The sequence below is a fragment of the Providencia huaxiensis genome (assembly GCF_002843235.3).
GTDB lineage: Bacteria > Pseudomonadota > Gammaproteobacteria > Enterobacterales > Enterobacteriaceae > Providencia > Providencia huaxiensis.
In genome coordinates, this window is the sequence record NZ_CP031123.2 from 3,747,911 (window position 1) to 3,805,581 (window position 57,671).

The 57,671-nt window shown below is 41.7% G+C and carries 45 protein-coding genes and 1 pseudogene (2 of these 46 running past the window's edge); 17 read left to right on the forward strand and 29 right to left on the reverse strand.

All coding sequences use genetic code 11. The annotated features are described in order from the left end of the window. The 11 genes and pseudogenes from CYG50_RS19170 to CYG50_RS19220 all read right to left on the reverse strand — a co-directional run. A protein-coding gene (locus CYG50_RS19170) for a lipopolysaccharide core heptose(II) kinase RfaY (protein ID WP_102140572.1) crosses the window boundary here: on the reverse strand, positions 1–209 show its 5' portion. 496 nt of this gene lie to the left of the window's left edge; the window shows 209 of its 705 coding nt (coding positions 1–209); its start codon is at positions 207–209; its stop codon lies off the left edge, out of view. A gap of 189 nt (positions 210–398) precedes the next feature. After that, positions 399–1,565 (reverse strand): nucleotide sugar dehydrogenase, encoded by a 1,167-nt coding sequence (locus CYG50_RS19175; protein ID WP_102140573.1) that lies wholly within the window; start codon positions 1,563–1,565, stop codon positions 399–401. 44 nt (positions 1,566–1,609) lie between these two features. After that, on the reverse strand, positions 1,610–2,611 hold the full coding sequence (locus tag CYG50_RS19180; protein ID WP_102140576.1) for an NAD-dependent epimerase: 1,002 nt from the start codon (positions 2,609–2,611) through the stop codon (positions 1,610–1,612). 232 nt (positions 2,612–2,843) lie between these two features. Further along, a pseudogene (locus CYG50_RS19185) lies at positions 2,844–3,113 on the reverse strand (LTA synthase family protein); the annotation flags it as partial. A gap of 33 nt (positions 3,114–3,146) precedes the next feature. Next, positions 3,147–4,678 (reverse strand): IS3 family transposase gene (locus CYG50_RS19190; protein ID WP_374189495.1). Its coding sequence is split into 2 segments (ribosomal slippage): positions 3,147–4,216 and positions 4,216–4,678, totalling 1,533 coding nucleotides; the frame shifts between segments, so codons are not numbered across the junction. Beyond that, on the reverse strand, positions 4,662–6,149 hold the full coding sequence (locus tag CYG50_RS19195) for an LTA synthase family protein (protein WP_238706815.1): 1,488 nt from the start codon (positions 6,147–6,149) through the stop codon (positions 4,662–4,664). The genes CYG50_RS19190 and CYG50_RS19195 overlap by 17 nt, the downstream gene beginning before the upstream one ends. 69 nt (positions 6,150–6,218) lie before the next feature. Further along, positions 6,219–8,087 (reverse strand): selenocysteine-specific translation elongation factor, encoded by a 1,869-nt coding sequence (gene selB, locus CYG50_RS19200; RefSeq protein WP_102140028.1) that lies wholly within the window; start codon positions 8,085–8,087, stop codon positions 6,219–6,221. Beyond that, positions 8,084–9,475, reverse strand: coding sequence for an L-seryl-tRNA(Sec) selenium transferase (gene selA, locus CYG50_RS19205; protein WP_102140029.1), 1,392 nt, complete (start codon positions 9,473–9,475; stop codon positions 8,084–8,086). The genes selB and selA overlap by 4 nt, the downstream gene beginning before the upstream one ends. A 22-nt stretch (positions 9,476–9,497) precedes the next feature. After that, positions 9,498–10,433: a formate dehydrogenase accessory protein FdhE gene (fdhE, locus tag CYG50_RS19210; protein ID WP_102140030.1), complete on the reverse strand. Its 936-nt coding sequence runs from the start codon at positions 10,431–10,433 to the stop codon at positions 9,498–9,500. Positions 10,434–11,037: 604 nt separating this feature from the next. After that, positions 11,038–12,231 (reverse strand): mannonate dehydratase, encoded by a 1,194-nt coding sequence (gene uxuA / locus CYG50_RS19215; protein ID WP_102140031.1) that lies wholly within the window; start codon positions 12,229–12,231, stop codon positions 11,038–11,040. Between the two features lie 17 nt (positions 12,232–12,248). Beyond that, positions 12,249–12,995 (reverse strand): FCD domain-containing protein, encoded by a 747-nt coding sequence (locus CYG50_RS19220; protein WP_004906196.1) that lies wholly within the window; start codon positions 12,993–12,995, stop codon positions 12,249–12,251. A gap of 282 nt (positions 12,996–13,277) precedes the next feature. Here CYG50_RS19220 and manD point away from each other — a divergent pair, with 282 nt between their 5' ends. The 4 genes from manD to CYG50_RS19240 all read left to right on the forward strand — a co-directional run bounded on the left by manD (position 13,278) and on the right by CYG50_RS19240 (position 18,479). Next, positions 13,278–14,492, forward strand: coding sequence for a D-mannonate dehydratase ManD (gene manD / locus CYG50_RS19225; RefSeq protein WP_102140032.1), 1,215 nt, complete (start codon positions 13,278–13,280; stop codon positions 14,490–14,492). A 24-nt stretch (positions 14,493–14,516) separates the two neighbouring features. Continuing rightward, positions 14,517–15,539: a Zn-dependent oxidoreductase gene (locus CYG50_RS19230; RefSeq protein WP_102140033.1), complete on the forward strand. Its 1,023-nt coding sequence runs from the start codon at positions 14,517–14,519 to the stop codon at positions 15,537–15,539. 62 nt (positions 15,540–15,601) lie between these two features. After that, positions 15,602–17,011 carry an MFS transporter gene (locus CYG50_RS19235; RefSeq protein ID WP_102140034.1) on the forward strand — a complete coding sequence of 470 codons (1,410 nt, stop codon included), beginning with the start codon at positions 15,602–15,604 and terminating at the stop codon, positions 17,009–17,011. Next, entirely contained in the window at positions 16,992–18,479 is a 1,488-nt protein-coding gene (locus tag CYG50_RS19240) for a mannitol dehydrogenase family protein (protein WP_102140035.1), read from the forward strand. Before CYG50_RS19235 ends, CYG50_RS19240 begins: the two co-directional genes overlap by 20 nt. A gap of 44 nt (positions 18,480–18,523) precedes the next feature. Here CYG50_RS19240 and CYG50_RS19245 read toward each other — a convergent pair whose 3' ends face one another. The 10 genes from CYG50_RS19245 to fdnG form a co-directional block, all read right to left on the reverse strand. Then, entirely contained in the window at positions 18,524–19,237 is a 714-nt protein-coding gene (locus CYG50_RS19245) for a YoaK family protein (protein WP_102140036.1), read from the reverse strand. Then, a complete protein-coding gene (locus CYG50_RS19250; RefSeq protein WP_102140037.1) occupies positions 19,234–19,947 on the reverse strand; it encodes a potassium channel family protein in 714 nt (237 codons plus the stop codon). The genes CYG50_RS19245 and CYG50_RS19250 overlap by 4 nt, the downstream gene beginning before the upstream one ends. A gap of 94 nt (positions 19,948–20,041) precedes the next feature. Beyond that, the gene (locus tag CYG50_RS19255; RefSeq protein ID WP_102140038.1) at positions 20,042–21,775 is read right to left on the reverse strand and encodes a nitrilase-related carbon-nitrogen hydrolase; all 1,734 of its coding nucleotides are present in this window, start codon (positions 21,773–21,775) and stop codon (positions 20,042–20,044) included. A 225-nt stretch (positions 21,776–22,000) separates the two neighbouring features. After that, entirely contained in the window at positions 22,001–23,257 is a 1,257-nt protein-coding gene (gene frc, locus CYG50_RS19260; protein ID WP_102140039.1) for a formyl-CoA transferase, read from the reverse strand. A gap of 75 nt (positions 23,258–23,332) precedes the next feature. Then, the gene (gene yfdV, locus CYG50_RS19265) at positions 23,333–24,277 is read right to left on the reverse strand and encodes a transporter YfdV (protein WP_004906833.1); all 945 of its coding nucleotides are present in this window, start codon (positions 24,275–24,277) and stop codon (positions 23,333–23,335) included. Positions 24,278–24,382: 105 nt separating this feature from the next. After that, positions 24,383–26,086 (reverse strand): oxalyl-CoA decarboxylase, encoded by a 1,704-nt coding sequence (gene oxc, locus CYG50_RS19270; protein ID WP_102140040.1) that lies wholly within the window; start codon positions 26,084–26,086, stop codon positions 24,383–24,385. A 66-nt stretch (positions 26,087–26,152) separates the two neighbouring features. Then, positions 26,153–27,403 (reverse strand): formyl-CoA transferase, encoded by a 1,251-nt coding sequence (gene frc, locus CYG50_RS19275; RefSeq protein ID WP_102140041.1) that lies wholly within the window; start codon positions 27,401–27,403, stop codon positions 26,153–26,155. Between the two features lie 621 nt (positions 27,404–28,024). Then, on the reverse strand, positions 28,025–28,684 hold the full coding sequence (fdoI, locus tag CYG50_RS19280; protein WP_102140042.1) for a formate dehydrogenase cytochrome b556 subunit: 660 nt from the start codon (positions 28,682–28,684) through the stop codon (positions 28,025–28,027). Beyond that, entirely contained in the window at positions 28,681–29,625 is a 945-nt protein-coding gene (gene fdxH / locus CYG50_RS19285; RefSeq protein WP_102140043.1) for a formate dehydrogenase subunit beta, read from the reverse strand. Before fdxH ends, fdoI begins: the two co-directional genes overlap by 4 nt. Before the next feature lie 11 nt (positions 29,626–29,636). Further along, positions 29,637–32,684 carry a formate dehydrogenase-N subunit alpha gene (gene fdnG, locus CYG50_RS19290; protein ID WP_102140044.1) on the reverse strand — a complete coding sequence of 1,016 codons (3,048 nt, stop codon included), beginning with the start codon at positions 32,682–32,684 and terminating at the stop codon, positions 29,637–29,639. A 174-nt stretch (positions 32,685–32,858) separates the two neighbouring features. On the opposite strand from fdnG, the gene fdhD reads away from it, so the two are divergent. From fdhD to CYG50_RS19305, 3 genes are all read left to right on the forward strand, one after another. Further along, the gene (gene fdhD, locus CYG50_RS19295) at positions 32,859–33,689 is read left to right on the forward strand and encodes a formate dehydrogenase accessory sulfurtransferase FdhD (protein ID WP_102140045.1); all 831 of its coding nucleotides are present in this window, start codon (positions 32,859–32,861) and stop codon (positions 33,687–33,689) included. 161 nt (positions 33,690–33,850) lie between these two features. Then, positions 33,851–34,255, forward strand: a complete 405-nt coding sequence (locus CYG50_RS19300; RefSeq protein WP_102140046.1) for a DUF6088 family protein — start codon at positions 33,851–33,853, stop codon at positions 34,253–34,255. After that, positions 34,242–35,207, forward strand: a complete 966-nt coding sequence (locus CYG50_RS19305; protein ID WP_102140047.1) for a nucleotidyl transferase AbiEii/AbiGii toxin family protein — start codon at positions 34,242–34,244, stop codon at positions 35,205–35,207. Before CYG50_RS19300 ends, CYG50_RS19305 begins: the two co-directional genes overlap by 14 nt. A 71-nt stretch (positions 35,208–35,278) precedes the next feature. Here CYG50_RS19305 and mnmE read toward each other — a convergent pair whose 3' ends face one another. The 5 genes from mnmE to rpmH all read right to left on the reverse strand — a co-directional run bounded on the left by mnmE (position 35,279) and on the right by rpmH (position 39,145). After that, positions 35,279–36,643, reverse strand: coding sequence for a tRNA uridine-5-carboxymethylaminomethyl(34) synthesis GTPase MnmE (mnmE, locus tag CYG50_RS19310; protein WP_102140048.1), 1,365 nt, complete (start codon positions 36,641–36,643; stop codon positions 35,279–35,281). A gap of 101 nt (positions 36,644–36,744) precedes the next feature. Beyond that, positions 36,745–38,394, reverse strand: coding sequence for a membrane protein insertase YidC (yidC, locus tag CYG50_RS19315; RefSeq protein WP_004906225.1), 1,650 nt, complete (start codon positions 38,392–38,394; stop codon positions 36,745–36,747). Between the two features lie 2 nt (positions 38,395–38,396). Beyond that, positions 38,397–38,657 carry a membrane protein insertion efficiency factor YidD gene (gene yidD / locus CYG50_RS19320; RefSeq protein ID WP_102140049.1) on the reverse strand — a complete coding sequence of 87 codons (261 nt, stop codon included), beginning with the start codon at positions 38,655–38,657 and terminating at the stop codon, positions 38,397–38,399. Then, a complete protein-coding gene (rnpA, locus tag CYG50_RS19325) occupies positions 38,621–38,980 on the reverse strand; it encodes a ribonuclease P protein component (RefSeq protein ID WP_102140050.1) in 360 nt (119 codons plus the stop codon). Before rnpA ends, yidD begins: the two co-directional genes overlap by 37 nt. A 21-nt stretch (positions 38,981–39,001) precedes the next feature. Continuing rightward, complete coding sequence (gene rpmH / locus CYG50_RS19330) at positions 39,002–39,145, reverse strand: 50S ribosomal protein L34 (RefSeq protein WP_042846776.1); 144 nt, start codon at positions 39,143–39,145, stop codon at positions 39,002–39,004. A gap of 761 nt (positions 39,146–39,906) precedes the next feature. On the opposite strand from rpmH, the gene dnaA reads away from it, so the two are divergent. The 7 genes from dnaA (at position 39,907) to CYG50_RS19365 (ending at position 51,358) form a co-directional block, all read left to right on the forward strand. Further along, complete coding sequence (dnaA, locus tag CYG50_RS19335) at positions 39,907–41,298, forward strand: chromosomal replication initiator protein DnaA (protein WP_102140051.1); 1,392 nt, start codon at positions 39,907–39,909, stop codon at positions 41,296–41,298. Positions 41,299–41,303: 5 nt separating this feature from the next. Then, positions 41,304–42,404, forward strand: a complete 1,101-nt coding sequence (gene dnaN / locus CYG50_RS19340; protein ID WP_102140052.1) for a DNA polymerase III subunit beta — start codon at positions 41,304–41,306, stop codon at positions 42,402–42,404. A gap of 9 nt (positions 42,405–42,413) precedes the next feature. Next, entirely contained in the window at positions 42,414–43,508 is a 1,095-nt protein-coding gene (recF, locus tag CYG50_RS19345; RefSeq protein ID WP_102140053.1) for a DNA replication/repair protein RecF, read from the forward strand. An 18-nt stretch (positions 43,509–43,526) separates the two neighbouring features. Next, a complete protein-coding gene (gene gyrB / locus CYG50_RS19350; RefSeq protein ID WP_102140054.1) occupies positions 43,527–45,941 on the forward strand; it encodes a DNA topoisomerase (ATP-hydrolyzing) subunit B in 2,415 nt (804 codons plus the stop codon). A gap of 301 nt (positions 45,942–46,242) precedes the next feature. After that, entirely contained in the window at positions 46,243–49,140 is a 2,898-nt protein-coding gene (locus CYG50_RS19355) for an autotransporter domain-containing protein (RefSeq protein WP_102140055.1), read from the forward strand. A 212-nt stretch (positions 49,141–49,352) separates the two neighbouring features. Continuing rightward, positions 49,353–50,936 carry a phosphoethanolamine transferase gene (locus CYG50_RS19360; protein WP_102140056.1) on the forward strand — a complete coding sequence of 528 codons (1,584 nt, stop codon included), beginning with the start codon at positions 49,353–49,355 and terminating at the stop codon, positions 50,934–50,936. Positions 50,937–51,010: 74 nt separating this feature from the next. Further along, the gene (locus tag CYG50_RS19365; RefSeq protein ID WP_102140057.1) at positions 51,011–51,358 is read left to right on the forward strand and encodes a DUF1622 domain-containing protein; all 348 of its coding nucleotides are present in this window, start codon (positions 51,011–51,013) and stop codon (positions 51,356–51,358) included. A gap of 71 nt (positions 51,359–51,429) precedes the next feature. Here CYG50_RS19365 and asd read toward each other — a convergent pair whose 3' ends face one another. From asd to CYG50_RS19380, 3 genes are all read right to left on the reverse strand, one after another. Further along, positions 51,430–52,536, reverse strand: a complete 1,107-nt coding sequence (gene asd, locus CYG50_RS19370) for an aspartate-semialdehyde dehydrogenase (RefSeq protein ID WP_102140058.1) — start codon at positions 52,534–52,536, stop codon at positions 51,430–51,432. 336 nt (positions 52,537–52,872) lie between these two features. Beyond that, complete coding sequence (gene ykgO / locus CYG50_RS19375) at positions 52,873–53,013, reverse strand: type B 50S ribosomal protein L36 (RefSeq protein WP_102140059.1); 141 nt, start codon at positions 53,011–53,013, stop codon at positions 52,873–52,875. A gap of 2 nt (positions 53,014–53,015) precedes the next feature. Continuing rightward, a complete protein-coding gene (locus tag CYG50_RS19380) occupies positions 53,016–53,276 on the reverse strand; it encodes a type B 50S ribosomal protein L31 (RefSeq protein WP_004906261.1) in 261 nt (86 codons plus the stop codon). A 250-nt stretch (positions 53,277–53,526) separates the two neighbouring features. Here CYG50_RS19380 and nagK point away from each other — a divergent pair, with 250 nt between their 5' ends. From nagK to CYG50_RS19395, 3 genes are all read left to right on the forward strand, one after another. After that, complete coding sequence (gene nagK / locus CYG50_RS19385; RefSeq protein ID WP_102140060.1) at positions 53,527–54,438, forward strand: N-acetylglucosamine kinase; 912 nt, start codon at positions 53,527–53,529, stop codon at positions 54,436–54,438. A gap of 389 nt (positions 54,439–54,827) precedes the next feature. Next, complete coding sequence (locus tag CYG50_RS19390; protein ID WP_102140061.1) at positions 54,828–55,466, forward strand: OB-fold-containig protein; 639 nt, start codon at positions 54,828–54,830, stop codon at positions 55,464–55,466. 74 nt (positions 55,467–55,540) lie between these two features. Then, positions 55,541–57,671, forward strand: the 5' portion of a protein-coding gene (locus tag CYG50_RS19395; protein WP_102140062.1) for a flotillin family protein. 71 nt of this gene lie beyond the right edge of the window; 2,131 of the gene's 2,202 nt are visible here — the first part of the coding sequence; its start codon is at positions 55,541–55,543; the stop codon falls past the right edge of the window.

Here is a 57,671-nt window from a genome sequence, read left to right on the forward strand (position 1 = left end):
CGCTTATCACGTTCTTTCTCACATTTAATAATAAAATTTTGCCCATTAACTTGAATGCGAGCAACGCTTCTATCGATATTTCCGCTACTTAAATTCTTACCGGTGATCTTCCCATCAATATAATCATTAACAATTTGCCAAAAATCTATCTCACCTTCTTTTTGAAAGGTGATAAAACCGTCTCTTTGTTTTTTTATGATTTTCTGCATAACAAAATAGCCAATTTTTAATCAATTGACGGATGCTAGCAAATGGCAAACAACATTTCTTAGCGATTGTTGCAGAGTAGCGTTTAAAAATAGGTAACTTGTGCACTATGGCACAAAATAGATAAGGTTATTAGGTCTTAATATACAGAGGTAGGTTAGCACGATGCCAACCTACCCCATAAACGCGTTTTAATCGTTACCAAATAAATCGCGGGTATAGACTTTATCGGCTACATCTTCGATCTCAGGTACCATTCTATTTGCTAAGATGATATCGCATTGAGCTTTAAATTCCGCTAAGTCATTGACTACTTTAGAACGGAAAAATTCGGTTTCTTTCATTACGGGTTCATAAACGACAACTTCAATTCCCTTAGCTTTAATACGTTTCATGATGCCTTGCACTGCTGAAGCGCGGAAGTTGTCTGACCCTGCTTTCATCACTAAGCGATAAACACCGACTTTACGCGGTGCTTTAGCAATAATTGCATCGGAAATAAAGTCTTTGCGGGTACGGTTCGATTCCACAATGGCGTTAATCAAGTTATTCGGCACATCATCGTAGTTTGCCAGCAACTGTTTGGTATCTTTCGGTAAACAATAACCACCGTAACCGAATGAGGGGTTGTTATAATGGCTACCAATACGTGGGTCTAAAGATACCCCTTCAATAATTTGGCGTGCATTTAAACCGCGGCTTTCTGCATAGGTGTCGAGCTCATTAAAGTACGCCACACGCATCGCTAAGTAAGTGTTGGCAAACAGTTTTATCGCTTCGGCTTCGGTGCCATCGGTAAATAACACGGGAACGTCTTTTTTAATCGCACCTTCCAGCAGCAAATCTGCAAAAATTTTCGCGCGCTCTGAACGCTCTCCCACCACAATACGGGAAGGATGTAAGTTATCCCACAAGGCACGGCCTTCACGTAAAAACTCAGGAGAGAAAATTACGTTGGTATAGCCAAATTCTTCACGTAACCGTGCAGTAAAGCCCACAGGGATAGTGGATTTCACGATAATCGTCGCTTCAGGGTTGATTGTATTCACATCATGAATAACAGACTCAACCGATTGAGTATTAAAGTAATTGGTTTTTGGGTCATAGTCGGTTGGTGTCGCCACAATCACATATTGAGCCCCTGTATAGGCCTCAGTTTTATCTTCTGTTGCGCGAAAATTGAGGGTCTTTTCCGTTAAAAACTGCTCAATTTCTGCATCAACAATGGGTGATTGATGGTTATTTAACATCGCCACTTTTTCAGGGATGATGTCCACCGCAACCACTTCGTGGTGTTGTGACAGCAACATGGCGTTAGATAGGCCAACGTAGCCGGTTCCTGCGATTGCTATTTTCAAACTTGCCTCTCAAATCCTGCTAAAGATGTTACAGCTTATTGATATTATTGATGATAATAAGAACGGTACCAATCAACAAATGCCTGAACACCCTGTTCAATAGAAACTTGTGGGCGATAACCTGTCACATTAAACAAGTCTTCCGTATCTGCCCAAGTGGTGTACACATCACCCGCTTGCATCGGTAAAAAGTTTTTAATCGCTTCTTTACCCAGTGCCTTTTCCAATGCAGAAATAAATTCAATCAACTTAACGGGCTGCCCATTACCAATATTATAGATTCGATATGGCGCGCTGCTTTCTGCCGGTGATGCCGAATGATTATTCGGGTTTGCTTGTGGAATTATATCTGAAATACGGATCACACCTTCGACAATATCATCAACAAAAGTGAAATCACGACTGAGATTGCCGTTATTATAGACATCAATAGGCTCGCCCGCCAAAATAGCTTTGGTGAATTTAAATAGAGCCATATCTGGGCGGCCCCAAGGGCCATACACTGTAAAAAAGCGCAGTCCTGTGGTCGGTAGCTGGTATAAATGTGAATAGGAGTGCGCCATTAATTCATTAGCTTTCTTTGTCGCCGCATAGAGGGAAATCGGGTGATCAGTTGCCATGTCAGTGGTAAATGGCGTCTTATCAGTTACGCCGTACACCGAACTTGAAGAGGCGTAGACCAAATGTTTTACTTTTGCTTGGCGACAGCCTTCTAGAATAGCGAGGTGGCCGGTCAAATTACTATCTGCATAAGCAAATGGGTTTTCCAATGAGTAACGGACTCCCGCTTGTGCCGCTAGGTGAATGACTCGGTCAAATTGCTCTTGGGTACATAATACCCGAACAGTTTCACGATCAGTAAGGTCAAGATGAATAAAGCGAAATAAAGGAAACTGTTCCAGTAAATGTAAGCGGGATTGCTTAAGCCCCTGATCATAATACGCATTTAAGTTATCGATTCCGACAACCTCATGCCCATTCTCTAATAAACGTTGGCAAAGCTTAAAACCAATAAAACCTGCACTTCCCGTGACCAAATATTTCATATTCATTGTCTTCTAGCGTTAAACTATTCTAAAGCTCTAAATGAGCACCTAATTTCACAGAAAAATTAACTAAAATTAAGACAAAAAAAACAACGAATGGTTTTATTATTAAAACTAGAAAGCGTAAAAAAATAATAGTTTTTAAGAAAATATTAAGATTTAAGGTAGGGAATAGCAAAAAAGAGGGGATCAGCCGTAAATATCATAAATATCTACGGCTGATAATAACATTTTACTGAATATCACCTTTATTCGCATTGGCTGCGTCTAAAGTTCCATAAACATAGTTGCGGTAGCTATCAAGTAGCTTTTGATCTTCACAATCATTCAACTTGCCGTCACATAAGTGACGCATTTTGATGTTGGCCTCATAAAATGGAGAGATTTTTAGATTTGCCCTTTCTAATAAAATTCCGCCTAAGAAGGAAATATCCGTTAACTGGCCCGTTTTTATCGCAGCCCCTGATTTTAAATTATCTCGCAAAGTAAATTGTGTTAGATACGGCGTTTTTCAAGGTAGTTGTCGCCTGAGCTGTTAAGCAGCTTCTTTTTTGTTCTCTGGGTTTAATTTCACATCACCGATTTCCTCCCAGTTTCTAATACCCTTTGACCAGCGGTTAGGGTTCTTTTTTTGCGCTTTGGTATATAGCTCATGGCGTCTTGCCAATATCGCTTTATCTTCACCATTATGGCGTTGCGCTGGTGTCACGAATTTGATGCGACTATGCCTGTGCTCAGTGTTGTACCATTGAGCGAAGCCTTTCATCCAAGCTCTTGCATCTTCAAGGCTTTTAAAGCCTTCGCTTGGCCAGCGGTGACTGTATTTGACCGTGCGGAACAATGATTCTGAGTACGGATTATCATTGCTGACACCGGGGCGGCTACGAGAGCCAATGACACCCATATCAAGCATTTTGGCTTGCATCGTCAAACATTTCATCGGGCTACCGTTATCTGAATGCAATACCACGTCTTTTTTAACGCATTTCTCAGACCAGAGCGTGCGCTCAAGCAATTGGGCAGCATGTTCACCTGATTCACTGTCATGAACTTCCCACCCGACAACCTTACGGCTGAAGATGTCGATTATCATGTAGAGGTAGAAGAACCGACCAATGACCGTTGACGGGCAGTAACTAATATCCCAAGTCCACACTTGGTTTGGCGCTGTCGCTGTGTACCCCTTAGGTTTAGCTCGGCTACCTTTAGGTTTTGCTTTACCTCGATGGGCTAGCTGGTCATTGGCTTTCAACACACGATAAAAGCTCGATTCAGACGCGAGATATTGCCCGTTATCTGCCAGCATTGGCACTATCTGACTTGGCCCTAAATTGGCGTATTCTTCTTGGTTACAGGTAGCTAATATCGCTTGCTGCTCTTCCTCAGTGAGCTTGTTACTCGGTTCTGGCCTATCAGCTGTAGGTCTTTTGTCACCACTGATTTCACCGCTTTCCTGCCAGCGTTGTAATGTGCGTACAGACATACCAACTTCTTCACAGGCTTTCTCTTTTCTAGCACCTGAGCCGACTGCTTCATCAATCAGAGATGCGTAATGCTGCCTATCTGTGAGTGAGGTTAATTGTCCTCGTCTTCCCCCCAGTAGGCATTTAACTTTTTTCTGAGCACCAACAACGCTGCCGTTTCAGCAAGCGCAGCATCTTTGCGCTTTAACTCTCTTTCTAACTCTTTAATCCGCTTACGATCATCCTTTCGCTCTTGGGTTAATTGCTTACGTTGCTGGGCTTTAGTTTGATTGCCTGCAATGCAGCTTCGCTTCCATTCTTTAACTTGCTCAGGGTAAAGCCCTTTTTCACGGCAATACTCACTTAACTCAATTTCGCTCAATGCTGCTGTTTCTAAAACAATTGAGAACTTTTGCTCTGGTGACCAACCATCTGAACTATTGCTATCAGCCAAACTAGAACCTGCTTTTAAATACTTATCTCGCCATGAATACAAAGTAGATAAGTTGATACTTTCTAGCTTTGCGAATTGGCGTAATGATAAGCCACTTTCAACCAGCTTTCTAATGATGGCTTTCTTATGATCTTCAGGATAATGCTTCACTAATATCTAACTTACCGCTCCCTGTTATATTTTTATGAAAAACTGAGGCGACAACTATCCTGACACAGGGGGGATAAGCAGGTGATGAAAATGAAGAATTATACTGATTTAAACTAATGCCTGGCTGATGGTCACCAAAGTATAAAAACATCAACGGGCGCTCACGTTTTTCAATAAATTCAGCAAAATCACGTATTGATGTATCTGAGGTTACGATTTTGTCCATATAATGGCTAAATTCGCCTGCAGCATCGGGGTTTTTAATTTTGTCTTTTATGCCATAGTCATCACTGTGACTCTCTTTGTAAGGGCCATGCTCATACATTGTAAGAGAGAAAATAAATACGGGTTTATCTGTTTCTTTAGATAAGATTTCTTTCACGTATTTCAGCATGTCATCGGTGCTGATCGTCCATAAGTTATCTTGTAGTTTACCTGGATAGCCGAGTTCTTGTGGTTGAATAATTCGATCAACCCCAAGCGTTTCATAAGCATGGCCTGAGTGGTAAGCACCTTTATTAAAGGGGGTAAGTACCACTGTATAATAGCCATTAGCCTTCATTTCTTTGAATAGGCTATTTTTAAGGTGGTCAACGATAAAATAAAACACACCACTTTTTTGCGCACCGAAATCATCGCTATTTAAGCCAGTTAGCGCTGAGAATTCAGATAACCAAGTCCCACCGCCAAAAGTTTGCACCCGCATCTGACTATGCGCACTCACGCCACTATCTTGCTGGAACATGAATAAATCAGGAAGCTTGGTTCCTTCAGGTAAATCATAAACATGTGGGTCAACGGTAGATTCTTGCAATAATAAAACAATGTCTGGTTTTTCTGATACCGCATTATTTTCTAAGGAAACTGCCGCTGCTTTTTCCACAAAATAATCGGCTGAACCTGCAAACTCAGGGGATTGGTAACTCGCATTCTGTGCCGACATAATAATATTGGTCACTGTCCCACGGCCTTTTGGCAACGTCTGAGACCATCTGTCATAATAATGTGAGCTTGTTAAGTTAATACCGAAGTAACCTGCAACAATAAGAACAACACCAATGACGCGAGTAATTTTTGATTGACTCGGTTTGAGCAACCGCCAGCTAATAACCCCATTAATGACTAATAATATAAGCAACCCAACCAAGGCGACACCCGCTAACCAATAGTGGCCTAAAGTCCCCATATTGGAAGTGTCCGTCATGATGTTGATATCACTAAAGAAGAGTTGTTCTTTGTAATAATGAACTTTTAACTGATTCAGGAATTTTATGGTGATAAATAATGTACTGGTGATCACCGCAGAAAATAACCAGCGAGCTGTTAACACCATTAAAATACCGAATAAAACGGCATATACACTGACCGATATGAGTGCAGGATACATTACGCTGCCTTTTTCAAAAACTAAGAAAAGGGAGCCAATAAAGATCAATGCCAGATAAAAGCCTGCAAATAACGTTTTCTTCATCAGTTTTACCACAAGTTTAATATTGGAGGTTGCTATGAGGCACTACTATAACGGATCCAAACACTCAATTTATTCAACGAAAATACCTTTGTCTCGTAAATGGTGCCCATCGCCTTTACGACGAGTAAAACCGCTTTTATCAAAAAACTCAAGAATTTGAATGGCGAGTTTCCGGCCAATCCCTAGTTCGTTACGAAAATCAGCGGCAAAAATGACCTCATTTTCTAAGCAATAACGATGAATCAGTGAAGCAAAATAGTTAATTTGCTCATGGCTATAATAGCGGTCACGAACTATCGCTGTAATTAATCCCATTTGCGCCGCCTTTTTTAGAACTCGACGTATCGTATCTTCTTCATGGCCACTTTCTAATGCTAAATCACGAACCCACCACGCCTCATTACGTGAAAATAATGGGTGTATTTGCTGCCAAATTAACTGCTGTTGCGCATCAAATACCAGCCCATGTTGAGGCATATGTAACCAACCTCGAGTTTGCTTAATAACGTTTTCATCAATTAGGTCATTAATGAATTTAAATGTTAACGCCTCACTCATTGAAGGCAAAGCCATACGTTTCAAACGTGCTTTGCCCACACCGATTTGGTCACTGTGTATTTCATTAAATTGTTCAAGTGCTTGAACGATACGGTCTTTCGCTATTTGCGCTTTAAATGTGGATAAAACATAGTTGCCCACACGCGCCACATCCATTTGTGCCAATAAATTATCTAATGCATCATGGGTGAGTTGCCGCGCCCAACTGTAATCCCGTAAATTAAGTTCACCTTGGGGAAGCTGTAACTTAAAGTGAGCCAGTTCGTCTTGTTCTCGGCAAAGCCTAGATAACCAATCCAAAAACTCTGGGAGCCTTTTACCTCGGCGTGGGGAAACCAAACGTATCACGCGAGCCCCACCTAACGTTTGCCGAGCACTAATATCACGGATGATTAACCGGTCATTCTCTACTAACCATAATGGGGTATCTAAAATTAACTCAGCAAGCACGGGGGTTTCCCCTTGCTCCACTAATAATGACACTCGCCCAGTGATATGACTTGCACCATGATATAGATGCACAGGCTGCCAGTGCTTAATTAATGTATCGCATTCCAATTCGACAATAACCCGTGTTGCAATAAACGCAGGTTGCTCTGCAAGTAACCAATCACCTCGGGTAATATTTTCTTTATCAATGTCGCCCGCCAAGTTTAAGGCTACGCGATCACCTGCAACAGCGAATTCAGATATTTGGTTTTGCCGATGAATACCTCTGACACGAACTTGCTTATCCGCTCCAGTCACCCAAAGTGACTCGCCAACCTGAATTTTTCCCGCTAACGCGGTGCCAGTCACCACAACCCCTGCGCCTTTTACCAAAAACACGCGGTCAATGGCTAAACGAAAACGACGTTGGATATTGGGATGTGAACCACTTTGCTGATGAAGCTGTTGTAGGTATAACCGCAGCACATCAATACCACGGCCATCTTCGATAGAAGTAATAAATAATTTTGCGTCAGGCCAACCTTGCTGAGACAGCTCTGAGGTGACTTGCTCAGTCACTTGTTCAATTCGCAGATGATCGACTCTGTCCGCCTTCGTCAATATGACACTGACATTTTCACAACCCGCTAGCCTTAAAATAGAAAGGTGTTCAAGGGTTTGCGCCATTACTCCATCATCACAGGCAACAACCAAAAGTGCATGGTTTATGCCACCAATCCCAGCCAACATATTGGCTAAAAACTTTTCGTGTCCTGGAACGTCGATAAAACCAATAGAGCTTCCATCTGGCTGTGGCCAGTAGGCATACCCTAGGTCAATGGTCATACCGCGCTTTTTTTCCTCAGGAAGGTGCGCGGTATTTACGCCAGTAATCGCTTGAATTAAAGAAGTTTTACCATGGTCAACATGGCCAGCTGTCGCAAAAATCATGAAAGTAAGGCCTGTAATAATGCGTGTTCATCATCAAGACAGCGCAGGTCAAGCCACAATTTACCTTCTTTCATACGCCCAATCACAGGTTGAGGTAACTGGCGCCACTGCGTAGCGAGTTGCTCTAATGTGCTACCTTTTCCATTTAGCGGTGTAAATGTTACCGCAAAGCTAGGAAGCCGGTCGATGGGAAGTGAGCCGCTCCCTATTTGTGAGAGGCAAGGCTCCACTTCAACAATAAATTTATCACCGTAAAAGGCTTGTAGAGCAACAACAATGCTTTCTGCACTACCACGGATCGTCTCCGGGTCTCGGGTCAACCAACGCAATGTGGGTAAATCTGTTGTGAGTTTCTCGGGAGTTAGATACAGCTTTAGTGTCGCTTCAAGCGCAGCTAAAACCATTTTATCAACCCGTAAAGCACGTTTTAATGGATGTTTTTGAATTGCATCAATCCATTTTTTCTTCCCTAAAATGATCCCTGCTTGTGGGCCACCAAGAAGTTTATCTCCAGAAATTGAAACTAAATCAATTCCTTGAGAAAGGTAATTTTGTGGCATCGGTTCTGCGGGTAGTCCATAAGCCGTCATATCAATCATCGAGCCACTACCTAAATCAATTGCTGTAGGTAATTGGTACTTTCGACCTAACTCTGCGAGTTCTTCACCTTCAACTTCAGCCGTAAATCCTTCAATGCTGTAATTGCTGGTATGCACTTTCATTAATAGTGCAGTTTGATCATTAATCGCATTCTCATAGTCACGTAAGTGAGTCCGATTCGTTGTCCCCACTTCAACTAATTGGCAGCCAGCCTGCGCCATCACGTCAGGCACACGGAAAGCCCCACCAATCTCAACTAATTCACCACGAGAAACAATAACTTGTCGACCATTTGCAACCGTTGCTAGCAATAATAAAACGGCTGCCGCATTATTATTAACAATACAGGCATCTTCGGCGCCAGTGAGCTCACACAGCAAATCAGCAATCGCACGGTCACGGTGCCCACGCATCGCACCATCTAGAGAATATTCTAATGTGACAGGCGAACTCATCACTTGGCTAACTGCATTTACCGCTGTGGTTGACATTACCGCACGACCTAAATTGGTATGTAGCACCGTACCGGTCAAGTTAAACACGTTTTTTAGCGCGCTTTGCCCTAAAGCTTGATGGCGTTGAGCTAACTCTTTTACCCAATCTTCCTGCCAAGCAGGTAATTTCCCTGCCTGTGCAATACAGGTTCGAGCTTGCTCTTGCATCTCACGTAAACATGCAGTGACCCAATGAGCCCCTGATTGTTCAACCAATATCTGCACTTCATCGAGCTGCAATAATTTATCAATAGCAGGAAGTTGACGATATAAAGCCAAGTCTGATTCAGCCATAGTCACAATTCTCTTTTACCGCTTATTTTTCACCAGGGAACAAGAACGGATTAATACTACTGCGCGCAAAGCCTTCTTCTTCCATGCGAGCATCTAAAATAATTGATGCTAAATCATCAGCAACAGCTTCAACTTTGGCATCTTTTTCTTGATAAAGAATTTTCAGATAGCTACCACAATCACCACAGCTTTCAGCTTTAACTGCTGCATTTTCATCATCTAATGACCAATAATTTAATTTACCTGTTTGCTCACAGTTACTGCATTTTACGCGCACCATATGCCATTCGGTTTCACATAAATTACAGTGTAAATAACGTAAACCTTGTGAGGTGCCAATTTGCACAATACTCGACACTGGCATGCTATTACATACAGGGCAGAAATGACGATGATCGCCATGTTCCGCACGTGCCTTACCAGGGATATTTGCAGCCATTTGCGCCCAATACACCGATAATGCAGCCCAAATAAACATCGATTTATCCGCAGGCACTTTTTCAAACTCTTCATTTAGCAACGCAGTTGCCATGGCTTCAAGTTCGGTTTCAGAGGCTTTATTCAGGTTTTCTAATGCAGGACGTACAGACTCAGGCACAACTGGCATTAATTCGGCAATAATTGCCGTCAATAGTTTGTGCCAATGCGTTGTACGCGGAAATGTTTTTGCATCTAATGGCGAATTATTGGTATTTGTTGAGCGCTCAAGGATAGATGCCATATCCATTTCTAATGGATTATCATGCTGCGCATTATTTTGGGCAGTTGCCACTTCAGCAGCAAAATTCAGATAATCTGCAAAAGGATGTTCTCCCGCACCAAGTTCTTTGAGCCGCTCAGCACGGCGCTGATATAAGCTTTTTAAGTTAGGAAACAGAACTGGTGGAATAAAACCAATTCCCTTTTCTTTCAATCTTTCTTGTCCTAACTCTTCTTTAGGAACGATACGAATACCCATTGCGTTCTCTCTTTTCTATTTTTTTATAACGACAATTCCCGAGAAAAGGCTATTTATTTTCTCGAAAGCGTTTTTGCTCATCATATTTATATCCGCGAAAGCGGTTCTCTAACGTTCAGGATAAAACAAAAGTCACCTTGAGGCTACTCTAGCCCCTGAATTATCCATTCCATTAACCCGTAGTAGATCAAGGTAAATGTAAATCAGGATGATGATTGTTTTATTTGATATAAATAAATTGTTATCACTAGGATAAAAATAGTGAAGTTGACGTTTGAAGTGATTATGACTGCAAGCTTATGATGCAAACAGCCTTTTATTTACAACAGGAATGGGTATTACCCCCTTATCTCAAGGTGTTTTTTATTGTCATTGTTCAATAAGAAAGAAATAAAAACATAAATATATTTAATGCCATATCTACTGTGTCTTTTAGATAAAGATAAATATAAAAAGCATTTATAGTCAATAAAATACGCGACCAAATACTATTTAGTCGCGTAATAATGAAATAACAGTTTTGCTTCTTTAGGGGTATAACAGTCCCTTTGGTACAATCAAAATACCAAATGAAAAGCAGATATCGTTAATAACGAGATAGTCTTTAGACTTTCAGTAATTCAGGGTAATACATACGTTTAATTGCGAGCTCTAAACCTCTAACTTCCGCTAAACCTTTCAAGCGACCTATGGCGGAATAGCCTGGATTGGTCACTTTTTTCAAATCATCTAAAATTTGGTGACCATGGTCTGGTCTCATTGGAATCGGTGCAAGCCCCGCAGCATGGCGTTTTTGTTCAACCGCTAAAATGGCTTTAACCACTTCAAACATATCGACATCACCTGCAATATGATTGCCTTCATGGAAGGTATTTGGGTTGTTTTCTCTCACCGTTGAACGTAAGTGTGTGAAATGAATACGATCACCAAATTCATTAATCATTTTTACTAGGTCGTTATCGGCTCTTACGCCATAAGAACCTGTGCACATAGTAAACCCATTATGAATACTATCGCAGCTTTGCTTAATAAACCGCATATCTTCAATGGTAGAAACAATACGTGGCAGGCCTAAAATTGGTCGTGGAGGGTCATCAGGGTGAATAGCTAAAACCACATTTTCTTCTTCACAGACAGGGACGATTTTCTGCAAGAAATAACCTAAGTTCTCACGTAACTGATTTTCATCAATATCATTATACAGCGCCAAGCGCTCACGGAATTGGTCTAATGTATAACCTTCTTCCGCACCTGGTAACCCTGCAATGATGGTTTTAATCAGGTTTTCGATATCATCAGATGACATATTGGCATAATACTCTGCCGCTTCTTTAACTTCTTGTTCTGAATAACTCGCCGTCGCATTTTCACGTTTTAAAATATGAATTTCAAACGCAGCAAAAGCAATATTATCAAACCGTAACGCTTTGGAGCCATCCGGTAGGGTATAAGCAAGGTCAGTACGCGTCCAATCTAGAATTGGCATAAAATTATAGCAAATAGTTTTAATACCACAGGATGCTAAATTACGAATACTTTGTTGGTAATTTTGAATATAGAGATCAAAATTACCTTGTTGAGTTTTAATATCTTCATGAACAGGAATACTTTCCACGACAGACCAAACTAACCCAGCATCTTCAATGATAGCCTTACGCTTTAAAATCTCCTCGACACTCCAAACTTCACCATTAGGAATATGGTGGAGCGCAGAGACGATCCCCGTCGCCTCTGCTTGCCTAGCATCACTTAAAGAAACAGGGTCATTAGGGCCGTACCAACGCCACGTATGCTCCATGAGTACTTCTCCTTCGATTATTCAAAAATAGTCTGATAAGGAATTGTTTCAAATAGGTAACCATCAAAATTGGGGTCATCAAAATCAGAAAGCTGCATTAGCGTATTTTTGACATTCTCTAAATGCTGCCACATCTCTTTTTTAGCCAATTCAGGATCACGTTTTTGTAGTGCATTTAAAATATTTTCATGATCAATCAACCACTTCTTCCGGTAAGTCGTATTGTCGATATGCTCATGTAGTTTATCCCACATAGGGCTTTGTAACCGCACAGCCCAGATATCATCAATAATCTTCGCCATCATGTCGTTCTTGCTTGCGCGAGCAATCAACACATGAAACTTATGATCATTAGCATCGTCACTTTCATTATTCGCGACTTTGATTCGCTCATCTTCTAATAATGCGCGGATCTCTTGGATATCGGCTTTTGTTGCTGACAAAGCAGCACATGCAGCTATCGCACTTTCAATCACTTGGCGAGCTTGCAGTATTTCAAAAGGGCCATGGTCTAAACTTTTAACTTCATCAATTAACAGATCTGGGTGGTTGATGACATAAACACCAGAACCTTTCTTGATAGAAACCAATTTTTCAATTTCCAACATGATGAGTGCTTCACGTACCAATGAGCGACTAACATCATATTTTTTAGCGATCTCACGCTCCGGCATTAAACGACTTCCTATCGGATATTCACCAGATGCAATGAGCTCTTTTAACTGCTGACCTAGGTATTGGTACGAGCGGTATTGAGTTTTCATATATATGTACAACGCGTTGTCGAATTAAATTTAGTTCTTCCATTGTAGATTATCGTCCCTCACCTCAATGGTCAACCAATTTATCCACTATTTCCGCAAAATTAGTTAACCAATTTGTGATCAGATTCACTTATTGTCGTCTTTTTAGCCATTGTTTTTTAATTTATCGATTGATAGAGTGAAAAAAAGAAAATTTGGTTAACCAATGGATAAACCAGTTTGCGTAATTATGGGTAATTTGGTTGATCAGTTGGTTAACAAGTAATAGGGATTTAGGCCAAAATGAAAATCATAAAAGCAGAAGTCTTTGTATGTAGCCCCGGTCGTAATTTTGTCACATTAAAAATTACCACCGATGAAGGCGTATATGGGCTAGGTGATGCCACCCTTAACGGGAGAGAGCTCTCAGTGGCATCCTATCTTCAAGATCACCTCTGTCCTCAGTTGATAGGCCGTGATCCACATAAAATCGAAGATATTTATCAGTTCTTCTATAAGGGAGCCTATTGGCGCAGAGGCCCAGTTACGATGTCCGCTATTTCTGCGATTGATATGGCACTTTGGGATATTAAAGGCAAAGTTGCCAACCTTCCGGTTTATCAATTACTCGGTGGCGCTTCTCGTGAAGGCGTGATGGTTTATTGCCACACCACGGGTACCGATATTGCCGAAACACTAGATAACTACGCAAAATATAAAGAAAAAGGTTTTAAAGCGATCCGTGTGCAGTGCGGCATCCCAGGAATGGCAACCACATATGGGCAAAGCAAAGGGAAAAATCTTGCTTACGAACCAGCGACAAAAGGCCATCACCCTGAAGAGCAATTTTGGTCAACCGAAAAATATCTCGACTTTATGCCAAAACTGTTTGAAGCCGTACGGGACAAATATGGCTTCAATGAGCACCTTTTACATGATATGCACCATCGCTTGACCCCTATTGAAGCGGCTCGCTTCGGTAAAAGTATTGAAGATTATCGATTATTTTGGATGGAAGACCCAACACCAGCGGAAAACCAAGCTTGTTTTAGATTAATTCGTCAACATACCGTCACCCCAATCGCTGTAGGTGAAGTTTTTAATAGCATTTGGGATTGTAAACAATTGATTGAAGAGCAACTCATCGATTATATCCGCACCACAATCACGCATGCTGGCGGGATCACAGGTATGCGCCGGATTGCTGATTTCGCTTCACTTTACCAAGTCAGAACCGGTTCTCATGGTCCATCTGACCTATCCCCAATTTGCCATGCTGCCGCCTTACACTTTGATCTATGGGTACCCAATTTCGGTGTTCAAGAGTTTATGGGCTACTCCGAAGAAATGTTGTCCGTATTTACGACTAACTGGACGTTCAACGATGGTTATATGCACCCAAGTGATAAGCCCGGTTTAGGTATCGATTTTGATGAAAAACTGGCAGCGAAATACCCATACAACCCAGCTTATCTTCCAGTCGCTCGTCTCGAAGACGGCACGTTGTGGAACTGGTAATTTTTATTTTATTCGGAGTCAAATATGAAAGCTGTAAAATCGGTAGTAATTAAAGAACCCAATACGTTATTGATTGAAGAACGTTCAGTTCCTGAACCGGCTGAAAACCAAGTACGAGTAAAAGTTCGCTTAGCCGGTATTTGTGGTTCTGACAGCCATATCTACCGTGGCCATAACCCATTTGCAAAGTATCCACGTGTGATTGGCCATGAATTTTTTGGTGTCATTGAAAAAGTGGGTTCAGACGTAGATAGCAAACGCGTTGGTGAACGTGTCTCTATCGACCCGGTCCTTAGCTGTGGTCATTGTTACCCATGCTCAATTGGTAAACCAAATGTGTGTGAAACACTAGAAGTATTAGGTGTTCATACTGATGGTGGGTTCACTGAATATGTCAATGTCCCTGCAGCCAATGCTTATACCATTCCTGATTCAATCAGCGATGAATGTGCTGTTACCGTTGAGCCATACTCTATTGCCGCCAACGTGACTTCCCATGTTCATCCAACTCAAGATGATGTCGCATTAGTCTATGGTGCAGGTACAATTGGCTTAACCTGTGCGCAGGTTCTCAAAGGGGTTTACCAAGTCAAAACCTTAATTATGGTTGACCGCGTGGCTGAGCGATTAGCAAGAGCAAAAGATTGTGGTGCTGATATTGTCATTGATAACTCACAAACCCCATTACCAGAGCAACTCAAAGCACTGGGGCTTCGCCCAACGTTAGTACTTGATGCAGCTTGCCACCCCGCTATCTTACAAGAAGCCATCTTGATTGCGTCCCCCGCAGCAAGAGTTTCGATTATGGGCTTTTCAAGTGAAGCAAGTGCCGTTACACAGCAAAGTATCACCAGCAAAGAGATTTCATTGTTTTCTTCACGCTTGAATGCCAAAAAATTCCCAGAGGTGATTAGCTGGATAGAATCTAAAAAAATTGACCCAACGAAAATCTTGACACATCAGTTCCCATTCACTGAAGCGCAAGAGGCAATCTTAACCTTTGAAAAAGACCAGAAGACCTGCTGTAAAATTCTTTTAACCTTTTAATTTAATTAAAAAAACTAAATCCGATTTTGGATACTACCCTACGTGATTAATAGGATAATAATATGAATACTCAGTCAATTGACCCATCAGGGAAAGTGGAACGCAACTCTGGCGATCTGACCAAAGCTGCCGTTTCAGGCTGGCTAGGAACCGCTCTAGAGTTTATGGATTTCCAGCTTTACTCGTTAGGCGCAGCACTTGTTTTCCATGAAATATTTTTCCCTGAACAATCCGCTTCAATGGCATTAATTCTTGCGATGGGAACTTACGGTGCCGGATATGTCGCACGTATTGTTGGTGCGGTTTTCTTTGGTCAAATGGGCGACCGGATTGGTCGTAAAAAAGTACTCTTTATCACCATCACCATGATGGGGGTGTGTACTACACTAATCGGGGTATTACCGACCTACGCACAGGTAGGTATCCTCGCCCCGCTATTATTAGTTCTTTTGCGAATAATTCAAGGCTTAGGAGCAGGCGCTGAAATTTCAGGTGCAGGAACCATGCTGGCAGAATATGCGCCAAAAGGCCGTCGTGGTATTGTGGCTTCATTAGTAGGTCTGGGAACAAACTGCGGCACATTAAGCGCCACTGCGATTTGGGCGGTTATGTTCTTCTGGTTAGACAAATCAGACTTACTGGCGTGGGGCTGGCGTGTACCATTCTTGGCAAGCTTCGTGGTAATGCTGTTTGCAGTATGGTTACGACTGAACCTGAAAGAAAGCCCTGTATTTGAGAAAGTGCAAAATACGGAAGAACAAGAAGCCAAAACTGCAGTACAAGCACCACCGAAAGAAAGTTTCTTTGCCATGTTCAAGTCTAAAGCATTTTGGTTAGCGACTGGTATTCGTTTCGGTCAAGCAGGTAACTCTGGGTTAATTCAAACTTTCTTAGCGGGGTATTTAGTTCAAAGCCTATTGTTTGATAAAAGCATTCCAACTGATGCAATCATGATCAGCTCGGTTGTCGGTTTCCTGACTATTCCTGTTATTGGTCTGATATCCGATAAATTTGGTCGTCGTATTCCTTATATTATTCTTAGCTTATCTGCCATGTTGCTCGCCTATCCGATGTTATCTGTCATTGTGGACGGCGCAAACAGCGTTAGCTTGATTACCATCTGTATTATTATCGTTCATAACTGTTCAGTACTCGGATTATTTGCCTTAGAAAATATTACGATGGCTGAAATGTTCAACTCACGTAACCGCTTCACCGGTATGGCTGTGGCCAAAGAAATTGGCGGCTTAATTGCCTCTGGTTTAGGCCCAGTTCTCGCAGGTATTTTCTGTAGCATCACCGGAAGCTGGTGGCCGATTGCTATCATGATCATCATTTACTCCGCCATTTCATTAATCAGTGCCATCATCATGCCTGAAGTGAAAGATCGTGATTTAACCAGCACGTTGGATGCAGTTGAAGAGGCTGAACAACAAAAAGGTAAAGTGAAATATGCAACTGTCAACCAATAACCTAAACCAATTACCCGCCACTATCAAAGTACCAAGCTATGATAGGGAACAGGTAAAGGTAAAAATGCTTCACTTAGGTTTCGGCGCGTTCCATCGCGCCCACCAAGCCATCTTTGCAGATATCTTAGCCACAGAACAACAGAGTGACTGGGGTTTTTGTGAGGTCAATTTAGTCGGTGGTGAGCAACAAATTGAGGATTTACTCGCTCAAGATTGCCTTTATAACGTAGTTGAAATGCAAGGTGATAACTGGCAAACCCGTACGGTGGGGGTGGTAAAAGAAGCATTACACCCGACTATTCATGGAATTGATGCCGTTATCAATCGTATGTTAGACCCTAACATTGCCATCGTTTCCATGACGGTTACTGAAAAAGGCTATTGCTATGTACCTGCGACAGGCTCGATTGATTTTGCTAACCCCGCAATCGCACATGATTTAGCCTCACCAAATGCCCCGAAATCATTGCCGGGCCTGATTGTTGAAGCCTTAAAACGCCGTAAAGCACTGAGTATTGCACCATTTACAGTCATGTCCTGTGATAATATGCCTGAAAATGGCCATATCACGAAAAATGTCATTTTAGCGATGGCTGCAAAACAGGATATCGCACTGGCAAATTGGATTGAAACCAATGTCACTTTTCCCTCTACCATGGTGGATAGAATTGTGCCTGCCATGACACCAGACACTGCAGAGAAAATTCAATCTCAACTGGGCCCTATCGTCGACAAAGTCGCCATTGCCTGTGAACCATTTCGCCAATGGGTGATTGAAGACAATTTTGTCGCGGGTCGTCCTGAGTGGGAGAAAGCAGGCGCTCAGTTAGTTACAGATGTCATTCCATTTGAAGAAATGAAGCTGCGCATGTTAAATGGTAGCCACTCTTTCCTTGCTTATTTAGGTTATTTAGCTGGTTACCAATACATAAATGAATGCATGCAGGATAGCGCGTATGAAAAAGCCGCTTATCACCTGATGGTCAATGAGCAGGCACCAACGTTATCCATCAAAAATGTGGATTTACCTGCCTATGCCAATGCCCTGATTGAGCGTTTTAAAAATACGGGGTTGAAACATCGTACTTGGCAAATCGCGATGGATGGAACGTTGAAATTATCCCAACGTTTACTCGATTCTATCCAAATACATCTGAAAAAAGGCCAATCATTTGATTATTTAGCCTTGGCTGTTGCAGGATGGATGCGTTATGTCAGCGGAAAAGATGATCTCGGTGCAGAAATTCAAATCAGCGACCCACAGGCAGTAAAATTAGCTGAGCTCGTTGCAAATAGCACTGATGATGAAAGCCGTGTTCGCGCACTGCTTTCTCTCAACAGTTTGTTCACCGAAGAACTGGTTAATAATTCGTTGTTTACTGAAAAGGTGACAGCATTCTACCTTTCACTACGTGATAACGGTGCCAAGAAAACGGTTGAAGCACTCAACCACCAACACGCCTTGTAACAACATCTTAGCAGGCGGGGCTCTCCCCGCCTCTTTCACCCAAACTAGTTAGAATCTATTGGCATTCCTTTATTTTCTTTCGAAAACTGGTGGCCAAAGAAAAATATCAAACATAGTGGGATTAATGTGGCAAATAAAGCATATTCCTTTACATAATCAGCCAATAACACCATCATGAAAGCCCCGCCAGCAAAACCCAATAGCGTCAGAAAGTAACAATAACTTTTATATAACGCACTTTTTCTTTCTTGGCCTTTAAATGCGATGGACTCTGCCAATGAACTAAAGCCTAGTTGTACATTCAAAGTAACCGCAATATTGCCATATAGCATGCCACTAATCTTATGAAACGCATTACCTTGCATTCCGGCAATAAAAGAAAGAGCCCAAACAGCATGAAACCCATTAGAGTGAACATTAAAGAAAAAAATATAAACAATGAGTAATAATAAAAGGACAATTTCCAGTGATAATAATGTAAATGTCCATGTTTTTTCATCGGTATTATAGCGGTAGCGGATCCATGCCAACAGCATTGCTCCCGCACCAAAGGAAATAATGGAAACAATATAAGGCATCACTGCGGTTAGGCCATGCTTAGCAAACTCATAACCTAACATAATAATATTGCCTGACTGAAAAGTAGCGAATGATTTAGTCGTAAAGAAGGCATATCCATCGAGCATTCCTGACGCAATAGCTAATAAAAATGCGATCGTAGGTAACTGCATAAAAGGAACTTTTGGAGAGGAAATCATAGTTTACTTACCTGTCTTGATGATTCTTTTTCTGACTGACTTAGTCGACTAATAATCGAAGTGATATATACCGTAAAAATAGGAAAAACGGTCATACCCGTGGCTGCCAAAATAGTTGTAATCACTTTCCCTGCACTCGTCACTGGAATAATATTTGAACCCAGCGTGGTAACCGTCATTGCGGCCCACCAAATGGCGTCCCCATACGTCTTAACATCAACATTAAGACCCCGTTCGAAAATATAAAAAATTAAGCTAATAAAATAAACCGTTGAAAAGAGTAAAATCATATAAGATAAAAATAGTGCTGTCGTATTTCGCTTAACAACCATCATCATAAGCATGACAAACGCTGCACCACCACGAAATAAAGGAATAAACCGAATAAGATAAATTTGCTCCTCAGTAAATTTTATCGCGGTGTTATCCAATATAGTCAAATATGGAATAGATAACAGAACAATAATCGCGTATTTTTTAACAAACTTTTTTTTATTTTTTGAAATAAATAAAAAGATAAAAAAATCACAGGTAAAATAGATGCAGATCCAAAATTGAATATCAAAATAGATTGATCGCTTGAGAAAGGGGTCATGATTAAAGGTTTCAATAGAAATACTCGCAATTAAAATCAACGAGGCAACAACCCCTAAAAAGTGGAGTGTTTTAATCCATGTTTCTTGACTACCAAACTGTCGAAAAGTCAGCATATTAATAATCTAAATATTGAAGCCATTAATAGGGCTCTTATTCGTGATAAGATCCCGTTGCTATCTTTTTAATAACAACGGGATGATATAAACATTACTGCGTTAGTGGAGGAAACCAAATAGCTTGCTGACCACTCACCAACCGTTCTTGGTTAATCCAAGTAAAAGGAGCGGGTACCTGAGCTTGCAAACGTACATCTTCAGCCCCTCGTTGTGCTATCAATGTTGGAGTAAGCACGACAGGCTCTGGCCCATAAATCGCGGCTGACGTAGAATCACGTTCGTTTCGCCCGCCACAAACCACCCATAACTGGTTTAATGTAGCGATAGCATAAGGAATAAAATCGGCACGCCCTGTCGGTGGCTCTTCAACCGAAAAAAGATGGCTATCAATCTCCACTTTTAAATCACTCGGCATACCCGCTGGCGCAGCAAGAATATCGGCGCGTAACGTACTATATAACCCCCCTAACTCAGGTACGTCTAATTCATGTGCGGCTGCCAGCGCAATACGGCCAATTGGCGTTGCTGTCACACTCACAGAACTACCCGCTGTTGCCCAGCCACTATCCCGCTCATTAAGATGTGTCACACGATAGCGCGCTAATATATCTCCTAACGGCCCTGCAAGTACTACCGTATGGAACAATCTATCCGTTTCAATTTCAGGGTAGCTTCCAACAATATACCCTTTCCCTTTTTGAGCGGCTTTACACAATGTTTGCTCGAAAATGCCACCTTGTTTTTCAGCATAAGACAAAACAATGTTGGGATCGTTGGTATAAGGTAGTGCGGAAAGCTCAGGAAGCACCAGAAGCTCGTTTTCCCCCACTTGAATTGAGTCTAGTTTAGAAACCGATTTTTCCCACTGCGCTGCAATAAGCGTCGTTTGTGTTATTGTTGACGTGGCATTGATATCTGTTGGGCTGCGATGAAAAGCGAGTGTTGGGAAATATAATTCAGGGCGACGCTTCGCCAGTAATGCATCGCGTTGTGTATCTGCTTCATCTAAATCAATTGTCGCACTGTATATACCATTTAGCCCGGGTTCTAGCTCTAGCGGGCTAAGCACTGGAGATTGGGCCACTTTATGTCCTGATGGCGCCCATATGCTCGAACCACCATTATAATAAAGCTGCCCTTTAGTAATTGGATTGGTTTCAATTCCACTGCGTGTTGCACAAATTACCCAGACACCGTTAAAAGCACTCATATGCTGCACATGTGCAACGGTTGAATGATCGCCAAGCATTTCGGCAGGAGTCGCATTCGGCATCATACGGTCGGATACGGAATGCCAACCAATGATTTGCGCCCCTTCTAATGCAGCTAACCGAACATATTGCCAGTAAGTATCATCATAACAAATCAATAATGCGATACGGCCAATCGGTGTTTCAAAGGTTTTAACACCGGTATTACCCGGAGCAAACACTTTTTGATCTTGAGAATTCAGGCCTATTTTACGATATTTACCAATAATGCCTTCTGGCCCCATCAAAACAGCGGAATTATAGGCTAGCCCGGTTTCGCTATCCCGCTCCGCGATACCGACACTCATATACATCCCTGTACGAGCCAATATAGGCAGTATTGCCGCTGTCGTTTTGCCAGGGATGGTATCTAAATAAGGCGCTAATTCCGTAGAGTCAGAAAATAAATAACCACTCACCGCCGTTTCTGGAAATACAGCGTAATTAACCCCTTGAGCGGCCACTTTTTCTGTCGCTTCGACTAAACGTTGAATATTTCCATTTAAATCTCCCCATGCAGGAATAAAATCAACGGCTGCTACTTTACTGCTTTTTTTTATTTCAGCAATACTCATACAATAATCCTTATTCAAAGAATTTATTAGTAAATAAATAATTTTTTGCTATTGATAAAAATAAATATTAAATAGGAAATATATATCTATAATTCCAAGTCATTTAGGTCATAATAGCCTGAGTGTAGCGGCTATATTTGAATGTATCGAACATCTAAATATAGCCGCCAATATTTATTTTCTTTTTTTAGAAAATCATATTAAGAGCGGATTTAATGTTATTAATTAAATAACATTACTTTTTGTCATTTCCATAATTTGTTCATCGCTATAACCAAGCTCTTTTAATACTTCGTTATTATGTTCCCCTAGCAATGGAGCACTTTTAATTTCAGGAATAAAGGCTGAAAACTTCATTGGGCAACCCACCGTTAAATATGAGCCTCGTTTTGGTTGTTGAACCTCAACAATCGAGCCACTACGACGCAAAGAAGGGTCATCCATAATTTCTTTCATACTTAATACGGCAGAACATGGCACATCAAACTGATCAAAATAATCGGTTAGCGCATGTTTATCTTTGTCTTTGGCGATCTCTTCGATTGCATCCCATACATCTTGGATATGGCTTGCGCGTGCCTGTGTAGTGGCAAAAGCAGGGTCAGTTTTCCACTCGGGACGCCCAATGGCATCACAGGTATTTTCCCAATTATGGTCTTGATTAATAAAATAAATATAAGCATTTGGGTCGGTATCACTGCCTTTACACTTAAGCATCGTTCCTGGTTGTCCTCCCCCACTCGCATTACCGCCGCGGGGAACCGCATCACCAAATGTACCATTCGGATACTGTGGATACTCTTCAAGAAAACCCAGCTTTTCTAGCCGTTGTTGGTCACGCAGTTTCACACGGCATAGGTTAAGTACCGCATCTTGCATCGACATCGTCACACGTTGGCCTTTACCTGTTTTTTCTCGGTGCAACAGTGCCGTCAGTATGCCAATCAATAAATGCATGCCCGTATTACTATCGCCCAATGCTGCAGCACTTACCGTTGGAGGGCCATCAGGAAAACCCGTTGTCGATGCTGAACCACCAGCAGATTGAGCAACATTTTCATAGGCTTTCACATTCGCATACGGCGAGTTCTCATTAAACCCTTTAATCGAACCAAAAATTAACCGTGGGTTGAGCTCTTGGATGTGCTCCCACGTAAACCCCATATGGTCGATAGCCCCCGGATGAAAATTTTCAACTAATACATCAGATTGACGTATTAGCTTCTCCATTACGGCTTTTCCCTCTGGCGTTTTGGTATTGAGCTCTAAAGAGCGTTTGTTACTATTTAACATCGTAAAATACAGTGCATCCACATCAGGAATATCTCGCAATTGATTACGCGTCACATCCCCAACCCCTGGCCGTTCAATTTTGATCACATCGGCACCGAACCAAGCAAGCATTTGTGTACAAGATGGGCCTGACTGAACCCCTGTAAAATCAAGAACGCGTATCCCATCAAGCGGTTTTGAAGAAGTCATAATTCACCTTTTTACAAAACTGCCATGACGTAATCTCTCACGCCATGGCAACTCATTTTGCCCCATTGACTCTTTCTATGAAACGAGTCGAGAGATATAGATCCACGCTGGAGCAGCAATGATAAAACCAAGTACACTCACCGCCAGCGACGCTGTTCCTGTGCGGGTATACAGATTAAAACGACTTGCAATAATGATCCCAGAGAAAGCAGGTGGTAACGCTCCGGCTAATACCATCATTTGCAGTTGCTCTGTTCCCATATTAAACATCATACCCGCCAGCAACATTAATCCTGGCATTAACACTAGCTTTAATAACGTGTTATAGACAATCTCACCATCGAATTCGAACTTATTCGCGGCTAATGTCAGACCGGCAGCAAATACCGCAACACCTGAGTTTGCTTTCGCGATTAAATCAAATGTCGGGTCCCAAACCGTTGGGATTTTCACACCAACCAGTACCAGTGCAGTCGCAAGTACTGGGGCCCATACGACAGGTTCTTTAAAGGCTGATATTAATGCATCCATACCGCCACCGCCCTTTTTACCTTCCGCATCAGACGGGTTCAGTAAGAATAAGCCAATCGGAATTGTAATGGCATTAACGATGATGGATATAATGGCAACAACTAACCCCGTTGAAACGGTTTCACCATAAATAGGGTCTAAAACCGCGAACCCTAAGAAACCAATTGTCGGAGAACCTGCAATTAATGCACATACTGCGGCTTCGCCACGACTATGTTTAAAAATATATTTACAGCTAAAAAATGAGAAAAAGAAACAAACAAGTAAGACTACAAATGAAATAATAGTCAATTTAGCGTCTGCAAATATCATTTCTCGATTTGCGCGAGCGATAGAAACAAATAATGCAGCAGGTAATGCGTAATTTAATACCAACTTATTAAATGCTTTTGCTTGGTCACTGGTAAACACATTTCGTTTACCACTCACATAACCTAATACCATAATAATAATGATAGGTAATAGGTCGCTCATAAAAATCTTATACATAAAATCAGCCATAAGACCCACCTATTTTTGGCAATAAGACCCCGTACGCCACTCATTAAAAATGAGCCGCGTAGGGTTATCTTTGTTAGTTAACGTTATACTGCGTTAATTTTTTACGACAGACTTCGGATTTAAATTACCAATATGGCCACTTTCCGTTCCAACTGCAGGGTCAATAACAACATTTATCAAGGTTGGATGACCCGATGTTAAACCGGCCTTCAAAGCCTCCTGTACTTCTGCAGGCGTTGTTGCTTGATAGCCAATGCCACCAAAAGCCTCAATCATTTTGTCATAACGAGCGCCGCCCATTAAAACGGTAGGAGAAGGGTCTTGGTCACCATGGAGATTTACGCCATCACCACGGTAAATTCCGCCATTATTGAAAATCAAAATAGTGACAGGCAATTTGTAGCGACAAATCGTTTCAATTTCCATACCACTAAAACCGAATGCGCTATCGCCTTCAATCGCCACAACCGGCTTACCACTGGTTACAGCGGCACCGACTGCATAACCCATTCCAACGCCCATCACGCCCCATGTTCCACAATCTAAGCGTTTGCGCGGTTGGTACATATCAATAATATTTCGTCCATTATCAAGCGTGTTAGCGCCTTCATTGACGACATAAACGTCTTGGTGATCGACCAGCACATCTCGGATTGCACGTAACGCATTGAAGTAATTCATCGGAGAAGTGTCAGTGTTTAACTTAACTGCCATTTTCTCGACATTAATTTTCTTGTGCTCATCAATACTAGCGAGCCATTCCGTTGGGGATTTAACAGGGGTTGATTTAAGCCCTGCCAATAAAGACTCAATACTTGAATAAATATCACCAACAACGGGGGCGGTTATTGGCCGGTTACTATCAATTTCGGAAGGTTCAATATCTAACTGAATGAATTGCGTTTCTGGCGACCAGTGCTTGCCTTTACCATGGTCAAGCAACCAATTAAGGCGTGCGCCCATTAACACCACAACATCCGCACTGGATAAGGCATATGAGCGAGCAGATGCCGCTGACTGTGGGTGTGTATCTGGTAACAGCCCTTTTGCCATTGACATCGGTAAATAAGGGATACCGGTTGTTTCAATAAATTGGCGAATATTGTCATCCGCTTGGGCATAAGCTGCGCCTTTACCCAAAATAATTAATGGCCGCTTAGCCGATGCCAGCAACTTAAGGGCTTTATTTACTGAATCAGGTGATGGAATTTGTCTTGGTGCAGGGTCTTCAACGGTAAAAATGGTTTTATCCGCAGCGTCCTTATCCATCACGGCAGATAAAACTTCCGTTGTTAAGTCCAAATAAACCCCACCCGGGCGGCCTGATACCGAAGCGCGAATAGCTCGAGCGAGTGCGATACCAAGATCTTCAGGTTTATTCACACGGTAAGACGCCTTTACAAAAGGTTTTGCCGTGTTCATTTGGTCTAATTCTTCGTAATCACCCTGCTGCAAATCAATTATCGCTCTGTCGCTCGAACCACTGATTTGGATCATTGGAAAACCGTTGGTGGTTGCATTCGCGAGTGCCACCATGCCATTTAAAAAACCCGGCGCTGAAACTGTTAAACAGATACCCGGTTTCTGGGTAATAAAACCACTAATTGCAGCTGCATTACCTGCGGATTGTTCATGGCGAAATCCAATATAGCGAATGCCTTCAGCTTGCGCATGCCTTGCCATGTCCGTTACTGGAATTCCAACAACACCGTAGATTGTATCAATGCCATTTTTTTTAAGTGCATCGACAATGATATGCATACCATCAGTCAGGTTTTGGGTTTGATCAGCAGACATGTCTACCTCATAATTAACTGATTGAAAGATTAAAGGGAGCGATTTATCACTCCCAAATTTTTAAAGTTAGATCGCTTTGTTTGTACGCATAGCTGCAATTTCATCTGCGCTATAACCTAGTTCAGTTAGAACTTGCTCGGTGTGCTCACCCAGTAATGGCGCACTTTTGATATCCGGTGTAAAGGAAGAGAATTTCATCGGGCAACCCACCGTCAAGTAAGTTCCGCGTTTTGGCTGCTCAACTTCAACAATACTTCCACTCTTACGCAGAGATTGGTCTCGTGCAATTTCACGCATACTGAGTACAGGGGCGCAAGGTACACCGTATTTACTCAAATATTCGACCGCTTCATGTTTATCTTTATCCGCTAAGAATTTTTCAATTTCAGCAAAAATATCAAAGATATGAGGCTGACGAGCCTTTGGTGTATTGTAAGCAGGATCAGTTGCCCATTCAGGCTTACCAATAGCGACACAGGTTTGCTCCCAGTCCTGTTCTTGGATAGTAAAATAAATATAAGCATTTGGGTCAGTTTCCCAGCCTTTACATTTTAAGATCCAACCTGGCTGCCCACCACCGCCTGCATTACCACCACGAGGAACAGCATCACCAAACGTACCATTTGGATATTGCGGGTATTCTTCAAGGTAACCAATTTTCTCTAAACGTTGCTGGTCGCGAAGTTTGACACGGCACAAGTTAAGAACAGCATCTTGCATCGACATAGTCACTCGCTGGCCTTTTCCTGTTTTCTCGCGATGTAATAGCGCGGCAAGTAAGCCAATCAACAAATGCATACCCGTATTACTATCACCTAACGCAGCGGCACTCACTAATGGAGGGCCATCCCAAAAACCTGTAGTAGAGGCGGCGCCACCTGCTGCCTGAGCAACGTTTTCATAAGCTTTAACATCTGCGTAAGGCGAGTCTTCATCAAAGCCTTTGATAGAGCCAAAAATCAGGCGAGGGTTTAGTTCTTGAATGTGCTCCCAAGTAAAACCCATATGGTCAATCGCACCTGGGTGGAAGTTCTCAACGAGGACGTCGGCCTGCTTAATCAGCCGCTCCATAACCTCTTTGCCTTCAGGTGTCTTTGTATTTAATTCCACTGAACGCTTATTACTATTAAGCATCGTGAAATACAGCGCATCCACATCAGGGATATCCCTTAATTGATTACGCGTGACATCTCCAACTCCCGGACGCTCAATCTTAATAACATCCGCACCGAACCATGCTAACATTTGAGTACAAGATGGTCCTGATTGTACTCCAGTAAAATCGAGCACTTTTATACCTTGTAAAGGAAGATCCATGTATTACCTCTTTATTTAGCCATCGTATATGGAATGGAATGAATTATATTTAATAGAAAATTTGAATTATTTTAAATACAATAACAATTCACTCCATTAAATTATATTCAATAATTATCAACTATTTGTATTAAATATCACTATCGATGTCCAGTAATTAACTAATTAAATTTACTTTTAACTCAATAGCCCTAAAATAAAATAAAATACAGCAATTAATTTTATTACTGTTCAATAAATGAATAATGATAAAACCAAATAATCTATGTATTATTTAGATGCTCTTAATTAGACTTTATTTAACCCATCGAATAAAGACAAACAATAAAACCAAAAAAACAAATAAATAACAAATAGATAGAAAAATAAAATGTAAAAAAAAACATTATTAGAAATAATTCAATAATAACCGCGATTTTATTGAGTTATTTCTAATAATTAAAATGCAAAAATCAGTTCAATGTTGAAAACGATTAGTTCTAAAAAATGTTTTTTATATTGAAATTAAATATAAAAATAGTAGCAGCTTAAAATAAGCACTATTATAGTAAAAAAAAACCCACAAAGTCGACTTTGTGGGTTTTAGATTTTTAACAAACATATACCGTTTGCTAAATACCTTTATGTATTCTTTTCTTGCTCTTGCTTTTGTTGCTTTTCTTTTTCAAGAAGTTGGCGGTACCACAGCGGGTGGTGCTTTCTTGCCCAGCCACGGGTAACCCAACCTTCAACCATCGCACGAACTGAGCCTTTTACCCAGATTGCTGCGTAAGCGTGAACCACAATCATGATAATCAGCGCAATTGCAGAGAGCGAGTGAATAAGGATCGCCGCACGATAAACAGGGATTGGGAAGTAATCGGCGAAATAAGGACGCCACATGATCACTCCTGTGACCACCAGCGCCAATAAGCAGATAGTCACCACCCAATACACCCCTTTTTGACCGAGGTTATATTGGCCAACATCGCCCGCTTCTTCGTTTTTCAGTACTTTACCGATATTTTTTGCCCACTTGATATCTTCTTTATTAATGAAGTTATGGTGGAAATAACGGAAAAACATAAATACGAACAGCAAGAACATCGCCGTCCCCACGAATGGATGCAAAATTCGCGACAGCTGTGGCGTGCCTAAAATGTTCATAAACCAGTTTAGTGAAGGGAAAAAGAACCCTAGCCCACTGATTGCGGTGAACAAAAAGCAAATCACAACCGCCCAGTGATTGATCCTTTCAATCGGTTTATGGCGGATAATTTTGTCGTTATCATCTGGCATCATTTCTGATCCTCCCCTTCTTTTGATTTCGAAGTGTCAGATGACATTGCATTATGCAAATCTTCTAAAGCCTCTTCTTCATCTTTTTTGGAGACGCGGTTCGGACCAATACCCACATAGTGGAAGATGGCCGCCGCAAATGTTGCAGCAAAACCAACCGCTGCTAACGGCTTCCAGATACCTTTCCAGAAAGTCACTGTTGGGCTGATTGTCGGGTTCTCCGGCAATCCGTGATACAGCTGAGGTTTATCTGCATGGTGCAGAACATACATCACGTGCGTACCACCAACACCTTCTGGGTCATATAAACCTGCGTTTGCATAACCACGTGTTTTCAGCTCATCAACACGCTCGCCAGCCATGTTAATCATGTCCTCTTTGCTACCAAAATGGATAGCGCCTGTTGGACAGGTTTTCACACATGCAGGTTCTTGACCAACTTCAACGCGGTCAACACACAGCGTACATTTGTATGCGCGGTTATCTTCTGGGTTGATACGCGGTACATCAAACGGGCAACCCGCGATACAATAACCACAACCAATACAGTGCTCTGATTGGAAATCAACGATACCGTTTTTGTACTGAACTATTGCACCTTCTGAAGGACACGCCTTCAGACAGCCCGGGTCAGCACAGTGCATACAGCCATCTTTACGGATCAGCCATTCAAATTTATCGTTCTCTTCCACTTCAGAGAAGCGCATTACCGTCCATGACTTAGCGGTTAAATCTGTTGGGTTATCATATACCCCAACGTTAGTACCGATTTTGTCACGGATGTCGTTCCATTCGGAACACGCGACCTGACAAGCTTTACAGCCGATACAGGTCGTCACATCGATAAGCTTTGCAACTTCTTCCTTATAGTCCCGCACCTGAGGCGCGGGAGTCAGGGAATTGGTGGCAGAGCGACGAATAATGTCCTGAGATTGCATTGACATAATTTATCTCCTTACACCTTTTCCACATTGACAAGGAATGATTTAAATTCCGGTGTCTGAGTATTCGCATCACCCACATACGGGGTTAATGTGTTGGCAATAAAGCCTTTCACAGCCAAGCCTTCAAAGCCCCAGTGAATTGGAATACCGATAGTATCGATATCTTTTCCAGCCACTTTCAGCGTATGAATACGTTTGGTCACCACCGCTTTCGCTTTGATGTAACCACGTTTGGAGCTAACTTTCACCGTATCGCCTTGCTTGATACCTTTCTCATTCGCTAAACGTTCACCAATTTCAATGAACTGCTGTGGCTGAATGATGGCATTTAATAAGGCGTGTTTTGTCCAATAGTGGAAATGCTCGGTTAAGCGATAAGTCGTTCCCACGTAAGGGAATTCTGTCGCTTTACCCATTTGCGCCCAGTCGTCTTTAAATACGCGTGCAGCAGGGTTTGAGACCACATTTGGATGCAATGGATTCGTATCCAGTGGCGTTTCAATCGGCTCGTAGTGCTCTGGGAATGGGCCTTCGGCCATTTTATCCAATGCAAATAGACGCCCCATCCCTTCTGGCTGCATGATAAACGGACCAACACCACTACCCGGTGCAGCATTGCTATAGTCAGGAATATCCATGCCTATCCATTTGCTGCCATTCCACTCGAGGATTTGGCGTTTTGGATCCCACGGTTTACCCATTGGGTCTGCCGATGCGCGGTTATAAATAACACGACGGTTCAGAGGCCATGCCCATGCCCAACCTAATGTGTTACCCAGACCCGTTGGGTCAGAGTTATCACGGTTGGCCATTTGGTTACCTTTTGGTGTCCAGCTACCTGCGAAAATCCAGCAACCACTTGCGGTCGTACCATCATCACGCAATTGAGCAAACGAGCTCAGCAGTTCGCCTTTTTTCGCAATAACGTTGCCATCAGCATCTTTCAAGTCAACTAAGGCATAGCCATTGTTTTCTTGGGCAACTTCTTCTGGCGTTGGGTTATCACGGTCGAAGTAATTCCAAGTCATACTCAGAACTTGTTCAGGCACCGCACCACCTTCAGAGGCATACAGTTGGCGTAAACGGTGGAAAATACCGGACAGGATTTCACCATCACTAATCGCTTCACCAGGGGCATCTGCGCCTTTCCAGTGCCACTGTAGCCAACGCGCTGAGTTAACAATCGAACCATTTTCTTCAGCAAAACAGCAAGATGGCAGACGGAATACAGTAGTTTGGATTTCTGCCGGGTTCACATCATTCATTTCACCGTGGTTTTGCCAGAAATTCGACGTTTCCGTATTCAATGGGTCAACGGTAATCAAGAATTTCAGTTTTGACAGCGACTTAACAACTTTATTTTTATTCGGGAATGAGGCTAATGGGTTAAAGCCTTGGCAAATATAGCCATTCACTTCCCCCTTATCCATCATCTCGAAATAACGCAGCACATCGTAGCCTTGATCCCATTTCGGTAATAAATCAAAGCCCCAATTATTTTCTTTCTGCGCTTTATCGCCATAGAACGTCTTCATCAAACTAACAAAGAATTTCGGGTAGTTACCCCAATAGTTTACCTGGCCTTCAACCGTCGCTTTTGGCGTGTTTGCAGCTAAGTAACTTTCTAATGTGGTTTGTTTGTCTGATGGTAAGGTTAAATAACCCGGCAAGCTTTGAGATAACAATCCTAAGTCAGTTAAACCTTGGATATTGGAGTGTCCACGCAGGGCATTTACACCACCACCTAACATCCCCATATTACCCAGCAGTAATTGGATCATCGCCATGGTACGGATATTTTGCGCACCCACGGTATGTTGAGTCCAACCTAATGCGTATAAGAACGAGGCGGTTTTATCTTTAGCGCTGGTTTCTGCAAGGTACTCACAGACTTGCAAGAAGTCTTTGATTGGCGTACCACAGATGTTATTCACCACTTCAGGTGTATAACGGCTGACGTGCTCTTTTAATAGGTTTAACACACAGCGTGGGTGTTTCAGAGTTGGATCACGCAGCGCAAGGCCGTTTTCATCCATCTCATAGTTCCACGTGGTTTTATCGTATTGACGTTTTTCTTCGTCATAACCTGTAAACAGGCCATCATCAAACCCATAATCTTCACGAATAACTAAACTGGCGTTGGTATACGCTTCCACGTATTCACGCTGAATTTTTTCATTATCCAGTAAATATTTGATAACACCTGATAAAAACGCGATATCAGTCCCTGAACGGATAGGCGTGTAAAAATCCGCCACAGCCGCTGTACGGGTAAAGCGTGGGTCAATAACAATTAATTTGGCTTTATTATGGATTTTAGCTTCCATCGCCCAGCGGAAACCGACTGGATGCGCTTCTGCCGCATTACCACCCATAACGACAACTAGGTTTGCATTTTTAATGTCAACCCAGTGGTTGGTCATCGCACCGCGACCAAATGTTGGAGCAAGACTTGCTACCGTTGGTCCGTGTCAGACACGCGCTTGGTTATCAACGGCAAGCATGCCGAGAGCGCGGGTGAATTTTTGCGTTACAAATCCGCTTTCGTTACTACCAGCCGATGCGCACAGCATACCGGTGGTTAGCCAACGGTTAACCGTCACACCATCTTTATTTTTCTCAATAAAGTTCGCATCGCGGTCTTCTTTCATTAGCTTAGCGATACGATCAAATGCGTCGTTCCAAGTGATACGTTTCCACTCATTCGTACCCGGCTCACGCACTTCAGGGTATTTCAAGCGGCTTTCACTGTGGATAAAATCGATAAGTCCAGCACCTTTCGGACAAAGTGCACCACGGTTTACCGGATGATCCGGGTCCCCTTCAATATGGAAAATGCTCTCTTTAGCATTTTTCGCGCCATCACCGAGGCTGTACATCAACAGCCCACAGCCGACAGAACAGTAGGTACAGGTATTTCTGGTTTCCTTCGCACGCAGTAATTTATACTGGCGCGTTGACGCTAACGCGGTGGCGGGTGCAAAACCCAAGGCCGCTGCCGTCGTACCTGCCATACCGCCAGCGCAGATCTTAAAGAACTGCCTTCTGCTGACTTGCATGGGGATCTCCTCATTTACATTGCTCATGTTTACCTAACGTCAATCGCGATAATCAGGTAAACTCTTCTTATTCAACGTTATCCTTACGTATCCAGGTTCATTGCCTGGCAAATGGTGTAAATTCTTTTTACCCATAATTAATATTATGTATCATTAATGCTAGGAATTCATCTAATGTATGAAACAAATACTACAAATGACTCCAAATTAACCAAAATGATTGGCTTAAACCACACAACTGTGCAACAAAAAGGCAACCTTGATTTGCCCGTTAATGATTACGTTGCGGAAGAATATCCTGTCGCTTTAGTCTTTAATGGCATATCTCACGTGGTGATGATGGCAACGCCAAAAGATTTGGCGGATTTTGCTGTCGGGTTTGCCCTTTCGGAAGGAATAATACAGTCAGGTGATGAAATTCGTGGAATTGATATCGTTGAAGGCTGCAACCGCGGAATTGAAGTACAGGTTGAATTATCTAGCCGCCGATTTATGGAACTCAAAGAACGTCGCCGTAATCTAGCTGGGCGTACGGGCTGTGGCATTTGTGGTACAGAGCAACTTGACGAAATTTTCAAACCGATCGCCCCTCTGCCTTTTACTCAAACTTTTTCTTTATCGCACCTCGATAATGCATTACATGAATTGAAAAAAGTGCAAGAAATTGGCGCACTGACGGGTTGTACCCACGCTGCCGCATGGATCTCTCCAGAAGGGCAATTAGTCGGTGGATGTGAAGATGTCGGCCGTCATGTAGCACTTGATAAACTTTTAGGCATGAAACATCGCAACCAATGGCAACAAGGCGCAGTACTGGTTTCCAGCCGCGCGAGTTATGAGATGGTGCAAAAAGCCGCCAGTTGCGGTGCTGAAATCCTATTTGCCGTCTCTGCGGCTACCGCCCTCGCTATCGAGGTCGCAGAGAAAGCCAATTTGACGTTAGTTGGATTCTGTCGTCAGGGGAAAGCGACAGTGTTTACGCATAGCTTTCGTATCAGGAACTAATTTTTAAAAATTAAATCTAATAATTGCAATATCATATAAATTATATCAAATTGAAAAATAATAAATATTTGTCATTTTAACTTATTATTTTTGTCGTATTTTCTCCATTGAGAAATGTCGTATTTTTGATTATAATATAATCAAAGCGCATAGGAGGTATAATGACAATACAAGACAGAATACAAAAAAAAGTAAAGCGTTCTAAACGTTCTGTTTTCCTACGCTCTGACTTTTCAAAAATAGCTGATTATGATCAAGTAGGCCGTATACTCAAAAAACTTACAGACAATGGTTTATTAATGAGAATTGGTTATGGTGTCTATGTAAGAGCCAGAGTGAATCGCATCACTGGTAAATTAATGCCAGATAACCCAAGTGGTGCTGATGGCGTTATTATCGAAGTAATGAAAAAACTCAATGTTGATTATACTTTTGATAAGCTATCTCTGATGAATTTGTCTGGTGAGAGTACACAAATTCCTTCTAATATTAAAATCATCCCTAAAAATCCTAAATTTACTCGTAAAATTAAGGTAGGGAAACAAAGTATCAATGAAACTCGATAGCTCTTTATTTATTGATGTTGCCGATGCCATAGGGCTCGGCAACCCAGCGATAGTTGAAAAAGATTATTATGTTGTTCAATTACTTAAACTCCTATCTAACTTTCAGTTTACATATCACCAAGCTATCTTTTCAGGAGGAACAGCTCTCGCCAAATCGGATATCAAAACTTATCGAATGTCTGAAGACATTGATATAAAACTAATTCCAAACCAAAGATATTCTGAATTAGCATCTCGAAATGCAAGAAAAACAGCCCGAAGAGAAATAAAAAACATTATTGAAGAAATAATTAACCAAAATTCTATTTTTTCTTTAGATAATGCGCCTTCTGTTAAAGATGAATACCGCTATTTTTCCTTTGATATCCGTTATCCTCAAGATCACAGGCAAGCACCATGTTTACGTCCTTTTATAAAATTAGAATTTATAGAGACAGACCTTCTTAGTGAACCCATATCTAGGAATATTCAATCTATTTATTCAAATGTTACAGAATCTGATATCGAAATTTATAACATGATTTGCTCGGCAATTATTGACACTCAAGCTGAAAAGTTACTATCGATGCTACGAAGAACAGCGAGTGTCGCAAGAAATGGCCAACGTGAAGATGATGAGACACTTATTCGACATGTTTATGATACTTTTCATATACAGCTATCCCAACCATCTAATATTGAATTCTTAAGTCAATTACTGAAAAAAGCACTTGATGGAGATATTACAAGATATGGAAATCAACATACACAACTGGTTGACTCGCCTATTACAGAACTTCGCTATGGGCTAAAATTATTAGTAGAAACCCCAAAATTCATAGAGCGTTATAATAACTATGTAAGTCCTATGGTTTATGCAGAAGTTCCTACTCAATGGGATGAAGCAATTATTGCTTTTACTAGCTTAGCTCATCAAGTATTGGATTATATAGAACAAGAACTTAATAAATAAACTAAAAGTTAGCCAATTTTTATTACCCATTGGCTAACCACTGTACCTTTTATCTTACTAGCTAATAGTCATCACTTCCCGATACAAAAACTTGAGAAGATACGGCCTAATAAATCATCAGAGGTAAATTCACCGGTAATTTCACTAAGTTCCTGCTGAGCTAAACGCAATTCTTCTGCTAATAACTCACCGGAGCGAGCATTCACTAACTGGTCATAACCCTGTTCTAGGTGAACGGCGGCTGCATTTAGTGCTTGTAAATGGCGGCTACGTGCTAAGAAACCACCTTCTGTATTGCTGTTAAAGCCAATGGCTTCTTTTAGGTGATCGCGCAGCAAATCGATGCCTTTTTCTTCGCGTGCAGACAAACGAATTAACGGATAACGCGTATTATCAATAAACTCAACGGGTTCACCCGTCATATCCGCTTTGTTACGAATTACGGTGACCGGAAGTTCATCGGGTAAACGCGCCATAAATTCAGGCCAAATCTCTTGTGGTTCAGTTGCATCGGTTGTGGTGCTATCTACCATAAACAGCACGTGGTCCGCTTGTTCAATCTCTTTCCACGCACGTTCAATACCAATTCGCTCAACTTCATCACTGGCTTCACGCAGGCCTGCGGTATCAATGATATGCAAAGGCATACCATCAATGTGAATATGTTCACGCAACACATCACGCGTCGTACCCGCAATATCCGTGACAATCGCAGCTTCGCGACCCGCCAATGCATTTAACAAGCTCGATTTACCTGCATTTGGGCGCCCGGCAATCACCACTTTCATTCCTTCACGTAATAAACTGCCTTGGCGAGCTTGGGAACGAACTTGTTCTAAATCTGCCACGACTTCATTGAGTTTTGCTTCAATTTTACCGTCAGACAGGAAGTCAATTTCTTCATCAGGGAAATCAATCGCTGCTTCTACATAGATTCGCAAGTGAGTGAGTGCTTCCACCAATTGGTGAATATGGGAAGAAAATGCGCCCTGTAGGGAGTTCATTGCAGAACGAGCCGCTTGCTCTGAACTTGCATCAATCAAGTCAGCAATCGCCTCTGCTTGGGCTAAATCCAGCTTATCGTTTAAAAACGCACGCTCAGAGAACTCTCCCGGATTCGCAATGCGAATACCAGTAATCGTTAATATTCTTCTTAGCAATAAATCAAGAATAACTGGGCCGCCATGTCCTTGTAATTCAAGCACATCCTCACCCGTAAATGAATTTGGTCCAGGGAAGTAAAGTGCAATACCTTGGTCAAGAACAGCACCGTCCACATCACGAAATGGCAAGTAGTCCGCATAGCGCGGTTTAGGGAGTTTTCCCAGCACGATTTCAGCAACTTGTGCCGCTTTCGGGCCAGATACACGTAAAATACCGACACCACCACGACCGGGAGGTGTTGCCTGTGCGACGATAGTATCGTTGATTTGCATGATGTTTCTCTGTCATTCCTATAAAAAAATTAAGGCGGTCATTAAATGGCCGCCTTAATATTATATCGATAGCTGAGCAGAAGGCTCACCTAAAATTCAATTTATTTCTTTTCTTTCTTATCGCGACTGTGTAGACCACGTTTTTCCAGACCACGGTAAATCACCTGCTGCTGGATAATGGTTACTAAGTTACTCACGATATAATACAGAACCAGACCTGATGGGAACCACAGGAAGAAGATAGTGAACACGACTGGCATGTAAGTCATAATCTTCTGCTGCATTGGGTCAGTGACTGCAGTTGGTGACATTTTCTGAATAACGAACATGGTCACACCCATCAATACCGGTAGGATATAGTACGGGTCTTGTGCAGACAAGTCTTGGATCCAACCGAAGAATGGTGCGTGACGCAGTTCAACAGAACCCATCAACATATAGTAAAGTGCAAGGAAGATAGGCATTTGGATAAGCAGCGGTAAACAACCACCCAGTGGGTTTACTTTCTCTGCTTTATACATCGCCATCATTTCTTGGCTCATGCGTTGTTTGTCATCACCAATACGCTCACGCATTGCAGCCAGTTTAGGTTGCAGTAAACGCATTTTCGCCATCGAGGTGTACTGTGCTTTAGTCAGCGGGTACATAATACCACGAACGATAAAGGTGATAACGATGATGGCAATACCCCAGTTACCCACGAAACCGTGAATGAATTTCAACAGTTTGAACAGTGGCTGAGAGATAAACCATAACCAACCATAATCAACGGTTAAGTCTAAATGTGGTGCAACTGCGGCCATTTCAGACTGAATTTCAGGACCAACCCATAATGTTGATGAATAAGTACCTGCACCGTTAGCTGCGATAGTCATTGGTTCACTCTTATAACCAATGATGGCAGATTTTTTATCAAGGTCGATGGTATAGAAAGTGCTCTTTTCCGCACTTGCCGGGATCCACGCCGTTGCAAAATATTGTTGCAACATTGCCACCCAGCCACCTTTGGTGGTTAAGTCGAGGTTTTTATCTTCGATGTCGCCAAAGCTATATTTTTTATAGTTGTTTTCATCAGAAGAATACGCCGCACCACGGTAGGTATGCAGAGCAAAATTGCTGCTGCCTGTATCACGCTCTTTCGGTAACTCGATAGTTTGTTTTAACTGACCGAAGAAAGCGAGACTCAGTGGTTGAGCGGTTGGGTTTTGAATACTGTATTCAACTTCAACAGTATATTGGCCACGCTTAACAATATACGTTTTCTGATACACAACACCGTTGTTATCAGTAAATGTCATTGGTACGCGCAAGACATCTTGGCCTTTCTCTAATGTGAAAGTTGTAGAATCTGCGCTATACAGCGGACGTTCGCCATTATTATTTGCTGGGTTGTCTGGACCATGAAGACCAATTAAACCACTCTGTGCCTGGTAGACAAAGCCTGGATTAGTTTCCAGTAAACGGAAAGGGCTTTCCGAATGAAGGGTCGCAGGATAGGCTAACAGGTCAGCCTCATCGATATCACCACCACGAGTATTGATGCGTATATCCAGTACATCAGTCTTGACTGTGATGAGCTTACCTTGCCCACTGCCAGTTACGGCTTGAGCATCACTGCTTGGCATATCCGCTTGTTGCGAAGTTTGAACAGTTTTAACGTCCTGAGCAACTTTATCGCTCTCCCAGGCCTGCCAAACTAAGAACGACACGAACAACAAAGCGATGAGTAGAAGATTGCGTTGCGAATCCATCGTTATAATTCTCTATTATCATCAGTTTTTCTAGGTGGGACAGGATCATCTCCACCAGCGTGTAAAGGGTGGCATTTTAATACGCGTTTCGCCGTTAACCAACTCCCTTTTAGCATACCAAACCTGCGCAATGCCTCAATTCCGTAATTTGAACAAGTAGGATTGAAGCGACAACGAGGCCCTAACAACGGGCTAATAGCCAGTTGGTAGCCTCTGATCAGCATGATCAGGATTTTTGAGCCAAGCGACGATGACGACGCCATAACTTATCCAATGCTTCCGTGATCTGTTGATTGTCAAGATTGGCGACCCCTCTCCTTACCAATAACACAAAATCCATTGGAGGCAAGTCGTGTTGATGTAAACGAAAGTATTCACGCGCTAATCGTTTAATACGATTTCGCTCATGAGCTCGTTTAACATTTTTTTTAGCGATGGTAAGACCGATGCGGGGATGCCCCAGCTCGTTTAGGCGACCAAGGATTGTTATCTCTGGGGAACTCGCCCTCTGCGGCTGCTTAAAGACATTATCGAAATGCCTGGGAGTTAACAAACGTAACTCCCGGGTAAAAGCGAGCGTAACCACTTGAATAGAGGGCTAGCTTTATTACTTAGATGAAACGGTCAGACTAGAGCGGCCTTTCGCACGACGGCGAGCCAGAACTTGACGACCATTTTTAGTAGCCATACGAGCGCGGAAACCGTGTGAACGGTTGCGTTTCAGTACGGACGGTTGAAAAGTGCGTTTCATAACGATTTCTACCTAACTTTAAAATTTATTACTGATTCAGTAAACGCGTTGGCAACCAGTGAAAACTGATTTACACCTGTGCCTCTATCGCAACAATATAGAAAGAGGCAGGATTGTAATAAAACATAGGGGGTCACGTCAATGAAATGACGCAATCAAACCACTTTTATTTATAGCCTGGCTGACCGGTTTGCCGACATATGTTGTGACAGCCGACGAATGATTACATTCGTATACTGACTGAAAACCTGCTTTTTGCCCCGCCCCGCCTAACATTAACGTTAAAATAGAGCGATATGACCCAACAAGTTTACCTCAGTTTCGTGTAAAAATCACATCTGTACTGTACACAGGGAGGAAGATTATACGGACTCCGCCCCAAAGCGCAAGGATCTTCAAGAGATCTAAAAATATTTTTTGATCATACAGAATATTTCCAGTAAATCGTCTAAAGTTATCCCCAGCATGTGGAAAAATGGCAGTAAATTAAGGTAGCCCAGTCTATTTCTTCTTTATAAGAGGTTCCTTATCACATTTACCTGTGGATAAAAAGCATAAAAACTGTGTAAAAGAATGGAGATCTCTGACTAATTTTGCGGTATGATCGCAGGTCTATTTCTGATCCATCGATCAGCGATATGCAGTAAGTAAGAGTTAACCTAAAACATTTTTGGGTCATTGCGATTAAACGTAAGCCCGAGAAAATTCTTTGTTTACATCCGTACTTCTTGTTCCATTGACCTTGTTTAGGGGAGTCCAACGTGTCACTTTCGCTTTGGCAGCAATGTCTTGCCCGATTGCAGGATGAACTACCTGCCACAGAATTCAGTATGTGGATACGCCCTCTTCAAGCTGAATTAAACGACAATACACTGGCACTTTATGCCCCAAATCGTTTCGTTCTCGACTGGGTTAGAGACAAGTACATCAATAATATCAATGAATTATTGAATGACTTTTGTGGAACTGACGCGCCTGCACTACACTTTGAGGTAGGCAATAAACCGATTACAGTCGCACCGGCAGCAGCACAAGCACGTACAGCTCAACAAGTACCTGCATTTGCCGTTCCGTCAGCCCCAATGAAACCGAGTTGGGACAATTCAGCCAAAGTACAGCCTGATGTTGCTTATCGTTCTAATGTAAACCCTAAGCACACTTTTGATAACTTTGTTGAAGGTAAATCGAACCAATTGGCTCGCGCTGCAGCGAGGCAGGTGGCAGAAAACCCAGGTGGTGCCTACAACCCATTATTTCTTTATGGTGGGACAGGTTTAGGTAAAACCCACTTATTACATGCTGTCGGCAATAGTATTATGCAGCATAAAGCCAACGCTCGCGTGGTTTATATGCACTCAGAACGTTTTGTTCAAGATATGGTCAAAGCTTTACAGAACAATGCCATTGAAGAATTTAAACGTTATTATCGTTCTGTTGATGCACTGCTTATTGACGATATCCAGTTTTTTGCTAACAAAGAGCGCTCACAAGAAGAGTTTTTCCATACTTTTAATGCGCTACTTGAAGGTAATCAACAAATTATTTTGACCTCCGACCGTTATCCAAAAGAGATTAACGGTGTGGAAGATCGCTTAAAATCGCGTTTTGGCTGGGGCCTAACCGTCGCAATCGAACCACCAGAGCTAGAAACTCGAGTCGCGATTTTAATGAAAAAAGCAGATGAAAATGAGATTCAACTTCCGGGTGAAGTGGCCTTTTTCATCGCCAAACGCCTTCGCTCGAACGTTCGTGAGCTAGAAGGGGCGTTAAACCGCGTGATTGCCAACGCTAACTTTACTGGCCGGGCGATTACTATCGATTTTGTCAGAGAAGCACTGCGTGACTTATTAGCACTACAAGAAAAGCTGGTAACTATTGATAATATTCAAAAAACAGTTGCTGAATATTATAAAATTAAGGTAGCAGATTTACTGTCTAAGCGCCGTTCTCGTTCTGTCGCACGTCCGCGTCAAATGGCAATGGCACTAGCAAAAGAGCTGACTAACCATAGTTTACCTGAAATCGGGGATGCCTTTGGCGGCCGTGACCATACCACGGTGTTACATGCTTGTCGTAAAATTGAACAATTACGGGAAGAAAGCCATGACATCAAAGAAGATTTTTCTAATTTAATCAGAACATTATCATCTTAATTGCTATGAAATTTACAATAGAACGTGAGCAGTTATTAAAACCGTTACAACAGGTTAGTGGTCCTTTAGGTGGGCGTCCAACTCTGCCTATTTTAGGTAACCTTTTATTACAGGTAAAAGAAGGCACCCTCCAACTCACTGGAACCGACCTTGAAATGGAGATGATGGCCAATGTTGCCCTAACAGGGGAGCATGAAATTGGCGCAACCACCGTGCCCGCACGCAAGTTTTTTGATATCTGGCGTGGGTTACCTGAAGGTTCTGAAATTCATGTAGAGCTGAATGATGACAGACTGCTCGTCCGCTCTGGGCGTAGCCGCTTCTCATTATCCACTTTACCCGCTGCTGATTTTCCAAACCTAGATGATTGGCAAAGCGAAGTGGAATTTTCTCTTCCGCAATCAATACTGAAACGTTTAATTGAAGCTACTCAGTTTTCAATGGCGCACCAAGATGTCCGTTATTACCTCAACGGCATGCTATTTGAAACCGAAGACCAAATGCTCAGAACCGTTTCAACCGATGGACACAGGCTAGCAGTCTGTTCGATGGATATTGGTCAATCGCTACCCTCTCACTCAGTGATAGTGCCTCGTAAAGGGGTTATTGAGCTAATGCGTTTGTTAGATGGCGGTGATACCCCTCTACAACTGCAAATTGGTAGTAATAATATTCGCGCTCACGTTGGGGATTTTATCTTTACCTCTAAATTGGTTGATGGCCGTTTCCCTGATTACCGTCGCGTATTACCCAAAAACCCAGACAAAACCTTAGAAGCTCGCTGTGATTTACTCAAACAAGCTTTTTCTCGCGCGGCTATTTTATCGAATGAGAAATTCCGCGGTGTGCGCTTGTATTTCAGTGAAAACCAATTGCGCATTACGGCTAATAACCCAGAACAAGAAGAAGCCGAAGAAATTGTTGATGTAAGCTACCAAGGTACTGAGATGGAAATTGGCTTTAACGTCAGCTACATCTTAGATGTCTTAAATGCGCTAAAAAGTGAAAACGTGCAACTTCTGTTAACCGACGCTGTTTCCAGTGTGCAGATTGAAGACGCTGATAGTAAAGCAGCGGTGTATGTTGTCATGCCAATGCGTTTGTAATCGGTATTTATGATCCTTTCGCGTTTATTGATCCGTGATTTTCGAAATATTGAAAACGCGGATCTCTCCCTTGCTAATGGGTTCAATTTTTTAATTGGCCCCAATGGGAGCGGTAAAACCAGTATACTGGAAGCCATATATACACTCGGTCATGGCCGTGCCTTTCGCAGCATTCAAGCGAACCGAGTTATTCGCCATGAGCAAGAACAATTTATTCTTCATGGTAAACTGAGCCATTTAGATGAACAGCGAAACGACCTTTCATTAGGTTTAAGCAAAAACCGCGATGGTGATAGTAAAGTCCGAATAGACGGCACTGATGGCCATAAAATTGCAGAACTAGCAAAATTATTGCCAATGCAACTGATTACCCCAGAAGGGTTTACCTTGCTAAATGGCGGCCCTAAATATCGACGTGCTTTTATTGATTGGGGTTGTTTTCACAATGACCCGCTGTTTTTTTCAGTGTGGTCAGATTTAAAACGGTTATTAAAGCAACGCAATGCCGCTTTACGGCAAGTCACTCGTTATGAGCAAATTCGTCATTGGGACACACAACTGGCACCGCTTTCCGAGCAAATAAGCCAATGGCGCCATGACTATATTGCAGGTATTGCTGAAAATATTGAGCAAACTTGCCAACAATTTTTACCCGAATTTTCACTCTCGGTATCCTTCCAACGTGGTTGGGATAAAGAAATTGATTATTCAGAACAATTAGAGCGCCAATTTGAGCGTGATAGAGCACTAACCTATACCGCTTCAGGGCCACATAAAGCGGATTTGCGTATTCGAGCAAATGGAACCCCTGTTGAAGATATGCTTTCACGGGGTCAATTGAAGCTGCTTATGTGTGCATTACGGTTAGCGCAGGGTGAGTTTTTCACCCGTCAGAGCGGGCAACAATGCCTGTATCTACTGGATGATTTTGCTTCTGAACTTGATGCCGGCCGTCGCCAATTACTGGCAACCCGTCTCAAAGCTACACAAGCACAAGTGTTTGTCAGTGCCATTACACCTGAGCAAGTTAATGATATGATAGATGCAAATAGCAAGATGTTTAGTGTAGAACATGGCAAAATAGAAGTTCAACCTCAGGAATAGAAAGAGCAGGAAACGTTGATGTCGAATACATATGACTCCTCAAGTATCAAGGTATTAAAAGGACTGGATGCGGTGCGTAAGCGCCCGGGCATGTATATCGGTGATACAGACGATGGAACAGGTCTTCATCACATGGTTTTCGAGGTTGTCGACAACGCTATCGACGAAGCCCTCGCAGGCTTTTGTGATGATATCGTGATCACTATCCATGCCGATAACTCTATCTCCGTACAGGATGATGGACGTGGTATCCCTACTGGTATCCACGAAGAAGAAGGCGTCTCTGCCGCAGAGGTTATCATGACCGTTCTGCACGCAGGGGGTAAATTTGATGACAACTCCTATAAAGTCTCCGGTGGTTTGCACGGTGTTGGGGTTTCCGTTGTTAACGCCTTATCTGAAAAATTAGAATTAGTTATCCGTCGCGATGGCAAAGTTCATGAGCAAATCTACAAACATGGTGAGCCTCAAGGGCCTCTGACTGTTGTCGGCGAAACCGACCAAACAGGAACCCGCGTTCGTTTTTGGCCAAGTATGGACACTTTTAAAGGTGTCACTGAATTTGAATATGACGTCTTAGCAAAACGCTTACGTGAGTTATCATTCTTAAACTCCGGTGTTTCTATCAAGCTCATTGATAAACGTGATGGCAAAGAAGACCATTTCCATTATGAAGGCGGCATTAAAGCCTTTGTTGAGTATTTAAGCCGTAACAAAACCCCTATCCACCCTTCTGTCTTTTATTTTTCAACTGAAAAAGACGGTATTGGCGTTGAAGTTTCAATGCAGTGGAATGATGGTTTCCAAGAAAACGTATACTGCTTCACCAATAACATTCCTCAGCGCGATGGGGGGACTCACCTCGCTGGTTTCCGTGCAGCAATGACGCGTACATTGAATAACTACATGGAAAAAGAAGGCTATCAGAAGAAAAGCAAAGTCAACGCAACCGGTGACGATGCACGTGAAGGCCTGATTGCAGTTATTTCAGTAAAAGTTCCAGATCCTAAATTCTCATCACAAACCAAAGAAAAATTGGTCTCTTCCGAAGTGAAAACAGCGGTTGAAACAATCATGAATGAGAAATTAGTTGAATATTTACTGGAAAACCCGAACGACGCAAAAATCGTTGTCGGTAAAATCATTGATGCTGCACGCGCACGCGAAGCTGCACGTAAAGCCCGTGAAATGACACGTCGTAAAGGCGCGTTAGACTTAGCTGGCTTACCGGGTAAATTGGCTGACTGCCAAGAACGCGACCCTGCGCTATCTGAACTGTACCTTGTGGAAGGGGACTCCGCGGGCGGCTCTGCAAAACAGGGCCGTAACCGTAAGAACCAAGCAATTTTGCCACTGAAAGGTAAAATTCTAAACGTAGAAAAAGCGCGTTTTGATAAAATGCTATCTTCACAAGAAGTGGCAACCCTGATCACCGCATTAGGCTGTGGTATTGGTCGTGATGAATATAACCCAGACAAACTGCGTTATCACAGCATCATTATCATGACGGATGCGGACGTCGATGGTTCGCACATTCGTACACTACTATTGACCTTCTTCTACCGCCAAATGCCTGAAATCGTTGAACGTGGTCATATCTTTATCGCTCAACCACCACTGTATAAAGTGAAACGTGGTAAACAAGAGCAATATATTAAAGATGATGATGCAATGGACGATTACCTGATTTCTATCGCTCTTGATGGCGCGGAACTGCATTTAAGTGCCGAAGCCCCAGCCATGAAAGGCGAAGAACTCGAAAAACTGGTTGTCGAATATAATGCTGCACACCGTATTATTCGTCGCCTCGAGCGCCTTTACCCTCAAGCTCTACTTAACAGCTTGGTTTATCAGTCAACCTTAACTGAAGATGACTTAAAAGCCAGCGAGAAAGTAGAAGAGTGGGCAAAAACACTGGTTAAACGCTTAGAAGATAACGAGCAATTCGGTAGCACTTACAGCTATACCGTTAACGAAAACCGTGAGCGTCAATTATTCGAGCCAACTATCCGTATTCGCACCCATGGTGTTGATACCGACTACAATCTCGATTTTGACTTTGTTCATGGCAGTGAGTACCGTCGCATTACTCATTTAGGTGACTTAATCAGTGGCTTAATTGAAGAAGGTGCTTACATCAAGCGTGGTGAGCGTCGTCAAGATATCGATAACTTTGAAGAAGCTTTGACTTGGTTAACGCGTGAGTCACGTCGCGGCCTATACGTACAGCGTTATAAAGGTCTTGGTGAAATGAACCCAGAACAACTTTGGGAAACCACCATGAACCCTGAGACGCGCCGTATGATGCGTGTAACAGTGAAAGATGCGATCGCAACCGACTTACTATTCACCACATTAATGGGTGATGCTGTTGAGCCACGTCGTGCATTTATCGAAGAAAATGCCCTAAAAGCAGCGAATATTGATATTTAATTATTCAGCTAACTGAATAATATTTAATAACCCCATACGAAAGTTTGGGGTTATTTTTTTATAATTATTTTTTTATAGTTATTATTTTACTTTCACCATTTAATCAAACCAGTAGTAAAAAAATAAAAAAATAAAACCCGTCAATAGAAAACCACATTATAAAAAATAAAACAATTTAAAATAAAGCTTATCACTTTAATTAATAACGATTTTTTATTTTTAAAACTGTCATAAAAAATAAATATATTATAAATAAACTCCGCCAAATGAAATTTTCACCAATAGCATCGGCGGGATTACAATGAGAAAAACCTTTATATCAGTATCAATAACTTTATTACCATTCATATTCACAAATACTCTAATAGCAAAAAATCATATTTTAGAATTAGAGAAAAACATTATCGATACAAGAAATACATGGCTTGAGGATATAAAACACAATGTTATTAATAATACCCCTAAAGAAGGCAGCGAAGTTGCTGAGCAAGATAGGCTTATTAGCAATGAATACATCAATATCACAGGTGAAAGAAAAAATTTAGCACACGCAGATAAATCCCAAAGCTCAGATTATTTATTTAACAGTTATCAAACGATACTGTTTGGCGAACAGGGTATTAATATAAAAGACCATAAACAATATAAAGAAATCCGTTCGTTACATGATACAAGCACTCGTGCTTATGATGAAAAAAAACAACGTACTAGGTCGATTGATTTTATTCTAAAAGACCATTTTAAGCGTGGTCGTCCTTACCAAGTATTGGATGACGAAGGTCATTATATTGCAGGTTATTCACATATACAGGGCTCATCTTACCCTAGCGGCCATACGTGGAATGGTTTTAAGCAAGCAGCAGTATTGGCGATGATTTTCCCCGAAAAAGGCAGTGAAACGTTCAACCGAGCGATTGAATACGGTGAAAGCCGCGTGATTGTTGGCGCACACTTCGCTACCGATACCATCGCTTCTCGTGTAGGTAATTATTATTTATTATCACAGCTGCTATCCGATGAAAAAAACAGCAAATTCATTGTTGAGTCGGCTAAAAATATTCGTACAGATATTTCATCGTCATGTTCAAATAACAGTCAAAATTGTCTAACCGTATCTAACCCTATAACCAATGACCATATTGGTTACTATGGAAAAAAAGAAACGCAAAAGATATCTATGATCGAGCCTAAAAATATACCTAAAACGGCGGGTTATTTACTTCGATTACGCTTCCCATACTTGAATAAAACACAGTGGAACAATATTTTAGCCAGCACTGCGTATCCAAGCCAATCAATTGCGGGTTGGAATATTAAAGAAAATGATCCAAATAGCTATTGGGGGTTAATTAACTTACCTGCGGCTCATCATGGCCCCTCCTATTTATATGAAAACTTTATCGTCAATCAAGACGTTAATGACTTTGATATTGCTAATTTCGGTAAACTAGATGAATGGAAAAATAATATTCAAGGTACGGGAAAGTTAACGAAACAAGGCCAAGGGACATTAGTATTATCTGGCAACAATACCTTCGCAGGCTTTACAGTAAACCAAGGCCATTTAGTCTTAACGGGTGAGAATAAATACTCGCAAAAATCCCATATAAATGGCGGAACGGTTACCCTTAAAAAACACTTAGATTCCGCAGTTGATGTCCAGAAAGGAACGTTAGTCTTAGATGACGGAAAAATCGGTGCTTCGGTGAATATTAACCACCACGGTTTACTGACGGGCAATGGGAGCATTCGACAATTAACCGCTAACCAAGGTGCAGTTGTTGCACCCGGTCACTCAATTGGCACAATTAACATCATTGATTCCGTAACTTTTGCACCCAACAGCCATTATTTGGTTGAAATCAATTCAGCAGGTAAAAACGATAAGGTCATCAGCCAAGGCTCGGCTTTATTAAAAGGTGGTACCGTCAGTGTCACGCTTGAAAATCAAAATAACCCGCTTTCTAAGCAAGATATCCACCAGTTATTTGATACACAATATACGATATTAAGCGCTCAAAAGGGGATTGATGGCCAATTTGATGCTGTTGTGCCTAATTACCAGTTTATTGGAACGACACTAAATTACACCCCCAAAGAGGTTACACTTAAGGTAGGGCGCAATAACACTGCATTTTCCAGTGCGGCTGCAACGCAAAACCAAACCGCTGTGGCTAACGCCATTGAAACGCTTCCTACGCACCATGCTCTCTATAACCAAACGTTAAAAAGCCAAACAAAACAACAAGCTCAAGCGATATTTCACAATGTCACCGGGCAAATATACGCTGACCTATTATCCAATCAAATAAATAATAGCCGTCAGATTAAAGAAACAGTACTTGAACAAGCTCGCTTGTCTGGATCATGGAGTAGCGAAAGCAAAGGCAATGTATGGGTCAAAATGCTCTATGATTGGGATAAAACGACTGGTGATAACAATGCCACTGGGTATAAGTCATCAAATTATGGTCTATTGCTTGGGGCAAATCGACGTTTTATCAATGAAAAAATGACATTGGGTATCGCGGCAGGGTTTAGTCAAAGCACCTTATCTAGCGGCCTAGACCACGGTAACAGTAACAACTACCATGCCGCCATTTATGGTAGCGCTTTATGGCAACCTATCGCGGTTCGTGCTGGGCTCGGTCACACTTCACATCTTATTCATACCGAACGCTCAATTAGTGATGGCACAAGTCACTCTGCGAGCTATTATACCAACACACATCAAGCTTTTATGGAGCTGGCCTATCCAATTAACTCAAATGGGATAAATATTGAGCCATTCACCAATCTCACTTATATCAGCGCAATGAATCATGCTATTAATGAAAACATCAACAACACATCACTACAGGCACGTAAACAGCGCATCAGTACAACGTTATCTACCCTTGGGCTACGCCTTGATAACCAATGGAAATTGAGTAAAACATCAAATATCGGTTTACACGGTGAGCTTAATTATCAATATCAATATGGGAATTTAAATAGAGGGATAAAATTGAATTTTACTGATACCGCAAGCTCATTTACAACACATAGTGTTCCTGCATCACGCCATGGTGTCGCATTAAAAATCGGTACTGATATCAATATAAAAGAAAATACTAAGCTATCAATTAATTATAATAAATTTTTATCAAAAAATTATAGCGATAACAATATTGATGCCAAAATTGCGGTAAGTTTCTAACTCAATATTTTACCTCCCCCTCACGAGTTGTGAGGGGCTAGTCATGACTAAACATCACGATATTTTACAGTTTTTTACGCCACTATTTTGATTATCTTACCTTTTTTTATGTTATAAACGAATAACACCCTAAGTTAACCAGATGTTAACTTATTATTTTTTAATGACTTCTATAACCTCTGATTAAGGTCAAAAATACGTAAAATAACACTATGATTCGCCAACTTATTATTTCAATTTATGCATTATTGGTATCTATCATCCCTGTATTTTTTAGTGGAGATATCAGCATTATTGCAGACATTGCCATCATAATTTCAGGGGTGCTTATCATACTGTTATGTGCCGGTATTTATCGGTTTTTACTTGGCAAAATTTTTACTGTTTTTGTGTCACTTCTGTGGGCTCTCAATTTATCTGTTTCATTCTTCTTTTATCAAAAACACGATATCCGCTTTTCTTCTTCGATTGCAGAAACTTTTATCAATACCAATAGCAGCGAAACAGTTGGAATGCTTTCCTATAACATTGGTTATGTTATTTTTTATTTACTTGTTTTTTCGGCTTATTTAGCCTGTATCCATCAATGCGCAAAATATATGAAGCGTCGTATTACAGCGGTAAGTATGGCACTAATTTGTGGTTACCTATTAGCCATTCCAGCCTATTACGCATCATTACTTAGCAAACCCGATAGCGCTTTATTGATCACGGAAAAATACTTCTTAAGCACCCCTTTCTATAATGCTGCAGCTTTAGTCAAAAATTTATATGAAAACCGAGGGATAAAAAAAATATCATCACAAGAAGTGGCTTTTAACTACCAGAAAAATGCGTCTGAAACTGAAATCTATGTTCTTGTCATTGGTGAATCATTGCGCCGTGACCATATGGGTTTTTACGGCTATCAATATGAAACAACACCCAATTTAAATCAGCGAAAATCACAAATATTGGCGTTTCAACAAGCCTATTCCCCTGCACCGGTGACTATCTTGTCAGTCCCTATTTCACTGTCTAATATTCGCTTTGAGCAAATGCAGGATAAATCACACTATTCGGACAATATCATTTCATTAGCCAATCATGCAGGCTTTAAAACCTATTGGGTCAGCAACCAGGGAAAAACTAATAAACGTACCAGTATTATTTCTGCTATTGCTTCTATGTCACAAAAGAAAGCTTGGAACGAATTTGTCGGCTACGATGAAGAGCTGCAAGATGACTTCAATAATGCTATCAATGACCCCACTGATAAGAAAAAGCTCATTGTGTTACATACTTATGGCAGCCATGAACCTGCCTGTAACCGCTTCCCTGAAACTGAACTAAAAACATTCAGTGGCCAAGAAGATGACGATTGCTACGACAGTTCAGTAGCATATACCGATAAATTTATCGAAAACCTAATACAACAACTCGAAGGGAAACCTGCGACTTTGATGTACTATTCAGACCATGCGTTGCAACGCCTAGACAGCGATAACAATATTCACTACCACCATGGCGTTAACAACCCAAGAAAAGAAGCCTATGAAATTCCTTTGCTGATTTGGTACAGCGAAAGTGCCAGTAAACCAAACATCAAACCAGTAAACTTGCAGTCACCTTATTCTACAGCGAATAATTATTGGCTAATCAGTGATTGGCTTAATATACAACAAGGTTCGCAACAAGCTTGCTTATCACCTTTACGTGAATGTCATCAACCCAATAAGAATATTCAGGTCATTGATGGCAATCGAAATATTTTATCCATTAGCCAATTACCTTCTGAGACGATAGATCCACAATAAAACTCGATATTTTGGCAATATTTGCTCATAGTTAACAAATATGAATCCAATTTACTTATCGAGTCGAGGTTTTAATGTTCGATTTAGTTTTTTTACGTGAATTACTGGTCTCGAGTGTTCACGTACTTCAATTACTTTTAGAAGCAATTTCAGTTATCTGCGTAGTGATTGGGTTAATCAAGACCCTGATCGTGTGGATGAAAACCCAAAAAGCACGTACCGCTCGCTATTGTTTTGGTGATTGGCTAGCCACTGCGTTAGAGTTCCAATTAGCCGCTGATATCTTAGCAACAACCGTTGACCCAGATTTAGATAGCCTCATTAAACTCGGTATTATTGCCGTGATCCGAACATTCTTGAACTACTTCTTAGCAAAAGAGTTAGAGCACCAGCCGCCGCAGAATGAACCGGCTCGTCACTAATTTAGGTACAAAAAAAACCTGCATATTAAATTATGCAGGTTTATCGAATACGACTTATCGCTGCGCCGCGCTTATAATAAAATCCGTAACATACGACGAAGAGGCTCAGCAGCTCCCCACAGTAATTGGTCACCAACCGTAAAGGCAGATAAGTATTCAGGGCCCATATTCAGTTTACGCAAGCGGCCAACAGGGGTGCTAAGCGTGCCAGTGACTGCCGCTGGAGTTAACTCACGCATAGTGATTTCGCGGTCATTAGGAACCACTTTCACCCAATCATTATGTGAGGCAAGCAATTGCTCAATTTCACTCAACGGAACATCTTTTTTCAGCTTCAATGTGAAAGCTTGGCTATGACAGCGCAGCGCACCCACACGAACACATAACCCATCAACTGGAATAATATTATTGCCCGTTTCTAAAATTTTATTGGTTTCTGCTTGGCCCTTCCACTCTTCGCGGCTTTGGCCATTTTCTAACGCTTTATCAATCCATGGGATCAGGCTACCCGCTAATGGTACGCCAAACGCATCCGTTGGCATTGTGCCACTGCGAGTGAAATCTGTGACTTTTTTCTCGATATCTAAAATAGCGGAGGCCGGGTCTTGGAGTTCTTTAGCCACTTGCGTGTGCAAAGACCCCATTTGTGCCAGAAGCTCACGCATATTTCGAGCCCCAGCCCCTGATGCCGCTTGATAAGTTGCCACAGATGCCCATTCCACTAAATTATTAGTGAACAACCCACCTAAAGACATCAACATTAAACTTACCGTACAATTCCCACCGACAAAGGTCTTAATGCCTTTATTTAAGCCGTCTTGGATATGTTGGTTGTTCACGGGATCAAGAATAATAATCGCATCATCTTTCATACGTAATGAAGACGCAGCATCAATCCAGTAACCATTCCAGCCAGACTCACGAAGTTTAGGATAAACTTCATTCGTGTAGTCGCCGCCTTGGCAGCTAATAATAATATCCAATGCTTTTAGTGCATCGATATCAAAAGCATCTTGTAAAACGCTACGATGGCCACCATAAACCGGCGCTTCTGCACCCTGTTGTGACGTGGTAAAAAATACAGGACGGATCGCATCAAAATCACGTTCTTCGACCATTCTCTGCATCAATACTGAGCCGACCATTCCACGCCAGCCAACAAACCCTACATTTTTCATTTTCACTCACCCTGTTCGTTTAAATTTTTACCAAGAAATTTCTAGTTTCGACCCCACAAAGTAAATACCGTCATTGTTATCATTCATTCAGTATTCACAAAAATTGAAACTAGAAATTTTTCGGATGTATTAAACCTGACAAAATATGCATCCATGTGCAAGTGAATTTCATCACTAATAATAAGAAGATTAGTAATCATGCTAATGATCGAGGGGATCAGTGGACAAAAAAACAAATAAAAAAAAGCCACGGCAGAGAGCAATAATCTGCAATGGCTAAGCAAATAAAATATAAAGTGATACAGGAAATTTTATAATTATGTTTAAATTCAATAATTAGCGTTTTTTCTTACAGCCTTGCACTGCTTTAAAACGCGGGTTTGTTTTGCATATCACATACACCCGGCCACGACGGCGAACAATTTGGCAATCTGGATGACGGTTTTTTGCCGTTTTTAATGAACTCAGTACTTTCATCTTCATTTACCCTCTGACTGTAAAAAACGACCAAAACGCTTCTGGAACTGTGCCGTTTTGCCTTCCTGAGAAATCATTTTCTGTTTACCGGTATAAAACGGATGTGACTGAGAAGAGACATCAAGCGTGACATACGGAAATATTTCACCCTCATACTCGATTGTTTTTTCAGTTTTTATTGTTGAGCCTACTTTGAAATAGGCATCTGCACTTGTGTCATGAAAAACCACGGTACGGTATTGTGGATGGATCCCCTGTTTCATAATAACCACCTAAATGTTATGTTATAATATAACAATATAGCATTTGAGATAGCGGTGCAATTATTTTTATTCAAAAAGGTTCAAAAAAGCGAAAAGTTAAGAAAAGAGTCCATATACAAAATAAAAACCAAAACAGTAATTTATCCTCTGATGAACTTTTGTATAATTAGACCAGTAGATTCCATCACTTATTATTTATCAAATAGATACATTATCTTTTTAATAAATAAACCATTAGGGGAAGATGAAAATGTATTACGGCTTTGACATGGGCGGGACAAAAATTGAACTTGCCGTCTTTGATAACGAATTAAATCAGGTCTGGCAAAAGCGTGTTCCTACACCCAAAGATGACTACCAAACGCTCTTAAATACATTTCTTGAGCTCACACGAGAAGCAGATGAAAAATTTAACTGCCAAGGAAAAGTGGGTGTTGGCGTTCCGGGTATCGTAAACCACGTTGAAGGAACCGTATTTACAACCAATGTCCCTACTGCACAATACAAACCTTTAATTCATGATCTTGCTAATATATTACAGCGCCCAGTAAAAGTAGAAAATGATGCAAATTGCTTTGCATTATCAGAAGCTTGGGACCCTGATTTCAAACGCTACCCTACCGTTCTTGGCTTAATTTTAGGGACTGGTGTGGGCGGTGGGTTCATTATAAATGGTAAAGTTTTATCCGGTAAAAATGGAATTGCAGGGGAAATAGGCCACATGAACCTCAGCGTTCGTGGAGCCAAGCTATTAGGGGAAAAAGTTCCTGAAATAACTTGTGGCTGTGGCCAAACAGCTTGCTTTGAAACCTATTTATCCGGCCCGGGCTTTGAGCGTATTTATTCTTCATTCAACAATGAAAAACGTTCGGCTATCGAAATTATTGAGCTATATAAACAAGGTGATATTCAAGCAAAAGAGCATGTTAACCGCTATATGTCATTACTTGCGATGTTTATGGGGCAAATTGTCACTGTTTTTGACCCCGACTTAGTGGTTATTGGTGGAGGGTTATCACAGTTTGAAGAGATCTATAAACAACTACCAGAAGTGCTTCCACAATACCTATATGGTATAGCAACATTACCTGCAATCGAAAAAGCACGTTATGGTGACTCTGGAGGCGCACGAGGTGCGGCATTCCTGAACTTGATAGACTAATCTTACTTTTTTGCGCTTCATAATAGTTTTCATCCATGAAGCGCGAATTTATCACTTTAATCTTATTAATCCCCCCCATTTTGTACTTTAAACACGCTTATTATAGTTGAGAATGATTATCATCAACTTGATTATTAATGGTAAAATCCTATCTCATTAATGTCTTACTATTATCGATAAGACTTTAGGAATAACTTCACCAAATAAAGCTGGATAAACAACCAGTACTATAAGAGACTTCAAAAAATTAAAAGTGCTTATAGACTAGTCTGATACTGCTATTAATTAAAAAATATATTATTAAGCTAAATAATTTTATGGTGATAAATTAAACAAACGTTCCTTTTCACGTAAGCTCAATAATGCATTAATAATAAAGAGAAAACCCTATGAGTTTGTTTTTCCATAACAGTTTGATGTTCCCGACAATTATCTTTAGTGGTTTGCTAATCATTGTTCTATTTTATTGGTTATGTGCCGCTTTTGGCTTATTGGATATCGACGTATTTAATCTTGATACCGAATTTGATGCTGGCATTGATGCAACAGGTTTCGCGGGTTGGCTAACCAAGCTTGGCTTAGCAGGGATCCCTGTCACCATTATTGTCACGTTATTTACTCTTTTTGGTTGGATAATCAGTTATTTCAGCGTACATATCTTTATTCGCTTCATTGATACTGATTTATTACGTTATCTCGTCAGCTTCGCCGTTTTTGCGATCACCCTATTTATCTTTCTTCATTTAACCGCTTTGTGCTTAAAACCTGTGCGCAAAAAATTGGTGAGCCTTAATAAACCCAAAACAGTACAACAACTTATCGGTAAATACGCCACAGTACGTTCAGGAACGGTGAGTGAACAAAATGGCGAAGCGCTATTAGAAGATGGCGGAGCCGGGTTAATTTTACAAATACGCGCCCCATCCTCCGAACAGTTAAAACGCGGTGATCGTGTTGTTATTATTAGCTATGACGCAGCATCGCACAGTTACCAAGTTGTCAGTGAAAATGAGTTTCGCCACGGATAACTTCGCTTTTTAAAATAAATATCTTGCTTGCATAATCGAAATGACGTCATCGTCAGAACCAATGGAGAATTAATATGGACTTGGCTGCACTAATGCCCTTTTTAACAATTATCGGGGGGATCATCCTAGTTATTTTAGGGTTCTTTGGGTTATTCAAAGCCTTCTATATCAAAGTTCCACAAGGTACTGCTTTGATTGTCAATGACATGTCATCACAGCCTAAAGTGCATTTTACAGGGGCATTAGTTTACCCTGTCATCTACAAAAAAGAATTCATGCGTATCTCTTTGCTAACACTTGAAGTTGATCGCCGCGGTAAAGATGGCTTGATTTGTCATGATAACTTACGTGCTGATATCACTGTTGCTTTCTATTTGCGAGTGAATGAAACGACAGAAGATGTGCTGAAAGTTGCAAAAGCTATCGGTGTTGACCGTGCATCAGACCATCAAGCGGTCAGTACATTATTCAGTGCAAAATTCTCTGAAGCCTTAAAAACAGTCGGTAAGCAACTGGATTTAGCCACTTTATTTGAAAACCGACAAGACTTCCGTGATCGCATTGTTGATGTGATAGGAAAGGACCTTAACGGCTATGCACTTGAAGATGTGGCGATTGATTACCTAGAACAAACACCAAAATCAGCCTTAGACCCAAACAATATCTTTGACTCCGAAGGTATTCGTAAAATTACTGAAATCACCGCGATCCACAATATTGAGACCAACCAAAAAGAGCGTGATCAAGAGCTCGCAATTCAAAAGAAAAACGTTGAAACCCGCGAAGCAAGTTTAGCCTTAGAGCGCCAACAAGCCGATGCCGAAGCTCGCCAAAAACGTGAAATTGATAATATTCGTGCACGTGAACAAGCTGAAACCTTACGTGTTCAAGAAGAAGAGCGCCTTAAAGCAGAGCAAGCGCGTATTCAAACCCAGCAAGAAATTGAAATCCGTGAAGAAAACCGCATGCGCGAAGTTGAAGTTGCTCAACAAAACCGTACTCGTGCAGTCGCCATCGAAGAAGAACGCGTGAGCCGCGCACGTGAGCTCGAAATTGTTGCCCGTGAAAGAGAAGTTGAATTACAACGTATAGAAAAAGAAAAAGCACTCGAAGAAGAACGCAAAAATATCTCCAATGTTATACGTGAGCGTGTAGCCGTTGAAAAAACCGTGGCACAAGAAGAAGAACGCATCAAAGAAGTTCGTGAAGTCTCTGAAGCTGAACGCATGCGCCAAGTCACCGTGATTAACGCACAGGCAGAAGCAGAAGAGTCGCTAGTTCGCCAAGTGAAAAAAGCCGAAGCTGATGAAGCCAGTGCTAAACACCGTGCAGAAGAAATAAGCACCATGGCACAAGCAGAACTCGAAGCATCGGCAAAGCAAGCTGAAGCCAAAAAGCGCTTAGCTGAAGGGGTTGAAGCCGAACACGCGGCATTAGGTTTAGCAGAAGCTCGAGTTCGCCAAGCAACTGCAGAGGCAGAAGAAAAAGAAGGTCTTGTTCTTGCCAATATTACGGCTGAGAAACTGTTAGCAGAAGCACGTGGGCTGAAAGAAAAAGGCTTAACAGAAGCCCAGGTTATGGAAGCTAAAGCTAAAGCAGAGCAACAACAAGGGTTTGCTGAAGCAAAAATCCTTGAAGAGAAATTAGCAGCCCAAGCTCGTGGTGAAGAACAACAAGCAAATGCTAAAGAAAAACTAGGCTTAGCTGACGCGAAAGTACTGGAAGAAAAACTGGCAGCACAAGCTCGAGGTGAAGGACAATTAGGTTCAGCGCAAGCAGAAGTTATCCGCCAACGCTTGAAAGCTGAAGCCGATGGTTTAACCGACAAATTTAAATCAATGGATCACCTCAGCGATACTGCACGTTCACATGAAGAGTTTCGTATGCGCCTTGAGAAAGAGTTCGAACAATCCATGGCCTCTATCGACGCAAATAAAGAAATTGCCCGCGAGCAAGCTGATGTATTGGCTGCAGCTCTTAGCAAAACCAATATTGAAATTGTGGGCGGCGACGGCAGCTTCTTCAACACCTTCTCTAAAGCACTAAGCCTCGGTAAAGCGGTTGATGGCTTTATGGATAAAAGCAGTTTCGCAAAAGAAAATGTCGAGAAGCTCATAAATCGTAGCAAAGAAGACAAAAAAATTGATATTGCCGCATTATTGAAAAACCCAGAAGTTCAAGACCTTATCAACGGTTTTATGGCAG

Excerpts from the sequence above, each read along its gene's own strand:
- CYG50_RS19180 (WP_102140576.1), bottom strand. The coding sequence starts at position 2,611 with ATGAAATATTTGGTCACGGGAAGTGCAGGTTTTATTGGTTTTAAGCTT.
- CYG50_RS19195 (WP_238706815.1), bottom strand. The coding sequence starts at position 6,149 with ATGAAGAAAACGTTATTTGCAGGCTTTTATCTGGCATTGATCTTTATT.
- selB (WP_102140028.1), bottom strand. The coding sequence starts at position 8,087 with ATGATTTTTGCGACAGCTGGCCATGTTGACCATGGTAAAACTTCTTTA.
- selA (WP_102140029.1), bottom strand. The coding sequence starts at position 9,475 with ATGGCTGAATCAGACTTGGCTTTATATCGTCAACTTCCTGCTATTGAT.
- fdhE (WP_102140030.1), bottom strand. The coding sequence starts at position 10,433 with ATGGGTATTCGTATCGTTCCTAAAGAAGAGTTAGGACAAGAAAGATTG.
- uxuA (WP_102140031.1), bottom strand. The coding sequence starts at position 12,231 with ATGGAGCATACGTGGCGTTGGTACGGCCCTAATGACCCTGTTTCTTTA.
- CYG50_RS19220 (WP_004906196.1), bottom strand. The coding sequence starts at position 12,995 with ATGAAAACTCAATACCGCTCGTACCAATACCTAGGTCAGCAGTTAAAA.
- manD (WP_102140032.1), top strand. The coding sequence starts at position 13,278 with ATGAAAATCATAAAAGCAGAAGTCTTTGTATGTAGCCCCGGTCGTAAT.
- CYG50_RS19230 (WP_102140033.1), top strand. The coding sequence starts at position 14,517 with ATGAAAGCTGTAAAATCGGTAGTAATTAAAGAACCCAATACGTTATTG.
- CYG50_RS19235 (WP_102140034.1), top strand. The coding sequence starts at position 15,602 with ATGAATACTCAGTCAATTGACCCATCAGGGAAAGTGGAACGCAACTCT.
- CYG50_RS19240 (WP_102140035.1), top strand. The coding sequence starts at position 16,992 with ATGCAACTGTCAACCAATAACCTAAACCAATTACCCGCCACTATCAAA.
- CYG50_RS19245 (WP_102140036.1), bottom strand. The coding sequence starts at position 19,237 with ATGATTTCCTCTCCAAAAGTTCCTTTTATGCAGTTACCTACGATCGCA.
- CYG50_RS19250 (WP_102140037.1), bottom strand. The coding sequence starts at position 19,947 with ATGCTGACTTTTCGACAGTTTGGTAGTCAAGAAACATGGATTAAAACA.
- CYG50_RS19255 (WP_102140038.1), bottom strand. The coding sequence starts at position 21,775 with ATGAGTATTGCTGAAATAAAAAAAAGCAGTAAAGTAGCAGCCGTTGAT.
- frc (WP_102140039.1), bottom strand. The coding sequence starts at position 23,257 with ATGACTTCTTCAAAACCGCTTGATGGGATACGCGTTCTTGATTTTACA.
- yfdV (WP_004906833.1), bottom strand. The coding sequence starts at position 24,277 with ATGTATAAGATTTTTATGAGCGACCTATTACCTATCATTATTATTATG.
- oxc (WP_102140040.1), bottom strand. The coding sequence starts at position 26,086 with ATGTCTGCTGATCAAACCCAAAACCTGACTGATGGTATGCATATCATT.
- frc (WP_102140041.1), bottom strand. The coding sequence starts at position 27,403 with ATGGATCTTCCTTTACAAGGTATAAAAGTGCTCGATTTTACTGGAGTA.
- fdoI (WP_102140042.1), bottom strand. The coding sequence starts at position 28,684 with ATGATGCCAGATGATAACGACAAAATTATCCGCCATAAACCGATTGAA.
- fdxH (WP_102140043.1), bottom strand. The coding sequence starts at position 29,625 with ATGTCAATGCAATCTCAGGACATTATTCGTCGCTCTGCCACCAATTCC.
- fdhD (WP_102140045.1), top strand. The coding sequence starts at position 32,859 with ATGTATGAAACAAATACTACAAATGACTCCAAATTAACCAAAATGATT.
- CYG50_RS19300 (WP_102140046.1), top strand. The coding sequence starts at position 33,851 with ATGACAATACAAGACAGAATACAAAAAAAAGTAAAGCGTTCTAAACGT.
- CYG50_RS19305 (WP_102140047.1), top strand. The coding sequence starts at position 34,242 with ATGAAACTCGATAGCTCTTTATTTATTGATGTTGCCGATGCCATAGGG.
- mnmE (WP_102140048.1), bottom strand. The coding sequence starts at position 36,643 with ATGCAAATCAACGATACTATCGTCGCACAGGCAACACCTCCCGGTCGT.
- yidC (WP_004906225.1), bottom strand. The coding sequence starts at position 38,394 with ATGGATTCGCAACGCAATCTTCTACTCATCGCTTTGTTGTTCGTGTCG.
- yidD (WP_102140049.1), bottom strand. The coding sequence starts at position 38,657 with ATGGCGTCGTCATCGTCGCTTGGCTCAAAAATCCTGATCATGCTGATC.
- rpmH (WP_042846776.1), bottom strand. The coding sequence starts at position 39,145 with ATGAAACGCACTTTTCAACCGTCCGTACTGAAACGCAACCGTTCACAC.
- dnaN (WP_102140052.1), top strand. The coding sequence starts at position 41,304 with ATGAAATTTACAATAGAACGTGAGCAGTTATTAAAACCGTTACAACAG.
- recF (WP_102140053.1), top strand. The coding sequence starts at position 42,414 with ATGATCCTTTCGCGTTTATTGATCCGTGATTTTCGAAATATTGAAAAC.
- gyrB (WP_102140054.1), top strand. The coding sequence starts at position 43,527 with ATGTCGAATACATATGACTCCTCAAGTATCAAGGTATTAAAAGGACTG.
- CYG50_RS19355 (WP_102140055.1), top strand. The coding sequence starts at position 46,243 with ATGAGAAAAACCTTTATATCAGTATCAATAACTTTATTACCATTCATA.
- CYG50_RS19360 (WP_102140056.1), top strand. The coding sequence starts at position 49,353 with ATGATTCGCCAACTTATTATTTCAATTTATGCATTATTGGTATCTATC.
- CYG50_RS19365 (WP_102140057.1), top strand. The coding sequence starts at position 51,011 with ATGTTCGATTTAGTTTTTTTACGTGAATTACTGGTCTCGAGTGTTCAC.
- asd (WP_102140058.1), bottom strand. The coding sequence starts at position 52,536 with ATGAAAAATGTAGGGTTTGTTGGCTGGCGTGGAATGGTCGGCTCAGTA.
- ykgO (WP_102140059.1), bottom strand. The coding sequence starts at position 53,013 with ATGAAAGTACTGAGTTCATTAAAAACGGCAAAAAACCGTCATCCAGAT.
- CYG50_RS19380 (WP_004906261.1), bottom strand. The coding sequence starts at position 53,276 with ATGAAACAGGGGATCCATCCACAATACCGTACCGTGGTTTTTCATGAC.
- nagK (WP_102140060.1), top strand. The coding sequence starts at position 53,527 with ATGTATTACGGCTTTGACATGGGCGGGACAAAAATTGAACTTGCCGTC.
- CYG50_RS19390 (WP_102140061.1), top strand. The coding sequence starts at position 54,828 with ATGAGTTTGTTTTTCCATAACAGTTTGATGTTCCCGACAATTATCTTT.